General features: G+C 37.0%; 63 protein-coding genes, 1 riboswitch and 2 other annotated features (1 of these 66 running past the window's edge). Of the genes, 52 read left to right on the top strand and 11 right to left on the bottom strand.

The genetic code is table 11. The annotated features are described in order from the left end of the window. Positions 1-337, top strand: the final stretch of a protein-coding gene (locus AC2CGN_RS14215; protein WP_484514527.1) for a DMT family transporter. Its footprint begins 539 nt before the window's first position; only the last 337 of its 876 coding nucleotides appear in the window; the start codon falls outside the window, past its left edge; its stop codon occupies positions 335-337. An 85-nt stretch (positions 338-422) separates the two neighbouring features. Further along, positions 423-782 carry a YybH family protein gene (locus tag AC2CGN_RS14210; protein ID WP_286923432.1) on the top strand — a complete coding sequence of 120 codons (360 nt, stop codon included), beginning with the start codon at positions 423-425 and terminating at the stop codon, positions 780-782. On the opposite strand, the gene AC2CGN_RS14205 is transcribed toward AC2CGN_RS14210, so the two are convergent. After that, positions 771-1,571, bottom strand: a complete 801-nt coding sequence (locus tag AC2CGN_RS14205; RefSeq protein WP_484514525.1) for a sulfite exporter TauE/SafE family protein — start codon at positions 1,569-1,571, stop codon at positions 771-773. The genes AC2CGN_RS14210 and AC2CGN_RS14205 overlap by 12 nt on opposite strands. Before the next feature lie 310 nt (positions 1,572-1,881). Here AC2CGN_RS14205 and AC2CGN_RS14200 point away from each other — a divergent pair, with 310 nt between their 5' ends. The 13 genes from AC2CGN_RS14200 to AC2CGN_RS14140 all read left to right on the top strand — a co-directional run bounded on the left by AC2CGN_RS14200 (position 1,882) and on the right by AC2CGN_RS14140 (position 12,363). Next, positions 1,882-2,451: a nucleotidyltransferase family protein gene (locus tag AC2CGN_RS14200; RefSeq protein WP_429988233.1), complete on the top strand. Its 570-nt coding sequence runs from the start codon at positions 1,882-1,884 to the stop codon at positions 2,449-2,451. Between the two features lie 16 nt (positions 2,452-2,467). Further along, entirely contained in the window at positions 2,468-2,962 is a 495-nt protein-coding gene (locus tag AC2CGN_RS14195; protein ID WP_484514523.1) for a DinB family protein, read from the top strand. After that, positions 2,944-3,774: an AraC family transcriptional regulator gene (locus AC2CGN_RS14190; RefSeq protein ID WP_484514521.1), complete on the top strand. Its 831-nt coding sequence runs from the start codon at positions 2,944-2,946 to the stop codon at positions 3,772-3,774. Before AC2CGN_RS14195 ends, AC2CGN_RS14190 begins: the two co-directional genes overlap by 19 nt. A 215-nt stretch (positions 3,775-3,989) precedes the next feature. Continuing rightward, a complete protein-coding gene (locus tag AC2CGN_RS14185; protein WP_429983319.1) occupies positions 3,990-4,973 on the top strand; it encodes an ABC transporter substrate-binding protein in 984 nt (327 codons plus the stop codon). A 91-nt stretch (positions 4,974-5,064) separates the two neighbouring features. Then, positions 5,065-6,072 carry a FecCD family ABC transporter permease gene (locus AC2CGN_RS14180; protein WP_429983318.1) on the top strand — a complete coding sequence of 336 codons (1,008 nt, stop codon included), beginning with the start codon at positions 5,065-5,067 and terminating at the stop codon, positions 6,070-6,072. Next, positions 6,065-7,096, top strand: a complete 1,032-nt coding sequence (locus AC2CGN_RS14175) for a FecCD family ABC transporter permease (protein WP_484514518.1) — start codon at positions 6,065-6,067, stop codon at positions 7,094-7,096. The genes AC2CGN_RS14180 and AC2CGN_RS14175 overlap by 8 nt, the downstream gene beginning before the upstream one ends. Positions 7,097-7,109: 13 nt before the next feature. Continuing rightward, a complete protein-coding gene (locus AC2CGN_RS14170) occupies positions 7,110-7,910 on the top strand; it encodes an ABC transporter ATP-binding protein (protein WP_286923440.1) in 801 nt (266 codons plus the stop codon). Then, the gene (locus AC2CGN_RS14165) at positions 7,910-8,683 is read left to right on the top strand and encodes an alpha/beta hydrolase (RefSeq protein ID WP_429989016.1); all 774 of its coding nucleotides are present in this window, start codon (positions 7,910-7,912) and stop codon (positions 8,681-8,683) included. Before AC2CGN_RS14170 ends, AC2CGN_RS14165 begins: the two co-directional genes overlap by 1 nt. A gap of 792 nt (positions 8,684-9,475) precedes the next feature. Then, positions 9,476-9,949 (top strand): GNAT family N-acetyltransferase, encoded by a 474-nt coding sequence (locus AC2CGN_RS14160; protein WP_484514516.1) that lies wholly within the window; start codon positions 9,476-9,478, stop codon positions 9,947-9,949. Between the two features lie 11 nt (positions 9,950-9,960). Further along, positions 9,961-10,200 (top strand): hypothetical protein, encoded by a 240-nt coding sequence (locus AC2CGN_RS14155; RefSeq protein WP_484514514.1) that lies wholly within the window; start codon positions 9,961-9,963, stop codon positions 10,198-10,200. Positions 10,201-10,481: 281 nt separating this feature from the next. Beyond that, positions 10,482-10,796: a hypothetical protein gene (locus AC2CGN_RS14150; protein WP_484514512.1), complete on the top strand. Its 315-nt coding sequence runs from the start codon at positions 10,482-10,484 to the stop codon at positions 10,794-10,796. Positions 10,797-10,870: 74 nt separating this feature from the next. Then, complete coding sequence (locus AC2CGN_RS14145; RefSeq protein ID WP_429983314.1) at positions 10,871-11,356, top strand: hypothetical protein; 486 nt, start codon at positions 10,871-10,873, stop codon at positions 11,354-11,356. A 494-nt stretch (positions 11,357-11,850) separates the two neighbouring features. After that, positions 11,851-12,363, top strand: coding sequence for a YfiT family bacillithiol transferase (locus AC2CGN_RS14140; RefSeq protein ID WP_484514510.1), 513 nt, complete (start codon positions 11,851-11,853; stop codon positions 12,361-12,363). 161 nt (positions 12,364-12,524) lie between these two features. On the opposite strand, the gene AC2CGN_RS14135 is transcribed toward AC2CGN_RS14140, so the two are convergent. Then, positions 12,525-13,139, bottom strand: coding sequence for an exosporium glycoprotein BclB-related protein (locus AC2CGN_RS14135; RefSeq protein ID WP_484514508.1), 615 nt, complete (start codon positions 13,137-13,139; stop codon positions 12,525-12,527). A gap of 288 nt (positions 13,140-13,427) precedes the next feature. Next, positions 13,428-14,969, bottom strand: coding sequence for a hypothetical protein (locus AC2CGN_RS14130; RefSeq protein WP_484514506.1), 1,542 nt, complete (start codon positions 14,967-14,969; stop codon positions 13,428-13,430). 243 nt (positions 14,970-15,212) lie between these two features. Here AC2CGN_RS14130 and AC2CGN_RS14125 point away from each other — a divergent pair, with 243 nt between their 5' ends. The 4 genes from AC2CGN_RS14125 to AC2CGN_RS14110 all read left to right on the top strand — a co-directional run bounded on the left by AC2CGN_RS14125 (position 15,213) and on the right by AC2CGN_RS14110 (position 17,681). Beyond that, entirely contained in the window at positions 15,213-15,851 is a 639-nt protein-coding gene (locus tag AC2CGN_RS14125; protein WP_429988224.1) for a BMQ_0737 family morphogenetic spore coat protein, read from the top strand. Positions 15,852-16,025: 174 nt separating this feature from the next. Further along, positions 16,026-16,598, top strand: coding sequence for a hypothetical protein (locus AC2CGN_RS14120; RefSeq protein ID WP_429983309.1), 573 nt, complete (start codon positions 16,026-16,028; stop codon positions 16,596-16,598). After that, positions 16,591-16,875: a hypothetical protein gene (locus tag AC2CGN_RS14115; RefSeq protein WP_429983308.1), complete on the top strand. Its 285-nt coding sequence runs from the start codon at positions 16,591-16,593 to the stop codon at positions 16,873-16,875. Before AC2CGN_RS14120 ends, AC2CGN_RS14115 begins: the two co-directional genes overlap by 8 nt. 14 nt (positions 16,876-16,889) lie before the next feature. Then, positions 16,890-17,681 (top strand): hypothetical protein, encoded by a 792-nt coding sequence (locus AC2CGN_RS14110; RefSeq protein ID WP_484514503.1) that lies wholly within the window; start codon positions 16,890-16,892, stop codon positions 17,679-17,681. 108 nt (positions 17,682-17,789) lie between these two features. Here AC2CGN_RS14110 and rpmG read toward each other — a convergent pair whose 3' ends face one another. Continuing rightward, positions 17,790-17,903, bottom strand: coding sequence for a 50S ribosomal protein L33 (rpmG, locus tag AC2CGN_RS14105; RefSeq protein WP_484514501.1), 114 nt, complete (start codon positions 17,901-17,903; stop codon positions 17,790-17,792). Positions 17,904-18,064: 161 nt separating this feature from the next. Between rpmG and AC2CGN_RS14100 the strand changes: the two genes are divergently transcribed. Then, positions 18,065-19,258 carry a GTP-binding protein gene (locus tag AC2CGN_RS14100; RefSeq protein ID WP_286923452.1) on the top strand — a complete coding sequence of 398 codons (1,194 nt, stop codon included), beginning with the start codon at positions 18,065-18,067 and terminating at the stop codon, positions 19,256-19,258. A gap of 19 nt (positions 19,259-19,277) precedes the next feature. Here the strand turns inward: AC2CGN_RS14100 and AC2CGN_RS14095 are convergent, their stop codons facing one another. Further along, positions 19,278-19,820 carry an isoprenylcysteine carboxyl methyltransferase family protein gene (locus tag AC2CGN_RS14095; RefSeq protein ID WP_286923453.1) on the bottom strand — a complete coding sequence of 181 codons (543 nt, stop codon included), beginning with the start codon at positions 19,818-19,820 and terminating at the stop codon, positions 19,278-19,280. 1 nt (position 19,821) lies between these two features. Then, on the bottom strand, positions 19,822-20,904 hold the full coding sequence (locus AC2CGN_RS14090; RefSeq protein WP_484514498.1) for a type III polyketide synthase: 1,083 nt from the start codon (positions 20,902-20,904) through the stop codon (positions 19,822-19,824). A 385-nt stretch (positions 20,905-21,289) separates the two neighbouring features. On the opposite strand from AC2CGN_RS14090, the gene rsgA reads away from it, so the two are divergent. From rsgA to metG, 4 genes are all read left to right on the top strand, one after another. Then, a complete protein-coding gene (rsgA, locus tag AC2CGN_RS14085) occupies positions 21,290-22,363 on the top strand; it encodes a ribosome small subunit-dependent GTPase A (RefSeq protein WP_484514496.1) in 1,074 nt (357 codons plus the stop codon). A gap of 327 nt (positions 22,364-22,690) precedes the next feature. Then, on the top strand, positions 22,691-23,113 hold the full coding sequence (gene fosM, locus AC2CGN_RS14080; RefSeq protein ID WP_429983303.1) for a FosM family fosfomycin resistance protein: 423 nt from the start codon (positions 22,691-22,693) through the stop codon (positions 23,111-23,113). Between the two features lie 193 nt (positions 23,114-23,306). Next, positions 23,307-23,954, top strand: coding sequence for an NIF family HAD-type phosphatase (locus AC2CGN_RS14075; RefSeq protein ID WP_369593990.1), 648 nt, complete (start codon positions 23,307-23,309; stop codon positions 23,952-23,954). 131 nt (positions 23,955-24,085) lie between these two features. Next, positions 24,086-24,341 (top strand) — a binding site (T-box leader). Between the two features lie 58 nt (positions 24,342-24,399). Further along, positions 24,400-26,037, top strand: coding sequence for a methionine--tRNA ligase (metG, locus tag AC2CGN_RS14070; RefSeq protein ID WP_429983301.1), 1,638 nt, complete (start codon positions 24,400-24,402; stop codon positions 26,035-26,037). Between the two features lie 45 nt (positions 26,038-26,082). On the opposite strand, the gene AC2CGN_RS14065 is transcribed toward metG, so the two are convergent. Next, entirely contained in the window at positions 26,083-27,654 is a 1,572-nt protein-coding gene (locus AC2CGN_RS14065; protein WP_286923459.1) for a 2-isopropylmalate synthase, read from the bottom strand. Positions 27,655-27,747: 93 nt separating this feature from the next. Continuing rightward, positions 27,748-27,984: a binding site (T-box leader), on the bottom strand. 205 nt (positions 27,985-28,189) lie between these two features. Between AC2CGN_RS14065 and AC2CGN_RS14060 the strand changes: the two genes are divergently transcribed. Next, on the top strand, positions 28,190-28,777 hold the full coding sequence (locus tag AC2CGN_RS14060) for an HD domain-containing protein (protein WP_429983300.1): 588 nt from the start codon (positions 28,190-28,192) through the stop codon (positions 28,775-28,777). A gap of 73 nt (positions 28,778-28,850) precedes the next feature. Here the strand turns inward: AC2CGN_RS14060 and AC2CGN_RS14055 are convergent, their stop codons facing one another. After that, positions 28,851-30,545, bottom strand: coding sequence for a methyl-accepting chemotaxis protein (locus AC2CGN_RS14055; RefSeq protein WP_429983299.1), 1,695 nt, complete (start codon positions 30,543-30,545; stop codon positions 28,851-28,853). Positions 30,546-30,858: 313 nt separating this feature from the next. Between AC2CGN_RS14055 and AC2CGN_RS14050 the strand changes: the two genes are divergently transcribed. The 5 genes from AC2CGN_RS14050 (at position 30,859) to AC2CGN_RS14030 (ending at position 34,003) form a co-directional block, all read left to right on the top strand. After that, a complete protein-coding gene (locus AC2CGN_RS14050; RefSeq protein ID WP_484514492.1) occupies positions 30,859-31,353 on the top strand; it encodes a DUF1648 domain-containing protein in 495 nt (164 codons plus the stop codon). Between the two features lie 363 nt (positions 31,354-31,716). After that, entirely contained in the window at positions 31,717-32,154 is a 438-nt protein-coding gene (locus tag AC2CGN_RS14045) for a DUF1801 domain-containing protein (RefSeq protein ID WP_286923463.1), read from the top strand. Beyond that, positions 32,151-32,528, top strand: a complete 378-nt coding sequence (locus AC2CGN_RS14040; RefSeq protein WP_369593984.1) for a VOC family protein — start codon at positions 32,151-32,153, stop codon at positions 32,526-32,528. The genes AC2CGN_RS14045 and AC2CGN_RS14040 overlap by 4 nt, the downstream gene beginning before the upstream one ends. A gap of 17 nt (positions 32,529-32,545) precedes the next feature. After that, on the top strand, positions 32,546-33,004 hold the full coding sequence (locus AC2CGN_RS14035) for a nucleoside deaminase (protein WP_429983296.1): 459 nt from the start codon (positions 32,546-32,548) through the stop codon (positions 33,002-33,004). Positions 33,005-33,022: 18 nt separating this feature from the next. After that, entirely contained in the window at positions 33,023-34,003 is a 981-nt protein-coding gene (locus AC2CGN_RS14030) for a GNAT family N-acetyltransferase (RefSeq protein ID WP_286923466.1), read from the top strand. 41 nt (positions 34,004-34,044) lie between these two features. Here AC2CGN_RS14030 and AC2CGN_RS14025 read toward each other — a convergent pair whose 3' ends face one another. Further along, positions 34,045-34,482, bottom strand: a complete 438-nt coding sequence (locus AC2CGN_RS14025) for an Rrf2 family transcriptional regulator (RefSeq protein WP_054771049.1) — start codon at positions 34,480-34,482, stop codon at positions 34,045-34,047. A 190-nt stretch (positions 34,483-34,672) separates the two neighbouring features. Between AC2CGN_RS14025 and hmpA the strand changes: the two genes are divergently transcribed. The 11 genes from hmpA to AC2CGN_RS13970 all read left to right on the top strand — a co-directional run bounded on the left by hmpA (position 34,673) and on the right by AC2CGN_RS13970 (position 42,651). Beyond that, positions 34,673-35,839, top strand: coding sequence for an NO-inducible flavohemoprotein (gene hmpA / locus AC2CGN_RS14020; RefSeq protein WP_484514488.1), 1,167 nt, complete (start codon positions 34,673-34,675; stop codon positions 35,837-35,839). Positions 35,840-36,079: 240 nt separating this feature from the next. Next, positions 36,080-36,340: a metal-sensitive transcriptional regulator gene (locus AC2CGN_RS14015; protein ID WP_429983294.1), complete on the top strand. Its 261-nt coding sequence runs from the start codon at positions 36,080-36,082 to the stop codon at positions 36,338-36,340. A 114-nt stretch (positions 36,341-36,454) separates the two neighbouring features. Then, positions 36,455-36,742, top strand: coding sequence for a rhodanese-like domain-containing protein (locus AC2CGN_RS14010; RefSeq protein WP_429984030.1), 288 nt, complete (start codon positions 36,455-36,457; stop codon positions 36,740-36,742). A gap of 13 nt (positions 36,743-36,755) precedes the next feature. Then, positions 36,756-37,052 (top strand): rhodanese-like domain-containing protein, encoded by a 297-nt coding sequence (locus AC2CGN_RS14005; RefSeq protein ID WP_429983293.1) that lies wholly within the window; start codon positions 36,756-36,758, stop codon positions 37,050-37,052. A gap of 60 nt (positions 37,053-37,112) precedes the next feature. Beyond that, a complete protein-coding gene (locus AC2CGN_RS14000) occupies positions 37,113-37,667 on the top strand; it encodes a sulfurtransferase TusA family protein (protein WP_484514486.1) in 555 nt (184 codons plus the stop codon). A 12-nt stretch (positions 37,668-37,679) separates the two neighbouring features. Then, positions 37,680-38,075 carry a DsrE/DsrF/DrsH-like family protein gene (locus tag AC2CGN_RS13995; protein WP_484514485.1) on the top strand — a complete coding sequence of 132 codons (396 nt, stop codon included), beginning with the start codon at positions 37,680-37,682 and terminating at the stop codon, positions 38,073-38,075. A gap of 84 nt (positions 38,076-38,159) precedes the next feature. Then, on the top strand, positions 38,160-39,287 hold the full coding sequence (locus tag AC2CGN_RS13990; RefSeq protein ID WP_484514482.1) for an MBL fold metallo-hydrolase: 1,128 nt from the start codon (positions 38,160-38,162) through the stop codon (positions 39,285-39,287). Positions 39,288-39,434: 147 nt separating this feature from the next. Then, positions 39,435-39,662, top strand: a complete 228-nt coding sequence (locus tag AC2CGN_RS13985; RefSeq protein ID WP_484514701.1) for a sulfurtransferase TusA family protein — start codon at positions 39,435-39,437, stop codon at positions 39,660-39,662. Positions 39,663-39,804: 142 nt separating this feature from the next. After that, entirely contained in the window at positions 39,805-40,584 is a 780-nt protein-coding gene (locus AC2CGN_RS13980) for a sulfite exporter TauE/SafE family protein (RefSeq protein WP_286923475.1), read from the top strand. A 177-nt stretch (positions 40,585-40,761) separates the two neighbouring features. Next, positions 40,762-41,466, top strand: a complete 705-nt coding sequence (locus AC2CGN_RS13975; protein WP_484514479.1) for a DsbA family oxidoreductase — start codon at positions 40,762-40,764, stop codon at positions 41,464-41,466. 234 nt (positions 41,467-41,700) lie between these two features. Continuing rightward, positions 41,701-42,651, top strand: coding sequence for a c-type cytochrome (locus tag AC2CGN_RS13970; RefSeq protein ID WP_286923477.1), 951 nt, complete (start codon positions 41,701-41,703; stop codon positions 42,649-42,651). A gap of 40 nt (positions 42,652-42,691) precedes the next feature. On the opposite strand, the gene AC2CGN_RS13965 is transcribed toward AC2CGN_RS13970, so the two are convergent. Next, positions 42,692-44,386 (bottom strand): FAD-dependent oxidoreductase, encoded by a 1,695-nt coding sequence (locus AC2CGN_RS13965; protein WP_484514477.1) that lies wholly within the window; start codon positions 44,384-44,386, stop codon positions 42,692-42,694. Between the two features lie 295 nt (positions 44,387-44,681). Here AC2CGN_RS13965 and AC2CGN_RS13960 point away from each other — a divergent pair, with 295 nt between their 5' ends. Further along, positions 44,682-46,670 (top strand): ABC1 kinase family protein, encoded by a 1,989-nt coding sequence (locus tag AC2CGN_RS13960; RefSeq protein WP_429983287.1) that lies wholly within the window; start codon positions 44,682-44,684, stop codon positions 46,668-46,670. A gap of 337 nt (positions 46,671-47,007) precedes the next feature. After that, positions 47,008-48,126 (top strand): C40 family peptidase, encoded by a 1,119-nt coding sequence (locus AC2CGN_RS13955; protein ID WP_286923480.1) that lies wholly within the window; start codon positions 47,008-47,010, stop codon positions 48,124-48,126. Between the two features lie 89 nt (positions 48,127-48,215). Here the strand turns inward: AC2CGN_RS13955 and ytvI are convergent, their stop codons facing one another. Further along, on the bottom strand, positions 48,216-49,274 hold the full coding sequence (gene ytvI / locus AC2CGN_RS13950; RefSeq protein WP_286923481.1) for a sporulation integral membrane protein YtvI: 1,059 nt from the start codon (positions 49,272-49,274) through the stop codon (positions 48,216-48,218). Positions 49,275-49,355: 81 nt separating this feature from the next. Here ytvI and AC2CGN_RS13945 point away from each other — a divergent pair, with 81 nt between their 5' ends. The 9 genes from AC2CGN_RS13945 (at position 49,356) to AC2CGN_RS13905 (ending at position 57,504) form a co-directional block, all read left to right on the top strand. Continuing rightward, positions 49,356-49,904 (top strand): hypothetical protein, encoded by a 549-nt coding sequence (locus AC2CGN_RS13945; protein ID WP_286923482.1) that lies wholly within the window; start codon positions 49,356-49,358, stop codon positions 49,902-49,904. Positions 49,905-49,994: 90 nt separating this feature from the next. After that, positions 49,995-50,540: a glutathione peroxidase gene (locus AC2CGN_RS13940; RefSeq protein WP_286923483.1), complete on the top strand. Its 546-nt coding sequence runs from the start codon at positions 49,995-49,997 to the stop codon at positions 50,538-50,540. Between the two features lie 76 nt (positions 50,541-50,616). Beyond that, positions 50,617-50,813, top strand: a riboswitch (cobalamin riboswitch). 257 nt (positions 50,814-51,070) lie between these two features. Next, entirely contained in the window at positions 51,071-51,610 is a 540-nt protein-coding gene (locus AC2CGN_RS13935) for a hypothetical protein (RefSeq protein ID WP_484514699.1), read from the top strand. Positions 51,611-51,615: 5 nt separating this feature from the next. Beyond that, positions 51,616-52,578: an ABC transporter substrate-binding protein gene (locus AC2CGN_RS13930; RefSeq protein WP_429986254.1), complete on the top strand. Its 963-nt coding sequence runs from the start codon at positions 51,616-51,618 to the stop codon at positions 52,576-52,578. Positions 52,579-53,061: 483 nt separating this feature from the next. Continuing rightward, the gene (locus AC2CGN_RS13925; RefSeq protein WP_429986253.1) at positions 53,062-54,000 is read left to right on the top strand and encodes an ABC transporter ATP-binding protein; all 939 of its coding nucleotides are present in this window, start codon (positions 53,062-53,064) and stop codon (positions 53,998-54,000) included. A 4-nt stretch (positions 54,001-54,004) separates the two neighbouring features. After that, positions 54,005-54,766, top strand: coding sequence for an ABC transporter permease (locus AC2CGN_RS13920; protein ID WP_429983283.1), 762 nt, complete (start codon positions 54,005-54,007; stop codon positions 54,764-54,766). Between the two features lie 22 nt (positions 54,767-54,788). Continuing rightward, positions 54,789-56,021 (top strand): aminopeptidase, encoded by a 1,233-nt coding sequence (locus AC2CGN_RS13915; RefSeq protein WP_484514472.1) that lies wholly within the window; start codon positions 54,789-54,791, stop codon positions 56,019-56,021. 16 nt (positions 56,022-56,037) lie between these two features. Then, the gene (locus tag AC2CGN_RS13910; RefSeq protein WP_429983281.1) at positions 56,038-56,568 is read left to right on the top strand and encodes a hypothetical protein; all 531 of its coding nucleotides are present in this window, start codon (positions 56,038-56,040) and stop codon (positions 56,566-56,568) included. Positions 56,569-56,736: 168 nt separating this feature from the next. Next, positions 56,737-57,504, top strand: coding sequence for a tyrosine-protein phosphatase (locus tag AC2CGN_RS13905; protein WP_286924426.1), 768 nt, complete (start codon positions 56,737-56,739; stop codon positions 57,502-57,504). Positions 57,505-57,671: the final 167 nt, after the last annotated feature.

The following is a 57,671-nucleotide window of genomic DNA, read 5'->3' as shown; positions in this document are numbered from 1 at the left end:
TACAATGGTAAGCTGCTTTGGAGCAGTGTTGTTTTTTCCTTTTGCTATAGCCGAAAGTCGTTCCTTTGCTTTTAAAGAAGTGACTTTTGCTGAATGGGGGTTAGTAGTCTATTTTGGAATCATTGTAACCGTGCTGGCATTTATTCTTATGCAGCAAGGGCTTGCAAGGATTTCTGCAACATCAGCGGGCATCCTAACAAGCTTTTTACCGATTAGTAGCATCGTGTTATCCTCGTTATTTTTAGGTGAAAATATTTCATTCCTACAATGCGGAGGATTTGTATTTATTTTAGGAGCTCTTTATTTGCTGTCTAAGCCATCAACACAGATTGGATAACCTGAGTTAACCGCTTGTGAAGGTGAATAAAGTATTTCATGGTGACATATTTTCCGTTACTATTGTTAAAAAAGGAGGGATTTTCTTGACGTATCAGCAAGCTTTAGCACAATATATTACAGCTACGAATTCCCATGATTTTAATAATGTAAAGGAAATATTGCATCCACAGGCGGTCTATTGGTTTACCGATAAAACATGCACTACCTTAGAGGATATAGGTAATTACTTTAATCACGCATGGCAGGTAATCGAGCAAGAGATATATTCGGCAACCGATGTACAATGGCTTACGGTGGATGGAAAATCAGCTACCTGTATTTATACATACCATTATGAGGGTTACCATAAGGGGAATTTTATATCAGGTAGCGGAAGGGCTACAAATATATTTATAAAAGAAAATGATAAATGGAAGTTAATTCATGAGCATCTAAGTAGTTAAGATTTTTACTATAACTTGAATAAGCAACAACGAAATGATGAGTGTTAGTAGTATTTTTGCTGCCTTCGTGGGTATTTTTGGTAAAACTAAAAGCCCCAGCTGTGAGCCAATAATAGAGCCTACTGCCATCGCAATCGCATATTTCCATTGTATAAAACCAGATTGATAAAAGACTAAAAATGCCCCTGTACAGCTTCCAAACAGAAGCACGCGCGTAAGCTGTACAGCCTTTATGTAAGAATAGTGCTGGCGTAAATAGTGTATTATGCTGAAGGTGGAAGAGCCAGGACCAAAACCACCATCATATACCGCAATTAAAAATGGCTGCCATAATAGATAGCCTTGTTTTGTCTCATTTTCGTCTGACTGTGCAGCCCATTCTATTCTTTTTAACGTTAGAAACAAAACGAGAATGAGTAGTAGACAAGCTATCATATTCATGATCTGCTCTGACATGGCGATTGTTAGAAGTGCCCCGCAAACACCTCCAGTAAATGCAATAGTGACATATTTCAGAATAGAAGCTAGACGAAGCTCCTGCTGATAAAGAAGGTAGAAGATACTAGATAATGCAGCAATGCCTGTAGAAAATTTATTTGTGGCAATACCGGTATGTATAGGTATACCCACAAGCATCATGGCTGGGATTGTTATAAGCCCGCCACCCCCAGCAAGGGTCCCAATAAAGGCAGCGATCATTCCTATACTAACGAGTGTTAATGAAAGCCTCGTATAAAAAAGTCCAATTACAATGATAAGCGTGACGATTAAAATAAAAGATTTTTTCATATGCATCTCCTTTCGCTTTGCTAGTTAAAGGGTAGATGGAATTGATTGATAAATCTAATATATTATTTTTGGATTTGTATAAATATAATATATAAATTAAATTTTGTAGCTCTATAAGCTGTGAGGAGATCAGCTTTCAATTCCTAGCTGCTTAGAGGCAGAAATGCATGTCCACTTGGATAAAATAAATAATTTCATTACTATAGTAATGAATGGAAGAATATTTTTGAAATAGAGTGTAGAGGAGATTCACTATGCAGCAACATGTCTATCAAAACATCGATCTTGGTTCAGAAAGCGTACTGACACGATGAAGCATTTAAAAACAGAAGTAGAGTTAAAACACTTAATTGCAGCAGATCGTTGGATGATGGAAATCATAGCTACTGTGGAGAGGTTAGAGCTACCAGATTCCTGGATTTGTGCTGGATTTATTCGTTCAAAGGTGTGGGATTATCTTCATCATTATGAAAGTAGAACACCTTTAGGTGATATTGATGTGATATATTTTGATAAAGCGAATCTTTCAGAAAAAGATGAGAAAAAGTATGAACAAAAACTAAGGGAATATTTACAGAATGAGCCGTGGTCTGTGAAAAATCAGGCAAGAATGCATGTAGTGAATAATACTAAACCCTATCAGTCTTCAATAGATGGAGTTGCTCATTTTCCTGAAACGCCAACAGCTATTGGTATAAGGCTTAATAATGGAATTCTTGAAATTGCTGCTCCCTATGGAATTCAGCATTTAATTTCTGGGATTGTCGCTCCTACACCATATTTTCAAAAAGACACGCCAATGCATGAAATTTATAAGCGCAGAATTCAGCAGAAAAATTGGACATCCATTTGGCCAAAGCTGCAGATTGCTTACGATTAGGAAGGGGATATAGTGTTTGTATTACGATAAAAATCAAATACTCATTCATTATGAAAAATCTCTACAATTTGTGGAAGGTTTATTGCATCTGACGGAGGAACAATGGCGTTCACCTATTGAACCTGGAAAATGGACAGTAGCAGAAGTAATTGGACATCTTACTCCATGGGATGAATTCGTGTACCAGCAACGACTACCGTATCTTTTGGCTGATGAAATTCTACCAAAGGGACCAAATGCTGAAGATATAAATACACATGCCGCAAAGGAAAGTCGATTAAAAAGCAAGGAGGAAACAATCGAACAATTTTTACAAAGCAGAAATTTACTAATGGGTGCAATTCAACAAATAGAAGACCAGAAATGGCCGCAATCATTGAAAATAGGTGTTTCTGAATTAACGTTATTAAGTTACTTTACGGGTTTAATAGATCATGATCTTCATCATTTTTCAAAAATCCAAAATGTTTTAAAAAATGTGGGAGCTGAAAAATGGATATCAAGCATTTAATTAACTACTATGCACATGTAAATGTGAAATTTACGGATATCTTTACAAATAAGATGAAGCCTGGTCAAATTGATAGAGGACGAACAACCGCCCCTGGGAAGTGTGGTCTAGTTGTTCCACTTTCAGGAAGGGCAAGCTTTAGTTTTAATGGTGCACCATACACAATGGCGCCAGGTATGGTTATACATGCAGGACCTCAAATGCCGATTGAAATTAAGGTTATTGGTGATCAAATATGGGAATATGCAGTGGTCCATTATTCTATCCCTTTAGAAGAAACAAATAAATATCCTTTAGCGAATCAGCATTTTTTAATCGATACAGGCTATCATACAAAAATTATAGATTATGTCCAACAATTAATAGAGAGTCAATCATTGCCGGGAAATATGGCACTATTGAAGTCTAAAACGTTATTTATGAATTTGCTAGAGACTATTCTTATTTCGGCAAAAGTGAAGATTCTTGATACAGCAAGTGACATTATGGAGCAAGCTATGCAGTATATAAATGAAAACTACGCTAAGCAAATATCAGTTTCAAAGATAGCCGAGGAATTCGGTGTAGAGCGTCGCAGATTTGCTTATTTATTTGAGCAACATACGGGTATGAATCCTAGCACATACTTAACAGAATACCGAATGCGGAGAGCGAAGGATTTATTGGAGTATCACGATACTACGATTGCGGAGATAGCAGAATGTGTAGGCTACTTGGATTGCTTTTATTTTAGCCGAGTTTTCAAAAAATGTACGGGAATGTCCCCGACGGCCTATCGGAAAACAATGATGGAGGAAGCTAAATATGTATAGAAAGCTATTTCTTGAAAAAGAAATAGCTTTTTCTGTGAAATAAAAACGGCAAAAGTCCATGTGATTCATGAAATTATCCATTCACATCTGTTTTTCTCTTTGTTAGGATAATATCCGTAAATGATAATCAGTATCAATTAAATGACTGATTTCTATTGACTTATAGATGAAAACGATTATCATTATCAATAGAGAGTTATAGGGAGAGAATATAAATGAATAAATATTTTAAAATGTGTGCGCCTGCTTTAATAGCTTTATCCTTGGCAGCATGTGGATCAGATAAGGTAGAAGAGTCAAATGCATCTTCAAATAATGCAGCAGAAACAAGCGCGACAGAATCACAAACAAATAAGGCCAAAACTCAGACAATCTCTTATTTAGGAGAAAAATATGAACTTCCTGCTAAAGTGAATAACATTGTAGCAGCAAGCTTAGAGTCCATGGAGGATGCTGCAATGCTTGGTATTAAGCCAGTTGGGGTACTTGAAATTGGTGGCAAAGTTCCTTCATATCTTGCTTCTGAATTTGAGGGTGCTAAGCTTGTGGGGAACAAAATGGAACCGAATGTGGAAGCCATCCTTAATCTTGATCCAGATGTAATTATAGGTACTTCCAAGTTCCCTGAGGAAACTGCTGAAAAGCTTAACAAAATTCAGACGATGATTCCATATTCACATATCTCTACAAACTGGAAGGAAAACTTCACTTTACTTGCACAGCTTACTGGTAAAGAAGGTGATGCAAAAAAAATCATTGCCGATTATGATGCCAAGGTGGCTGATGCACAGGCTAAATCGAAAGAGCAACTTACGGACAAACAAGTATTAGTTATTCGAGTCCGTGGCGGAGTAATGTATATTTATCCAGCAGGCGTTTACTTAAATCCAGTTTTATATGAGGATTTAGGGGCACCAATTCCTGAAATTCTTAAAACAACAAAAGCTCAGGCTGAACTTTCACTTGAAACATTAGCGCAGGTAAATCCAGACGCAATTTTCCTTCAGTTTGAGGAATCAGAAAATGCAGATGCACCAAAAGCATTAGAGGATTTACAAAAGAATCCGATTTTTGAAAGCTTAAAGGCATCACAAAATCATCAAATTTTCGTGAATGCAATTGATCCGTTAGCTCAGGGTGGTACAGCTTGGTCTAAAGTGAAATTCCTGGATATTGCAGTAGAAAAATTACTTAAATAGTTTTAACGAGGCTGGTAATAGATTTGGTGGCATCACCAGGCTATTTCCAGCCTTTTATAAGAGTATAAAAAAATAGAAAAAGGTGTGGAAGTTGAAAAAAACAAACATGATGGCATTTTCAATAGTAGCAGCTTCTCCATTTTTAATTGGGATGATAGCATTAGTCTCCGTTATGTACGGAACAAAGGACATTAGTGCCATCACAATATGGCAGGCGATTTCTGCATTTGATCCCTCGAATGTGGATCATCAAATTGTTAGAACTGGTCGTATTCCTAGGATCGCTGCAGTTTTATTAGTGGGCGCATTTTTAGCAGTAGCTGGCGCCGTTATGCAGGGGATTACACGAAATTATTTAGCATCACCTTCCTTGATGGGTGTAAATGATGGCTCAGCATTTGTAATTACGTTAGCTATTGTATTTTTCCCAGGTCTCCCTAACTACCAAATGATTCTGCTTTCTATGATTGGTTCCGCATTAGGAGCTGGGATAGTTTTTGGATTTGGTTCATTAATTCGTAATGGATTATCCCCTGTACGTCTTGCAATTATTGGTACAGTTATTGGTACATTTTTAAGTAGTATAGCCACCGCCATTGCAATGTATTTCCAAGTATCTCAAACCGTAAGCGTATGGTATAACACGAAGGTACATATGGTGGATATGGATATGCTGCTGCTAGCTATTCCATTTGGTTTAATCGGTTTAGTCCTGGCCTTATTATCAGCGAAGGCTATTACAATCACTTCTTTGGGTGAAGATATTGCCATTGGGCTTGGGCAAAAAACAACAGCGGTGAAAATCATTAGTATGCTAGCTGTCGTATGTTTAACAGGTACGGCAGTTGCACTTGTCGGAAAGATTGCCTTTGTTGGATTAGTTATCCCGCATATTACACGCTTCCTTGTTGGGGTAGATTATCGTTTTATTATTCCTTGTGCGGCGGTAATAGGCTCGTTTTTCCTAGCACTTTGTGATGTGCTAAGTCGTTTTGTCAATTTCCCATTCGAAACGCCAATTGGTGTTTTAACAGCATTAGTTGGGGTTCCATTCTTCTTGTATTTAGTTCGTAAACACGGGGGTGAAAAGCGTGCGTAAAAAAGCCTCAAGTGTATTTGTTATGACCGCTTCAATACTTATTTTATGTATTTTGGGTGCCAGCTATCTTCATATTACAAATGGCGCATTTGATATGTCAGTGATGGATGTCATCAAAACATTACTACGTATTGAGCCTAATCCAAAATTCGATCTTGTTATTTTTGAATTTCGTTTACCGCGTATTGTCATAGCTGCCCTTGTTGGTGTTGGCTTAGGTATGGCAGGGGTTGTTTTACAAGGTATTACACGCAATGGTCTAGCAGATCCTGGCATTTTAGGAATCAATGCTGGAGCTGGAGCAGCTGTTGTTATATTTATGTTTTTCTTTCAATTACGTTTAGTGACTGCAGATATGAGTAGCTGGATATCTATATTAATGATGCCCCTATTTGGATTTGTCGGAGGTGCAATAGCTGCTATTCTAATTTTTTCCTTTGCCCTAAAAAATGGTCATTTAGATATGCAGCGCTTAATTTTAACTGGGATAGCTATTAATAGTGGATTTGGAGCTTTATCGTTATTTTTATCATTAAAAATGAGTGCCCAAGATTATGAATCAGCAGCAGTTTGGATGGCTGGCTCTATCTATAATGCTAACTGGATTTTCGTAGTAACGATGCTGCCATGGCTTATTCTATTAGGTATTTATGTGCATCGTAAATCATATTTACTCGATTATTTTCAGCTGGAAGAGGAAAGTGTTACTAGTCTAGGGATAGCGGTTGAAAAAGAGAAGATGAAACTACTTCTGGCAAGTGTTGGTCTAGTCAGTGCCTGTGTATCGGTGTCAGGTAGTATTGGCTTTATTGGATTGATGGCACCACATATTGCGAAACAGCTTGTTGGCATTCAGCATCGTTATGTTATGCCAGTAAGTGCATTAGTTGGCGCTAGCTTATTAATTTTAGCTGATTTTATTGGAAAAACAGTATTTGCACCGTCTGAGCTGGCCGTTGGTATTGTTGTTTCCATTATAGGAATTCCGTATTTCTTATATTTATTAGTGAAATCAAAGGCATAGGAGGGAAATAGTAATGCAAACTGCATTTAGAATGGAAAATTTATCTTCTGGCTATGAGCAGATTCGGGTATTTGAAGGTCTTAATTTAACAATTGAGGAGGGCAAGGTTACAACCATTATAGGACCAAATGGTTGTGGAAAATCCACACTGTTGAAAACAATCGGTCGAATATTGAAAAAACAACAGGGTACGGTTTATTTGCAGGACCAAAATATGCAAAATCTATCTACAAAAGACATCGCAAAAAAGCTAGCAATCCTTTCACAAACACCTATTGCTCCTGGGCAGCTAAAGGTAGAGGAGCTAATTGCCTACGGTCGCTATCCGCATCGGAATAATGTCAATCGCTTAACAAAAAAGGACGAGGAAATGATTGAGTGGGCCTTAACCGTTACCAATACAATAGAATTTCGCGATCGAGACCTTGCACAGCTTTCAGGAGGTCAGCGTCAGCGTGTATGGCTGGCAATGGCACTTGCACAGGAAACAAATATTTTATTGTTAGATGAGCCAACGACCTATTTGGATATGGCACACCAGTTAGAGGTGCTAGAAATTGTGAAAAGCTTGAATGAAGAGCATCGTTGTACAATTGTGATGGTCTTGCATGACATTAATCATGCAGCACGTTATTCTGACCATTTAATCGCAATGCGTCAGGGTGTTGTGATGAAAACAGGAACACCACAAGAAATATTGTGTGTGGATGTGATGCGTCAGGTATTTAATATTGATGCACGTATTATGGAAGATCCTGTGACAAAAACACCTGTATGCTATGGCTATGATGTGTTGAAGGAGGTTCATCAATGATGATTGAAAGACAATCGTCCGATTATTTAACGGAGCAAATGTCCTCCAAATTTACGAATTATATGTACACAATCAACATCTATGTACCTCAGTGTGAGGCGCCAGAAGGAGGCTTTCCTGTTTTATATGTATTAGATGGGTCGTCCTATTTCCAGCTTGTCAAGGAGGCAGTGCGTCTACAAAGTCGGAATGCTCCTAAGACAGGTATATTACCAGCAATTGTTGTTGGCATTGGTCATGGAGCTGATATGCAGGAACGACGTTTTTATGATTTTACGGGACAAGCCGAAACCTATATTTATCCTGCAAGATTTAAAGGAAAAGGCTATGAAAGGCATGGTGGAGCCGAGAACTTTAGCAGATTTTTAGAAGAAGAATTAAAGCCAGAGATTCTCGCTAACTTCCCTATAAATAAGGAGCAGCAAACACTTTTTGGGCATTCACTGGCAGGCTATTTTGTGCTGTGGCAATTATTCCATCAATCGTCCAGTTATCAACGTTATATTGCTATTAGTCCTTCTATTTGGTGGAATGAGCATGAGCTATTACGTTATGCATCAGCATTTATTATGGATAATCAGGAAATAAAGGCAAAGCTGTTCATCGGAGTAGGTGAGCTTGAAACCTTTATGGTGGATGATGCACAGCGAATTGTTAATAAATTACAGGATGTTGTGGATACCTCCTTTTATGAGGGATTCGAGGAAAATCATGCTTCCATTGTTCCAACTATTATGAGTAGAGCAATACGTTTTGTGAATAAAAATAAATAACCAAACCGCATTATCTTTGATAATGCGGTTTCATAGTTTTTGAAAAACTAAATGGTCAAGGATACTTTTGTGAATATTTAGTCAAAATGGAGGTGATTTCCGTTCCAGGCTACTCGCTTTCCTGTGGGCGAGCGACGAGCCGCTTCCTGCGCTGACGCTCCGTGCAGGGTCTCATCTGTCTCGCTATCCCACGGGAGTCGAGTAGCCTTGCACTCCAATCAGCAATAGTGTAGAACTTTAAATATTTTTTCCCTCAAAAGTAAAATAAAAACATGTTACTCACCGTCATTAAATGGATAGAATAGTGGTACAATTCTATAGCTGTCAACCTACATTCTATGCATAAAACTACTTTTTCACTTTACATAATTCCACTTATTACTGTCGCTCTGCACACATAGAAAAATGTTATCAAAGCTCCATTTTTGCACAATATAGTGATGGCTAAGACTTCAAATTTATCACTATTAATTTGTGTGAAATGCCAGAAGAAAATACTATGAGCAATGGTTGATTGGAGTGTAGACTGAGTGACTCCTTGGGGATTCAGCGTCACAGATGAGACCCTGGAACGCGAGTGAAGCGGCTCATCGGACGCCCCCAGGAAAGCACTCAGTCGGAACGGAGATCAACCCCTCGTTTTGAAAAAGGACTATACTTTTAATTTGTCACCTTGATTTCATTGACATAATTTCAACAACATGAAACCGGATCATCTTTGATAATGTGATTTAAGTTTGTCTAAAAATTCATTAAAATGTATATTAAAACAAAAGAGGAGTGCGGGTAAAAATGGTGATTATGTTAGTACAATTAAAAGATGCACCTATTATTCATGATGTAATGCTACAGGCATTTAAAGAATATGAGCATGCAACACCGCCTTCAAGTGCACTTAATGAAACGGTTGAATCAATTAAAAAGGATATGGAAAGAGGAGAATATTCCTTTATTGCTTATCTCGATGAGCAGCCCGTTGCTATGGTAAGGTTTACATTTAGTGATCACAGTGTTTATTTTTTTAGATTATCTGTCATCCCATCAAAACAAGGAAAAGGCTTGGCAAAAGCATTATTGAAAGAGCTTGAGCACCAAGCACTTGCTAATGGAAAAACGATTAGTAATTGTAAGGTTCGTATGTCTGCCCCTCGAAACATTGAGTTATATCGTTCATTAGGTTATGTTATTACAAAAGAGGAGAAGAGCGAGAATCTAAACGGCTTCTCTCTTTCTATAGTAACAATAGAGAAACAGCTTACTAAGTAGGGGGACTACATTTGCGGAAAAGGCTTGGCTGCTTGCATGCACATTATTCGAACATAGCATATATTGAACAAACATTTTTTAACATTAATCACATAGAGCTTGTACATTTTGTAGATCCAGGTCTTATCCTACAAGCCTCAAATGGAAATAGCGGTTTAGCTTTTAAGGTGAAGGAACAGCTTGAATGGATGGAGAACTGTCAGATAGATACCATTTTAACTTCTTTCAGCAGAAGTCTTCCATCTCTATAGCTGGTGAGATGAATTCGAATTTAAGCTACTTTTCAGAGGATATCCAAATACCCGCTGAAAGAAGTTAAAGCCTCCGGGGGATGTCACGGAATCGAAAAGGAATTCTTTGTGCAAGCACAAAGCCGATTCCGGACGCAATTATGCCGAGGCATAATTGATTAACGTGTACAAATTATATTGCTCTGTTAGAGGAAGCACCCATTAAGCTTTCCATTCCAATTTTGAAAATAGACGAGCCTTTTTTTGAAGCTATTTGTAGGAATGAGCAGCCTCAGACAATCTTGTTTACGAATCCCGGGACTGTAGAGGGGACAATGAGCAGGCTTCAGCAATATGCTATACAACATAACAAAGAAATTGAAGTTGCAGCAAAGGTAATCGACAATACTTTTGAACTGATTATGCAGGGAAAGCAGGAAGCCTATAAGAAAACCATTCTTCAAGCTCTTAATCATTTAAAAGAAGCGCAACGGCAAATTTCTGTGGCACAGCTTTCAATGGTGGAGGCCGCACAGCTTTTCGAAAAAGAGTCAGGGTTAACAATTATTCATCCTCTAAAATCGTTAGCTGAGTTTGTAATGAAATCGATTGAATAATATTCGGAATAATCTGTAACAATGTATGCAAAAAATTCGTTACATAGATAAAGCCATCTTAAAGGAGCGATGTAATGAAGCGATGTATCCTTTTGTTTACAGTATTATTATGTCTAACAGGCTGTGTTATGAACGAAAAAGCAATTGTCCTACCAGATGATTTACCTGATTTTGTACAAGAAAGTGACTTTGCATCAATTAATTGGGACAAACAAGCCGAAGTATTTGGTGATAGAGGTAGTATAGTAGGGAATATCAATAAATCTGGCGTCATTGGTGCTGATGCGCCAAGTCTAAGCACCCAAAAATGGATGTGGCATCTTTGGGGAATAGAGCCTACCCTTGACACAGAGCTGACGATAGTCGGCTATCATAAAGATTCAAAAACAGTTCATCCAATTTTGATCAATGGCTGGTCAACGGGTCTTGGTGGACCTAACAATGGTGCAGATGCCCATACACCTTCAAGTGTAAAGATTCCAGAGCCGGGACTATGGGCAATATTACTTTATATCAACGGTAGTTATTTTGATACGTTAATTTATGATATAACTCAATAGTATTAGGTGTGTTATCATGAAATAATACTTTAAAACCCTTGTTTTGTAAGGTTGGATTCTTACAAAATAAGGGTTTTATTTTTAGGTGAAAGAAATATTTCATTTAAGAGGGATTACTTAGAAATTAGCAGCCAGCTAAGTAAAAATTTGAAGCTATGTATCTTGAAGCAAAGGTGAAAAAATGTACCTTTCATTATTAAGATTATTATAATGGTATTAACTAAGCTTAAATCATTATCAGTCCTTCTATTGATGGCAAAATCTCAATTTATTATGAAAAGATCTATGACAAATTTAAAGAAAATGGCATTGAATTTCTTTTCAATAAAGAATTTCCAAAATTAATTTCTATGATTGAAAGTACAATGAATATATAAGGTTCAAAATTAACTAATGAAAAAGAAACTAATCCTGAAGAAATAATGCAGGTAGCGCGTAAAATATTAAATTGGTAATATGAAAAGTAAGAAAATAGAGAACGGGGGAGAGCCTATATGACCGATTTACGCTATCCAATTGGGCAATTTCAATTTCCAGAAGTAGTGACAATAGAGCAAGTAAAGGACTGGATTGAGGATATTCGTCTGCTACCTAGACAGCTAGCGGAGGAACTTAGTGGAGCAAGTGAGCAAGCATTAGCGAAAACTTATCGAGAAAATGGCTGGACTGTAACACAGCTAATCCATCATATCGCTGATGGTCATATGAATAGCTATATTCGTTTTAAATTAGCACTTACAGAGGATGTACCGACGATTAAGCCGTACAACGAAGCGGAATGGGCTCAACTCCCAGATTCAGAACTTCCAGTAGCGACATCCCATAAACTTATCGAAAGCTTACATGAGCGCTGGGTTTATTTACTGTCCAGTCTAACAGAGGAGCAACTGCAAAGAGCGTTTAACCATCCTGATTCAGGGTTACTGACACTTGAAAAAGCCATAGCTTTATATGCTTGGCATGGAAAGCATCACCTTGCTCATATTCAAAATGCTTTGGCAAAATAATCATTGCAATCTATTTAAATTGAAAAATAGGCGATTTCTCGGTTTTGAAGAAAATCGCCTATTTTTTGCTTGTTTTTTCAATTGTTTTCAAGGTATTATCATATTTTGCATGGCTAATAACACTGTAAGGTAGCTTATATCTGACTTACGAGCATAATTTTTTATACAATATTGATTCCTGCACTTGCGTTACCCGTAACAGTTGCAACAATCCCTGAAGAAGTAATGGAGAACACCATTAATAAACGATCACCAGCAGCTACTGGCACTGGAACAACGTTTGCAGTACCAAATGTAATAGTACCTACTGCTATTGTTGACAGAGCTGGTGCTAAATCAACAAATGCTGTTGTAGGGCTGAAAACATTACTTCCCGCAACCGCGCGGTAAATTTGTGCTCTGACTGTTGCTGTTCCAGTAAGGGTTACAGCAACTGTAGCAGACAATGATGCAGAAATAGATGTAATAGTACCAGCACGTGGAACTGAAAAGGCTTCTGTTCCTGTAGCAGCTGTTAAATCTATATTTGTACCAGTAAGAGTTACCCCTGGAATAGACGTACCGAATCCTACCATACTTACTGTACCGATTGCACCACCTAGAACTGCTGTTAAAATAACAGGAACAGTACCTGATGCGAATGGGATGATAGAGCCTGTTGCTGGTGGAGTAGTAATACATGCAGCTTCTATAGCTTCAAAAGGACCAAGTGCATTACACTGATTATTTTTATTTGCACAGCCGCCGCACGTTGAATTCATACAATTCATACACATTTTTACACCCCCTTTCTTCATTATTCTATTCAGCTATGTTTGTGGGGTCAGGGCAAATATCTAATTTTAAGCCTTTATTGTTTAAACTTTAGGAGAGACTTTGCTCATCTGCATGAATCATCTGATGTGCCTGTTAAACATAAAAAAGTCCAATATGTATTTTCATACTTATTGGACGATTTATCTTCATTCAGCAAATGTTTCTTGTATTGAAAGCAAAGCGGCAGCGGCAGCTACAATTACGCCAAGGCTAAATTGATCTTCAGTTCTACTCTTAAATCATTTAAATTAACTCCATTTTCGGAAGAAATTGAAAAATAATGAGCCCTTTTCTTTTTTATGCTCTTCGTCCATAGTTTTTTCTTCCTGTTCAGGTTGCTTGTTTACCTCTTGGTTATTGCTATAGGTTTCAATTGTTTCTTCTGATGTAGCTTCAGATTCGTCACTTTTTAAAGTAGGTGGCTTTTGCTCATTTAACGCTTCAGAAGTAGTTAGAATGACAGGCTCATTTACAGCATCAGAGGAATCGAAAACAACAGGCTCCTTATTCACAGCTTCAGAGGAATCGAAAACAACAGGCTCCTTATTCATAGCTTCAAAGGAATCGAAAACAACAGGCTCTTTATTCACAGCATCAGAGGAATCGAGAACAACAGGCTCCTTATTCACAGCTTCGGAGGAGTCGAAAGCAACAGGCTCCTTATTCACAGCTTCAAAGGAATCGAGAACGACAGGCTCCTTATTCACAGCATCCGAGGAATCGAGAATAACAGGCTCCTTATTCATAGCTTCAGAAGAATCAAGAACGACAGGTTTCTTATTCACTGTTTCAGAGGAATCAGGAATGGCAGGCTTTTTATTCACAGCTTCAGAGGAATCAAGAACAACAGGCTCTTTATTCTCGGCTTTAGGTAAATCGAGAATAATAGGCTCATTCCCTGTTTGAAGTACATCAAGAATAACAGGTTCCTCAATTATAGCGTTAGGAGTATCAAGAATTTCTTCTTCCGGTTCTTCAAGAACACCAAATTCAGTCGCTAATCCAGGTGTTTTCAAGGCAGTAGAGTCGTTTATTATTTCAGGTTTTGTTTCCCCTATAATAGAAGAATTTATGGTAGTTGGATCATAAATGCTTACCGGAATTTGTTTTGCATCAGCAGCATTTTTAAAATGGAAGGTCGATTCTGTGTTAGTATTCCGATAAAGACCTTGGCTCGGATGCGTGTTTACTGATTGAAAATAGTGTTGATTAAAATGGCGGTCTTCGGGTATACTCTTTTGATGTTTAGTTTCAGAAGATAGGATGTTAGGGTTCAAATCGAATTGCTTATTGGTTGCTTTCCCTGCTAAATTTTGCAATAACCTATAAGAAGGTTGTTGAGAAGGAATTGTCGATTGATCCTGAGCCATTGTCATTCTAGGTTGTCTTTGTGCAGCATTAGCTATCAAAGGAGAGTGGCTTTCACTACTGGGTGTAGTGGTAGGTGCTGGAGCTTTATTAACTTCCATGGTAAGTAGCTTTTTTAAAACGACTAATATTTCTTGATTCATTTCTTCTATTGTTTGATTTAAAAGCTCAATTTGTGTGGAGAGTAGCTTTATTTGCTCCTCATAGCCTTTAGTTTGCGAATTTTTCCTATCATCTAATGTCTCTTTTTGTCCTTCAAAATGTGCAATCTGTGTTTTTAATCCATCAAATTCCTTTTTCATAAAGAGGTAATCCTCTATTGAAGTCCCCATTTTTAATGAAGTTAACGTTTCCCTATAGTTTTCAATCTTTTCCTTCAATTTTTCAATGTCTTGAGTGGCGTACAATTTTGAATCTTCCATGTATTTCACCCCTTTCAGTCCATTAATATTTTATTAAAAATATTTACTTTCTGTTACAAATATACCGGTCCTAAAAAACAAATTAATATCTCCCTGAAGTGTGGGGCATTAAACAAAAAATTTGTATGGATACGCAAGTTTTTGCTAAATATGAGGTCGAACTATTTATTTAGCCCATACACTTATAGCTGAAAAACATATGCTACAAACGAAAGATAAAAATTTTATGGAGGTGTCAAAAGGATGCTAGAGAATATGCCATCCCAGGCGCAGGAACTAATTTGTATAAACGTCGATAAGGTATTTGACTGGATTGTAAAGGAAATGTCATTTGATTTTTCCCCTACTGGACCAATTACTTTTCCAGGAGTAACGCCAACGACTGATTTAACAGGTGCGGTAGTTACATGTAAGGTAGTTCCATCAGCAACTAACCCTATTGTTATTTTGAACCGTGAGAATCGCCAATTCTCCATTGATGGTTCAACAGTATGTCTTCAACATTTAAATATTCAAAAGAATTTTGTTCTTACGTTAGTTGTTTGTTTACCGAACGGCACTATGTTCACAAGCAATAATATTCCACTTTCTCGCTGTGAACAAGTTACATTATGTGCGCCAAAAGGTACAGATGTAGAAATTTTATTTACAGATTTAGATTGTTTCGTGTGTACAACTGGAACATTAACAGCTGGTACAGGTACAATTACGTTTTCTGCATTAACTATTACAGTATCTGTTTGCCAAAGTATTCAATCTACATTCCCAGTTACTGTGGAATTCTTAGCGACTTTCTGCGAGCCAAGAGCAGAATTACCGTTTACATGTCCGGGTGTAGTTCGTCCACAGCAATGCCCTGTTGTTTTCCCAACAGGTGGGTAATAGTACTAATAAAAAAGAAAAACACATATCTTGAAGAGAGGGTAAACCTCTCTTTTTTTATGTTGGTTTGCTATCTGCTAAACCAATATAAAACGCTAGCTCGAAAAAACGGAATATCATTACGCCGAGGTGTAACATTGCTTATTACATATTTAACACAGGAGGATAAAAATTATGACTGGTACCAATCAGGTGGAGGAAAAAATAAATGAGCTCAAAGAACAGACGACTCATTATGTTCATGAAATTAGGAAAATGGTTGAGAAGCTTACAATTATTGAACCTGTCAATGTCATAAGTTATTTTACTTCTTCATTCAATATTTCTTATGATACTGAACAGGAAAGTCTATGTTTGGGCTCCTATCATATTCGTAATATAGGAAATCAGCCTATTACCAATCCTTATTTGTGTATAAAGCTACCTGAAGACTCGCCATTCTCCTTTTCTGGTAGGTATGTTTATGAACATTTTGCTCCCAATTTAAAAGGAAATAGCAGCTGGGAACGAATCAATGATGACGCGAGCAAAGAAGAATTTTGGCTTAGACCTATAGGGAAAACAACATTAGAACCCAATGAAACATTATCTTTTACTAATTTTCAAATTAAATGGTCACATAATTTATCTTATTCAGGAAGTATTATGGGTTTTACCTATTGCGATCAGTTACAAGATGGTGTGGTTGTTTTGAATCCTATTAATCTTAATGGAATAAGCCAAACACAGGAGGAGAATAATGAGTGAATTTGAAAACATAGAGCATATTTCTCAACAATTTATAAAGGAGCAACTTGCAAATCTATCTAACTATAATAGTGACAAAAATAATAGCTTTGCTTTTCTTGAAAAAGGAACGTTAAATCTACTTATTGCCTATTTAATATCTGGAGAAAAACCAAAAAAACAAGAAATTAATAATGATGAATTTGACCAACAATTGGTAAAACGGCTTGATGAGGTTATAGAAGAAAGTAAGAAGCAATTTGAGGAGGTTATGAGTATGCTTGGGAAATTTTCATGAAAGGAGAGCTTACTATGGAAAATGATATTGTGAAAAACAATGATCCCATCCAGCTTCAGCAAATGATTGTTTTTTTAAGGTCTGAATTAGCGAAATATAAAAATGAGGTTAAAAGACTAAGAGATAGTGATTATTATTCATTAGTACTAAGATTTGAACGAGAAAATATCCAATTAACAAATCAAAAAAAGGAGCTTTCGATGGAGCTATTAAAGCTGAAGAGAGACTTTGAAAAAGCAACACAGAATTACTATGATCATGTCCAAACAATAGAAAAGCATAAGAAAAAACAAATATCCTCGATTGAAGCTTTATTAAAGGAAAAAAAGAAGCTACGTGCAGAAAATAAGTTATTAAAGGAAACAGTAAAAGTCACACAAGATGAATTACTGTCAGTTAATTCCGTGAATGGGCTAGAAAGTAAGCTGAGTGATTTTGCAATAGGCATCAGTCTACAAATAGAAAACCTCATGGAAGCAATTGAAAATTCACGTTTAGAGCAAGCTAATGCTGAAAATCTTAACCAGTATTTGATGAAAGAGATAGAGGAAAAATTATCAAAAAAACTAGAGGATATAAATAAACATAATTCGACTACTAATCTGCTAGAGGAAAGAACGAAGGTGAAGAATGATGCTCTTATAAATTTAGATACTCAAGTAAATAAGATATTGGCTCAATCTATTGATTTTGAAGAACAGGTGGAGCATAAATTACGCATTCTTGATGACCTAGAGCAGAAATTGAATGAGCTTGCTACAGAAATAAAAGCAAAAGAAATTACGAGAGGGGATTTAATTCATTAATAGGTGTTTGACTGTTTCAAAAGTAAGGAAATAACAACTTTTGAAACAGTCTTTTATATTTATTAGAGAATATTATTTTGTTTCTCGATGCAATGTCACTCTTTTTAATCAAGGTGAATATTTTCTAAGCTCCAACCTTTCAGGATTATTTCGTTTGTTTTTTGTAGTGATATAGTTTTTATCACCGGTTTCGGTACACGCTAATGTTATTTGTACACGCATAAAATTAACCTCCTTTTTAAATCGTAATAATTACGCTTTATACATTATTATTTTTTAGAAGATATGTCAATAATGAATTTTTTAGCATTGCAATTTTTGTTTTTCTATGGTTTAATTACAAATTGTAAATAGTAATCATTACGATTTAAGGAGTTGTATAAATGACAAAAAAAATCCCTGTCACTGTTTTAAGTGGATATTTAGGTTCTGGAAAGACGACAATGATGAATCATGTATTGCAAAATGAAAAAAATATGCGAGTAGCCGTTATCGTGAATGATATGAGTGAAATCAATATTGATGCAGAATTAATCGCAAAAGGAAGCGGTATTTCACGTACAGAGGAAAAATTTGTAGAGCTATCCAATGGGTGTATATGCTGTACATTGCGTGAAGATTTATTGCAGGAGGTTGAGCGTCTCGCAAAGCTCGGCAATATTGATTATATTTTAATTGAATCTACAGGAATTAGTGAACCAATACCTGTCGCTCAAACTTTCAGCTATTTGGACGAGGAGCTTGGTATTGATTTAACGAAGTTTTGTCAGCTTGACACGATGGTGACTGTTGTGGATGCGAATCGTTTCTGGCATGATTTTCAGTCAGGAGAAAGCCTTTTGGAGCGAAAGGAGGCAGTGGGTGAATTAGATGAACGAGATGTGGCGGATTTGCTCATTGATCAAATTGAGTTTTGTGATGTTCTTATTCTAAATAAATGTGATTTGGTATCAGAGATGGAGCTTGAAAGATTAGAGTGCATTTTACGTGCTTTACAGCCTGAAGCTAAGCTAATTCGGACAGTGAATGGTGTGATAGAGCCAGCAGAAATTCTCAATACAGGACGCTTTGATTTTGAGAGGGTGTCAGCATCTGCTGGGTGGCTTAAGGAATTGGAGCTTGGTCATGAAAATCATACACCCGAGACAGAGGAATACGGCATTTCTTCTTTCACCTATAATCGTAGAAGGCCTTTTCATCCAGTGCGTTTTGTCGAGTGGTGTGATCATATGCCAGAATCGATTGTACGAGCAAAGGGAATTATTTGGAGTGCTAGACATCAGGATGTAGCATTATTACTGTCACAGGCAGGGTCATCAGCAAAGATAGAGCCGGTTTCCTACTGGGTAGCTGCTTTATCAAAGGAGCAGCAACAGGATGTATTCTCTCAAAGTCCTGAGGTTCTGGAGGATTGGGATGGTGAGTTTGGTGATCGTATGACACAGCTTGTGATTATTGGGATCGATTTAGATCAAGAGGGGATTATTGCAGAGTTAGATGCTTGTTTATTAACGGTGGACGAGTATAATAAACCGTGGAAAAATTTACAGGATCCCTTTAATTGGGAATGGCAATAAACAAAAAAGAAGATTTCGGTTAGGGCTCCGAAATCTTCTTATCAAATACGCGATTATAATTTGTTGCATCCCTTAATGCTTTTTCTTCAATGGGAATGCGTACTGATAGCATAGTTACATTTAACAGTGTAAAACAAAATGCTGTAAAATAGGCCTGAAACATAATAGGTAGTAGCAGAATCTCTAAGCAAACGACTGCGTAATTTGGGTGACGCATAAAGGTATAGGGCCCTTTACGTACAACTTGAGCATCAGGGAGAATGAGAATTTTTGTGTTCCAAAAAGTACCTAGTGAACGAATACACCAAATGCGTAATGCCTGCACAGCAATAAATAATAAGAAAAATAATGGGAATAAGGGCGATATATCACTATTATTAGTAACGACTTCTACTATTAAAAATAAGAAAAAACTGATGTGCATTGTAACCATATAGGGATAATGAGATGCACCGACTTCGTATGCACCTTGTGACAGCATCCATTTTTCATTGCGCTTGGCAATAAAAATCTCTGTCAATCTTTGTAGAATCACGATAACCAGTATAATATAGAAGATCATGCTACTCCCTCCATTTAAGTAATACAGCTTCAGCACAGAAGCCAGGGCCGAGAGCGACGAGCAAACCAGTATCCTCCACTTGTCCTTCGTTTAACATAAATTGCTCTAATACATATAGCACCGTAGGAGATGACATATTTCCATGATTTTTTAATATTTCCCGAGAAATGTCGTTTTTTTGGGGTGCTAAATAAAGAGTATCTTCATAAGCCTTTAAAACTTTTTTACCACCAGGATGTGCGATGAAGTGATGAAGCTGTTCACTATAAAGCTCCTGTTCCATTAAAAATTGCTCAATGAATGGACCAAGCCAATTAGTGATAATAGCGGGGATACTTTTTTGAAAAACAACATGTAGGCCATTGTTTTTAATATCCCAGCCCATTACATTCTCTGAATCTGGCATCCATTTGGAGCCGGTTGCTATGATAGCCGGTGTTGGCATTCTTGTCTCAATTTCCGCTTCCTCTCCACTGACAAGGATACAAGCTACACCATCTGCAAAAAGAGAGGCACCGACTAAATTACTTTTTGAAAAGTCATTTGGCTGGAAGGTTAAACTGCAAAGCTCCACACAAACAACAAGAACTTTTGCTTCTGGATGGGCAAGACAAAAATCATAAGCTCTACTAATACCAGCAGCACCACCAGCACAGCCCAGTCCCCAAAGTGGTATACGTTTAACTTTGTCTGAAAACGGAAGTTGATTCATCACTCGTGCATCAATACTTGGTGTTGAAATGCCTGTACTACTTACGAAAATGATGGCATCAATGTCCTTTGGCGAAATGGGCATTTTTAAAAATTTCTCATTTTGTAAGCATGCTTGAATAACAGCCACACTGTATTGTGTTGCTAGCTTAATATATAAATCGTTGCGTTCTTTAAAGGAATGATCGATACGATGCCATTCTGGCGGTATACAAAAATGACGAGTTGCAATACCACCATTCCCAAATACTTTTAAATATCTTTCTAATTTTGGGATTTTTGTGTGAAAAAGTTCCTTCGTTAATTCCTCTGCGTTTGTTTGCTGTAATGTGTACGGTGGTTGGTATGTACTGATAGAAATGATTTTTGGCAATTCAACATCTCCTTTGTTAATAGTGGTTTGTTCATTGTATGCAAGGAGCAAGGGGATACATGCTTATTAGATTGCATTTGACATTTTCGGAAGATTTCGCTATATTAAAAACAAATAATTGGAAGTAGGTGATGTGACATGATGAATAAATCTATTTTTAGCGAACTGCAATTCGGTTTGTTCAATTTCACACGCCTAAAATATACAATTTGACTTAAGTTCAATAGTTCGATTTGTGTATTCTCTTAAACGTGCCTGTGAAACCTTGTAACTGCCGAATTGCGCAGATACAAGGTTTTTTATCTTTATTCGGCGGATGTCATGGATTTTTAAAATCCGGATATGCCAAGGTGAAATTGATATGCACTTTTAGGAGGAAACTAAATTGAATTTAACAGCATTAGGTTTTAACACATATTTTGAAGAGCAAATGATTGAATATAAGAAGCAGACTAAGCTAGTGAATTGTGTACCAGCAAGGGTTACATTAGAGCATAAGCATTCATATCGTGTATTAGCAGAAGAAGGTGAGTGGCTAGCAACAGTTGCAGGGCATTTTGCTTATACCTCATTAGCACGCGAGGATTTTCCAGCAGTGGGCGACTGGGTACTAGTAGAAAAAATGCCTGGTGAAGAAAAGGCTATTATTCATCAACTATTTAAACGAAAATCAGTTTTTTCACGTAAGGTGGCTGGGCAGGAAATACAGGAACAGATTGTAGCATCCAATGTAGATATTGTACTGCTTGTTATGAGCTTAAATGCAGATTTTAATATTCGACGTTTAGAGCGCTATTTAATAGCAGCTTGGGATTCAGGGGCAAAACCGATTATAGTACTAACAAAGGCTGATTTATGTGCTGATGTTTCAGATAAGGTAAGAGATGTTGAATCTGTAGCGTTTGGTGTAGATATTTTTGTAACAAGTGCCTATTCAGGTGTAGGGTTAATGGATATTCGTGCATTATTTACAGATGGTGTGACAGCAGCATTGCTTGGTTCTTCAGGTGCAGGAAAATCTACACTGACAAATATGCTGAGTGGCGAAGAGCTTATGAAAGTATCTGACATTCGTGAGGATGATGCTAAAGGGCGCCACACGACAACACATCGTGAGTTAGTGGTACTACCTGGAGGTGGGTGTTTAATTGATACACCAGGAATGCGTGAACTACAATTATGGGATCAAGGAGATAGTCTTGCTTCTAGTTTTAAGGATATAGAACAGCTTTCAGGGGTTTGTCATTATCGAGATTGTACACATCAAAAGGAACCACATTGTGCTGTACAGCAAGCAATAGCAGATGGGGAGCTTGAGGAATCTCGACTTCAAAGCTACTTTAAATTGCAAAAGGAGCTGGCCTTTATAGAGCGCAAGACAAATACACAGGCAAGGCTTAATGAGCAACGAAAATGGAAGCAAATTGCGAAGGGATTAAAAAAGGGAAAAAAGAAATGAGTTTTAAGGAACACAGATAGTTTTTGATGTATCTGTGTTCTGCTTTTTAGGAGGAAAAAGGTTGGGTAAGAAGAAATGGATTCGAGGGACAGTCATCATTACTATTATTGGTACAGTATTATTTGGATGTGCAAAAAAAGTCACTGCTGGTAAAACGCTTTTTGATTAAAGAGCGCAAAGTATGCTTTACCGGTTATAGATGCTGAAGTATGTAAGGTGATAGGCACTGTACACGCAAAGGAAACTGCATACAACTGATGAGGAGAGAATCGTACATATTTGCTATTGTGCAAAACTTTTTTATCAACCATGGAGGGAGGTTTAGATATGACGATACAGGGTATTAATCACTTATTATTTTCTGTGTCGAATTTAGAACAATCAATCGCGTTCTATGAAACTATTTTCGATGCTAAGTTATTAGTTAAAGGAAAAAGCACTGCTTATTTTGATTTAAATGGGCTATGGCTTGCTCTGAATGTAGAAAAAGATATACCACGTCGGGAAATACATCAATCCTATACGCATTTGGCCTTCACTATTGATGAGGCTGATTTTGAAAAAATGTATGAAAAGCTTGTCAGCAATCAGGTGAATATTTTACAGGGAAGAGAACGAGATATCAGAGACAAAAAGTCGATTTATTTCACAGATCCAGACGGTCATAAATTTGAATTTCATACAGGAACATTACAGGATCGATTGAACTACTATAAGATGGAAAAGCTGCATATGGAATTTTTTGATTAAATGGGTGGCCCTCTGGAGAAGAGGGCATCTATTTTTTTGCAATGTTTTCCTCAAACGACTTTAAAGTATAGCCAGAAGGAGGAATGATGAAGCATTTGAGCAGTTGCTTGCTTTCATGCGTGAAAATGATCCTCGCTATAAGCGAAACAATATAAGAGGAGAAAACGTTCATAATAGAATAGGGGGTGGCTTGATGACAAAAGCTATTATTTTTGATATGGACGGAACCTTGTTTCAAACCAATCTAATTTTAGAGCCTGCACTTGCTGCGACGTTTGATGTGCTACGAGATAAGGGACTTTGGCAGGAGGATACACCAATCGAAAAATATCGAGAAATTATGGGAGTGCCACTACCTGTTGTTTGGGAAACACTATGTCCAATGCACTCTTTAGCAATACGTGAAGAGAGCAATTCATTATTCCATGTCAAGTTGATTGAGCAAATAAGGAATGGTAAGGGTGCACTTTATCCAAATGCAGAGCAAACACTTGCTGCTTTGGCAGAGCACTATAAGCTATACATTGCCAGCAATGGACAGAAGGAATACTTACAAGCAATAGTGGATACCTATCAATTGGAGCGTTTTATCAAAGGTACATACAGCATTCAGTCTATTGCAAGTGGTCATAAATCAGATTTAGTAAGAAAAGTGATTGTAGAAAATGGCATTCAGCAAGGAGCCGTTATCGGTGATCGTTCTTCTGATATTCAGGCTGCCCATGATAATCAGCTTCTCTCAATTGGGGTACGTTTTGATTTCGCACAGGAAACAGAGCTACAAAGGGCGGATATTGTCATTGATGATCTAAAAGATTTATTACAAGTTCAATTGGCTTAAGCATTCATTTTTTATCGCCCAATATTTTCATTTTATCGAGAAAAATATACGATTTACCGAAAGCTTTTAATCATTTATCGACAAAGATTGCATTTCAGGCGAAGAAAGCGTAAAATGGTGCCAACCTAATAGAAAAAGCGTTGAGAAGGAAAAGTAAATAGGATCAACATTTTATAGAGAGCCTCTGTTGGTGGAAATGAGGTAAATGAACCCTTTTGAAAATGACCTTTGAGCCTCGTACCGAAAGCATTAAGCAAGTAGATTACGACGAGATAGGCACTCGTTACAACAGCAACAGTATCTCTCATAGATAGACGTACTGATAGAGGCAAATAGTGTGAGCTATTTGTAAATATAGGTGGTAACACGGGTATACTCGTCCTAATCAGTTTTGATTAGGGCGATTTTTTTATCCATTTTTATTGATGCGAGGGGAGCAATTAGAATGACAATTGTTATTGGAGGCGCTTGGCCATATGCAAATGGTTCTTTGCATTTAGGGCATGTTGCTGCATTATTACCGGGTGATATTTTGGCTAGATATTACCGACAAAAGGGTGCAAGGGTTTTATATGTGTCAGGGAGTGATTGTAATGGTACACCAATCTCTATACGCGCCGCACAAGAGAACACAACTACTGAGGCTATCGCTAATCATTATCATGAGGAGTTTACTCGATGCTTTAATGATTTAGGATTTACCTATGATTTATATACCCGTACAGATGCAATGCATCATCATGACTCTGTACAGGCTATTTTTTTACAACTACTTGCGAATAATTTTTTATATAAAAAGAAAATTGAGCAAGCTTATTGTGAAACAGATCAACAGTTTTTGCCGGACCGGTTTGTAGAGGGAGTTTGTCCAAACTGTGGTGCAAAGGCACGTGGCGATCAGTGCGATAATTGTTCCACAATTTTAGATCCACTCGATTTAATCGATAAACGCTGTAAAATTTGCGGCAATGAGCCAATTATTAGAGAAACGGAGCATTTTTATTTTGCCTTTAGTCAATTTCAGGGAAGATTGGACACATATCTAGCACAGGCAAAGGTCGAAAAACGCTGGCGTGATAATGCACTGGGATTAACAGAGCGCTACTTGGCAGAAGGAGTACCAGACCGTGCAGTAACGAGAGATTTACCAAATGGTATTGATGTTCCAGTTCCAGGCTTTGAAGGTAAAAAAATATATGTATGGATTGAAGCGGTTGCAGGTTATTTAACTGCAAGCATCGAATGGGCAAGGCAGCATCAAATAGCTATTGAGGATTTATGGAATGAAGAGACAGTTTCGTATTATGTACATGGTAAGGATAATATCCCATTCCATACCGTTATATGGCCAGCCATTTTAATGGGGATAGGGGCAAAGGCATTACCAACACATATTGTATCGAACGAATATTTGACACTAGAAAAGCGAAAATTATCAACCAGTCAAAATTGGGCCGTATGGGTGCCATATATCTTAAGTCGATATGATGCGGATTCGATTCGATATTTTTTAACAATGAATGCGCCAGAAAATCGTGATACAGATTTCTCCTGGCGAGAATTTATTTATAGCCATAATGGGGAGTTACTTGGTGCATATGGTAATTTTGTTAATCGTACATTGAAGTTTATTGAAAAATCCTTTGAAGGACAGGTACCACAAGCTGAGGTAGATGGCAACATTCGTAAGCACACGATTCAATTGTTTAATGTAGTGGGAAATCTTATTGAGGCAGGGCATTTCAAACAAGCATTAGAGGCTATTTTCGAATATATTCGTGCAGCCAATCGCTATTTTGATGAGCAACAGCCATGGCTACAGGTGAAAGAGAATGTAGAAGCAGGAAATCAAACAATGGCAACATGTGTCTATATGATTGCGAATCTTGGACAGCTACTACATCCATTTTTACCATTTTCGGCTGAAAAGGTAAGAAAAATGGTAGGCAAACATGAGCTAATGTGGCATGAGCAGGTAGAGCTTCCAGCATCCATTAGCGAAGTGGCACCATTGTTTGAACGTCTTGATGTTGAGCTGATAGAAGAAGAATTTCAAAAGCTAGTGAAGGATAGCAATAAATAATACAAAAGCAGTATGACAGAAATTTTGTCATACTGCTTTTAGCCATTAGTTCATCACTGGCGTTAATTTAGCTACAACAACACTGTTAATAGCATTAATGTATGCCAGAGCACTTGCTTTTAATATATCTGTATCTGCGGCTTTGGCAATATATTTCTCACCCTCGTGTTCGATTGTGATTTTTACTTTTCCAAGTGCCTCTTTCCCGCGAGATACACTGTTGATATTATATTCTACAAGCTTTACATCGATATTTGTAATTTCTGCAATAGCTGAATACAGGGCATCAATTGGACCTGAGCCTACTGCGCTCGCTTTAAATACTTCGCCACCTTTACGAATCTTCACACTTGCAGAAGGGAAATTGGCATTGCTGACGACTTGTAAATCGTCAAAATCAAAGAATTGCTCGCTATAATGAGTGGCATTCGCATTGTTTGCATCATGTTTTTCATAGTAGCTCTCTACAATTACATATAAATCGTGATCATAGACTTCTTTCTTCGCATCCGCAAGCTTTAAAAAGCCTTCGAAGATTCCTTCAAATTCATCCGTGGAAAGATTTGAGAAACCAAGCTTCTCAAGGGCATTTTTCACCGCATGACGCCCAGAACGAGCTGTAAGGACTAATTCCATATCATCAAGACCCACATCTTCTGGATGGACAATTTCGTAAGCATCTCGAGATTTTAACAAGCCGTCTTGGTGAATACCAGATGAATGAGCAAAGGCATTGTCCCCAGTAATCGCTTTGTTCACTTGTACGTCTAAGCCCATAAAGCTGGAAACAAGGCGAGATGTATTCATAATTTCTTTCGTGTTAATACGCGTTTCAGCATTGTAAACAGCGCCGCGTGTTTTTAGTGCCATAACAACTTCTTCTAATGCAGCATTACCAGCACGTTCACCAATACCATTAATTGTACATTCTACTTTATCTGCACCATTTTTAATGGCTGCAAGTGTATTAGCCGTTGCCATCCCAAGATCATTATGACAATGTACGCTTAGTAACACGCTGTCGTCTACGTTTTTCATACGTTCATTTAATTTATAAATCATTGCACCAAATTCTTCGGGCTCTGCAAAGCCAACTGTGTCTGGTACATTAATCATTGTTGCACCAGCCTTCATGACAGCTTCAATTGTTTTCCAAAGATACTCGAAATCTGAGCGAGAAGCGTCTTCTGTTGAATATTGAACTTGTGGTAGTAGGGTTTTTGCATATTTGACAGCATCTACACCAATTTGTAGGATTTGATCCTTAGATTTGCTGAATTTTTTCTCAACATGAATATCTGAAGTTCCAAGCACCATATGAATCATTGGGTTTTCAGCATATTTGACAGCATTATAAACAGCATCAATATCTGCCTGTACAGCACGAGCTAAAGCAGTGATCATTATGTCATTTGTATTTCCTACTTTTTGTGCAACAGCTTTTACTGCATCAAAATCCCCCTGTGATGAAGCAGGGAACCCAGCTTCGATAATATCAACGCCTAATTTTTTGAGCTGCTGTGCAATTTCTACTTTCTCATATAAATTCAATTTTGCTCCTGGCACTTGCTCGCCATCACGTAAAGTCGTATCAAACACCCAAATTTTTCTTCCCATTTTTAAACACTCCTTTTGTTATTGTCTTTTTTATAAAGCTACACTTAGGCCAAAATCGTTAAAACAAAATAAAAAAACCCGTCTCTATTTAAAAATAGAGACGAGTTTATGCTCGCGGTACCACTCTAATTGACCTTTTCTTTACAGAAAAAGTCCTCTTATCGACAGCAATCACTGTCTATCCCAATAACGGAGGAAACCGACATCCCTTACTTAAGTTCAGGGAGTAGCTCATGGACGAGTTCAAAATGTGTGTCTACCGATTTTCACCAACCATCGGCTCTCTACAAGTACACAGGCACTTCTACTATTTCCAATCTTGGCCTACAATGTGTTGTTGAAAGCAATCATACTCGGATATTGTGAATCTGTCAATAATATTCTAAAAATTATTTTTTTTCTGTCTAAATCAATGTAGGATAATCCCTATAAATGGTTTATTTTCATTATGAACATCCATTTACGTGTGTGAATAAACATTCTAATATATGCTATAGAAATATAAGGATAAAGCTCAAATAGGGGGAGACATTAATTGGATTTACAGAACACGTTAAAATTTTTGCATGTAGCAGAGGGATTGAAGCGAGAGCTACGACATAGCTGGCTTTCAGATGGGAGGCAGGAAAGTGTAGCTGAGCATACATGGCGAGTAGCATTAATGGCAATGGCTATTGAGGAATACTTACCGCAAAAAGTTAACAGTGAGCGTTTATTAAAAATGATTATTATTCATGATTTAGTGGAGGTGTATGCAACAGATATTCCAGCCTTTGATACGATGAATAATAAAAAGGTAAAAGAGCAAAAGAGACAAAATGAAATGAAGGCAATTGAAAAAATTAGAAATTTACTAGGAAATGAAACGGGGCAGCAATTTTATGATTTATGGTTCGAATTTGAGCATAGGAAAACGTATGAAGCAAAAGTAGCAAATGCTTTAGATAAACTTGAAGCGCAAATTCAGCACAATGAGGCTGCTATTGAAACGTGGTTACCGATTGAACATGAAATGGTATTTTTGCTAGGTAAACATACGGATTTTGATAATGTGCTAGACGAGTTAAAAGGTATCATTGAAGCAGAAGGGGTAGAAAAAATTCAGACGGATAATAAATTATAGAATCTGCTCGTTTTCTTTGGGAAGTAGATATTACACCTTACCAATGTAGAAAACGAGCAGATTCTTTTGGATTTTATTCTATTTTAAAGCGTGACACTTGAGTTTGTAATTCCTCAGCCATATTTGAAAGTGTAGCGGCAGAAGCAGCTACCTCTTCGATTGTGGCTAGCTGTTCTTCAGATGCAGAGGCTACACTTTGTAAGTTAGCAGAAGACATTTGTGCTATTGTTGCTATTTCATCGAAGGATGCATAAATTTGCTCAGCACTTGAAGACATTTCTTCTGAAACGGTCGTTGCTTCTTGAATTTGCTTGGAAACTTGTTCAATCAATTCAACAATTTTTGAAAAGCCTTCTTCAGCGACCTTTACAACTTGCATGCCAACTTGAACCTCTTGTGTACCAGTAGCCATAACAGAGACCGCACGATTTGTATCATGCTGAATTTCGGAAATAAGGCTAGCAATTTGTTCAGCGGATTGCTTAGATTGCTCCGCAAGTTTTTTTACTTCATCCGCAACAACAGCAAAGCCACGACCATTATCTCCTGCACGAGCCGCCTCAATTGCAGCATTTAATGCTAGTAAATTTGTTTGCTCTGCAATATCTGTAATAAGACCGATAATATTACCTATTTCTACTGAGTGGTCCCCTAAATTTTTGACAACGCTTGCAGACTCTAAAACGGCTGTATGAATTGTATCCATTTGTGTAATGACACGGAGTAATGAATCGTTTCCTTTGTTAGCCTCAGTATTCGTTTCCATGGCAAGTTCAGATACAGCAGCTGTAGTCGTTGCCAATTGCTGAATGCCTCTTGTCATATTTTTCATAGCTTCAGAGCTTTCTGTAGCATTTTTACCTTGCGCCTCAGAGCCACTTGCAACCTCCTGTATAGAGGATGTAATCTGCTCTGTTGCTTGGATTGTTTGCTCAGCGCTTGCTGTTAATTCGGCTGCTGAGCCACTTACCTGTACAGTATTATGTCGAACATTAGTAATAAGGTCCTTTAAATTAAGAGCCATCTGATTGAAGGCAAGCGCTAAATCACCAACTTCATCACGATTCTTTATACGTATTTGCTCTGCTGTTAAATCACCCTCGGCAATTTTTTTAGCTGCTTTTGCCATTCCTTTAATAGGTCGAGAAATGAGACTACCCATGATAATGGCAATTATCAGACTAATGACAACAGCAAATACCCCAAGTATAATCATTTGAAATTTTATCGATTGAATTTCTTTAGTTGTCGCAGCAATTTTTTTATCTATATACTCTTTTTGATAATTAGCAAGGTTTTCTACGCGTTCATCGAATTTTTTAATAATTAGTCGTCCCTGTGTACTATCAAGCTTTTCGTACTGTTCGATTTCTCCAGCAGCCTTTAAGGAAAACATGCGATCAGAGAATTGTTGGACATCTTGCTCACTTTTATTGATTGCCTCTAATAATTCAATAGATTTTTTAGTATGGAAGGAAGCCATTAATTCATCTGATTTTTTTTTGAATTCTTCCCGTGATTCTTCGTTACTTTTAAGATTTTTTTTATCTCCAAGTAATAAATATCCTCTTTGGCTTACAATTTCTTGCTTCGCAATCGCTCGAAGCTCCTGAATACTGATAGATCTAGTAGTTTGTTCTTCAAGTAACACACGATATGTTTGATTAACGGAATTAAGCTGTTTAATGTTTAACCCGATTGTGCCAACTAAAACTAAAATAACAATAAAAAAACCGAGTATTAATTTCTTGTAGATAGTAAATCGCATAGTTGAAGTTTCCTTTCTCAGTAATTTAGTATAAATGTTACAAAAAAATGAAATATGTATATATACCATTTATATCAGATTATATGAATTTTACAAAGTATTAAGAGTATTATCATGTTAATTAATAAATATAATAAGAAGGTAAATTGCAGAGAAAATAATAAAAAATGTAGAAATAATACGTAACTTCCTTGGAGCACAAGCGGATAGTTAGTGATAGAGCATAAACAAATACGACAATTCTCATAAATTTGAAACAAAATGAGCTGTAGTAACGTAGAATTAATAAAGAAATGACTAGGGATGTGAGAAGGTGTATAGACCAATTTTGAAATTACCAAAAACAAAGTTTGAAAAGCTATGGGACTATATTGGCTGTGGAATATTTATGCTATCCATCCTTTATATTTTTATCATGTGGGGCGAAATACCTGAAGAGGTTCCGGGACATTTTAACGGTGCAGGAGAGGTGGATCGTTGGGGTACAAAAATAGAACTATTCATTCTTCCATTTATCGGAGTGTTTCTGTGGATATTATTAAGCCTACTTGAAAAGGCACCACATATGCATAATTACCCAGCACGTTTAAACGAAAATAATGTTAAGGTATTTTATTTAAATAGCCGTAAGACTTTAAATGAAATTAAAAATCTTTGTTTAATTATCTTTGCCGTTATATCATTTCAAATGGTTCGAATTGCTATAGGGGAGATAGAAACTATTGGCTGGTGGCTCCTTCCGATTGTGCTAATAGGAACAGCCATACCAATAATTAAGGGCATAGTTGCAACTTTTAAAATAAAATAGTAAAAAATCTTATAGACTCAAACGCTCGTGGAATTATCAGAGCGTTTTTTTGTACGCAAATTTTATAAAATCATTTATACTATCAAAACCAATAAAAATTGTAAGAGAACTGGTGAACTTTTTAAATCATAAGTTGGTCTTTTAATTTTGTGGATCCACCATATAATTTGTACTATTTCTTTTGTCATTTCTAGTAATAAAATGGTATCGTATTTACAAAATATATTTCACTTATTTTTAAATTATCCAAAAAGGGTAATAAAGAAGTGTGATTCTAAAGGATATCTTTATGAGATTTCTTAAATTAGCATTGGTTGAGCGGAACGGTCGTGTACAAAATAATTATTGGAAAGAAGGCTGAGAATGACGCACACTTATATTGAGCAAGTCGATGAAAAATGGCGTGAAAGCTTTGCAAGGCTAGTAGATGTAGTGGAAATAAATTTGCCTGAAGGCTTTGAACGTAATATGAATTATGACATGATTAGTTATGTTGTCCCATTATCAACGTATCCTAAGGGTTATCATGTTACACCGAATACACCACTTCCTTTCATTAGCCTTGCCGCACAAAAACGACATTTAGCTGTCTATCATATGGGCCTTTATACAGATAAGGTGTTATTGTCTTGGTTTCAGGAGGAGTATGCAAGGCGTGTGCCAACAAAGCTCAATATGGGGAAGAGCTGTATTCGTTTTACAAATACAAAAAATATTCCGTATGATTTAATTGGAGAACTTGTATCAAACATGACACCGATGCAATGGATAACTAAATATGAGGGAGAGTTAGCGAAATGAAAAGTGCCACTACCTTTTTAATGTTTCAAGGACAGGCGAATGAAGCTATTCATCAATATCAACAATGGTTTCCTGATTTAGAAATAAAGAGCTTATCATATATGGAAAACTCGCAGCAGGTAGCGATGGCTATACTCGATTTAAAAAATCTGAAAATTATGGTCAACGATAGTGTTATACAGCATAATTTTACTTTTACACCATCCATCTCAATCTTTCTGGAGTGTGAGTCTGTGGAAGAAATTAACCATCTCGTGGCTCAAATGCTAGAGGACGGAAAGGCGTTAATGCCTCTTGATAACTATGGCTTTTCTAAGCAATTTGCATGGATTGAGGACCGTTTCGGAGTATCTTGGCAGCTTACTTATAATTAATGTAAAGGAGAGTATAAATGAATAAGTGGATGCAACGAGCTATAGAACTCGCTCTAAAGAATATTGAACAAGGTGGACAACCGTTTGGAGCAGTATTAGTAAAGAATGAAGAAATAATAGGGGAAGGTGTCAATGAGTTACATCTTCGCCCAGATAGTACTGGCCATGCAGAGCTATTAGCTGTTCGACGTGCACAGGAAAAGCTACAATCTATTGATCTAACAGGGACCGTTATGTATGCTAGTGGGGCACCTTGCCCAATGTGTTTTGGTGCAATGGCAATGGCGGGAGTAGATAAGGCATATTTTGCGAATTCTTTAGAAGAGGCTATTTCGGTTGGTTTAAGTCGATCTAGCGAGGTATATGCAGATTTATTAAAATTAGAAAATGAACGTTCGTTTAGAATGATTCATATGCCAGTAACGGATAATGAAAAAAATCCGATGCAAGTCTGGTATAAATGTAAAGATAAATGAACTAAAAGGAGAAAGAGAATGGCAGTAACTTTAGTGAAACATGATATTAAATATGCTGAAGCAATGCATGCATTGTCTTCGATGCCACAGGTGCGAGATGCACTAGGGTTACCTGCTGGTAAAGTAGAGGACACAATAAATTTTATTAAACGGGAATGTGTGGATGAAGAGGCTGGAAAGACTGTTCCTCGAGTTGTCCTAAATGAAGAAGGTCAGTTCATTGGTGTGACAGCATTAATGTTTATCGACCACACGAAAAAAAGCTGTCACATTGGTTCGTGGCTTGGCTATGAGTTTTGGGGAAAGGGCTATAATATAGAAGCGAAAATAGCGATTTTAGATATTGCATTTTTTGAATTAGGACTTGAACGGGTTTTCGCAGGTGCGAGACAGGTCAATATTCGCTCTCAAAAAGCACAGGAGAAATTGCCATTTATTCGAATAGGCGTTGAAAAGGATTTTCCAGAGGAGCACAAATGGTTAGAGGTAAAGGAAAAGCAACCATGTGTTTTAAATGTTTTTGAGCGTACAGATTTTGTCCGTTATCGAACAGCTTTAGTAAAAGTGGAAGGCTCACGTGAGAGCTATTTACCGCAATTATTATTAGCAGATGAAAGCGAAGAGGCTGTAAGGAAATACTTAAATGACGGCGACTTATATGAAATTAAATGTGGTGAACAATTAGCTGGCGTAGCATTACTTCTTGCGCAACCTGATAAGGCAGTGGAGTTGAAAAATATTGCGATTGTACCAAATTATCAGGGAAAGGGTCTTGGCAAGGAGGCATTACGACAAATAACAAGCATTTGTCACTCTCAAGGATATCAAACAATTTTAGTGGGTACTGCCAATTCTAGTATTGATAATATTGCTTTTTATCAGAAGGCAGGCTTTCGTATGGAAGCAATTGAAAAGGATTTTTTTAGTTCTTATCCAGAGCCTATCTATGAAAATGGCATACGTGCACTAGATATGATTTTCTTTTCCAAAAAATTATAGATATAAAGAAATACCCGTCCAACTTATGTTGAGCGGGTATTTTATTTACCAAGCAACAGTGCCATCAACTTTTCCTTCGAATGTAAAAAATCATCAAGAGTATAGCGATCTAAAACGGCTAAATAGGCTTGTAATGCTTCATTTAAGACACCTTTTAGCTGACATTCTGGTGCAATTTTACATAGATTATTTTCCTTATCAAAGCATTCCACTAGATGAAAATCCTCTTCTGTTTGTCGCACTATTGCACCAATTGTGATGGTTTTAGGATCAATTGCTAGCCGTATACCTCCACCTCGTCCACGAATAGTTTCAATGTAGCCAAGTAATCCGAGTTGATGGGTAACTTTCATTAAATGGTTTTTTGATATATTATAAGCATCCGAAATTTCCTGAATGGTTGATAATTCACCGTCTTCCTTCGCACCCAGGTAAATAAGTGTTCGAAGAGAGTAATCTGTATATAAAGTTAGACGCATAAGAACACCCTACTTTCTATAATTCACAATAATTATAGCATTTTTACTTTGAAGTATATTAAATTCAATACTTTTTTAAAGATGTATTTAAAATACATTAATTATGTCTATTTTGTTAAAGATGTATTTTAAATATTGCTTTTAGAAAATGAAAGCGTTATATTGTAATCACGAAAGGATGGTATGCGATATGTTAAAACAAGAAACAGTTCAAATTATTAAAGCAACGGTTCCTGTATTAGAAGTTCATGGTGTTGAGATCACAAAGACGTTTTACAAAAATATGTTTCAAGCTCATCCGGAATTATTAAATATTTTTAATCACACAAACCAAGAAAAAGGTCGTCAGCAAACAGCTTTAGCAAACACAGTCTATGCTGCTGCTGTTCATATTGAAAATTTAGGGGCAATTTTGCCAGCAGTGATGTTAATTGCACATAAGCATCGTAGTTTAGGTATCTTACCTGAGCATTATCCAATTGTTGGAGAAAATTTATTAAAGGCTATTAAAGAAGTACTTGGTGATGCAGCAACAGATGATATTATTAATGCATGGGCTGAGGCTTATGGTGTAATCGCAGATGTGTTCATTCAAGTAGAAGAAGAGTTATACCAAAAGGCTGAAAATAATGGTGGCTGGCGTTTATTTAAACCATTGAAAGTAGCGAAAAAAGTAGTAGAAAGTGATCTTGTTACTTCTATTTACTTTGAAAATGAAGATGGTTCACCACTACCTGCATATGAGCCAGGTCAATACATTAGCATTCGTGTGAAAGTACCAGGTGAAGAGTATTTAATGAATCGTCAATACACGCTCTCACAGGCGAGTGCTGAGGATGGCTATCGCATTTCAGTGAAACGTGAAAGTGACCAAACGCCAAATGGTAAAGTTTCGAACTTTATTCACGATAACTTACAAGTTGGAGATTTAGTGGATGTAAGTGCTCCAGCTGGGTTATTTGTTTTAGAAGAAACTACTACCCCAATTACATTTGTTAGCGGTGGTATTGGTGTAACGCCATTAAACAGTATGCTGCAATCACTGAAAAATGATGCTGCAAATGAAATAAACTTTATCCAATGTGCACGTAATGAAAAAGTTGTGGCATTTAGCGATGACATTCAAGGGAAAGTGAATGCACTTCCTAATGCGTCCTATACAGCATTATACTCAGATGAAAATAAGCAGATTACAAAAGAAATATTAGCAAAAAAAGTAACGGATAACACAGATGTGTATGTATGTGGACCTGTTGGCTTTATGGAAGCTGTTATTAAACATTTACATGAAATTGGCGTGAAAGATGAAAAGATTCACTATGAATTCTTTGGTCCAGCCATGCAATTAGCAAAATAAAATTTTTGGAAATCCCTGTTATGAGTAACGGCTCATAGCAGGGATTTTTTATGGAATTGATGGATAGGAACCAATAAGTGACTGATAGAATTCTAAAACGGATGGATTGAAATCCTGAAGTGACGGAAAGATCCTTGAGGAAGTATCGTAAAACTTTTGTGTTGACAATATACCTTGTGGGGTATATTATGAATCTCGTAAGCAGGTTCCATCAATCAAATAAAAGGGGGTATGAACGGAGTGGCTTATGGTCCAAAAACAGCAAATCGGGTGAAACGAATAGAGGGTCAATTGCGCGGGATATTACGCATGATGGAGGAAGAGCAGCACTGTAAAGATGTGATTACACAGCTAACTGCCGTACGCTCTGCGGTTGATCGAACAATTGGTGTAATCGTAAGTGAAAATTTATTAGACTGTGTAACGACTGCTGAAGGAGATGCTGAAAAGTTGGATATGGCTATCCAAGAGGCAATGGATTTAGTGGTGAAAAGTAGGTAAGTTTTTTACGCTGGGGCGTAATTGATATACCCTTTATAGTATAAAAGGAGGCAGTTAGATTTGGAGACGTGGCTAATCGTTGCAATTGTTGTTGCGTTTTTAGTATGGAGAATGATGCCTGCAAAAGGAGTGCAATCAATCTCAGCGGCGCAACTGAAAAATATTTTACATGATAAAGACAAAGTTTTTATCGATGTACGAACACCGGCTGAATATAAGGGACGAAATATTCCCCAGTTTAAAAATATTCCGCTAGGTTCTAATTTTAATCATTTGCCAAAGGATAAAGAAATAGTTGTAATTTGTCAGAGTGGCATGCGCAGTAGTCAGGCATGTAAACAATTAAAAAAACAAGGGTTTGAACGTGTTACCAATGTCCGTGGTGGCATGAGTGCATATTAGGAGGAGACAAAGTATGAAGGAGATTCTAGCAAAAGAAGTACAACAGGCATTAGAGCAAGGTCAGCCAATCCATTTAATTGATGTACGTGAAGTAGATGAGGTAGAGGCTGGGCATATTCCAGGTATTATTCATATTCCACTTGGTTTACTTGAATTTCGAATGCATGAGCTAAATAAAAATGAATCGTATGTTGTTATTTGCCGTTCAGGTGGTCGCAGTGGGCAAGCTGCTTTATTTTTAGAAAGTCATGGCTTTAATGTTATGAATATGGTTGGTGGTATGCTTGCTTGGCATGGTGAAGTGGAATAATTAAAAGTATTATATTTTTTTGAATAAAATAATACCCTTGTAGGTATAAGGAGGAGAATTATGAGTATTAAGGTGGATTTTCAGCTAGATGCTAAAGGACTTTCTTGTCCCATGCCAATTGTAAGGGCAAAAAAAGCAATAGCTGATCTCGTAGAAGGACAAATTCTAGAAATATCAGCAACGGATAAGGGGTCAAAGGCGGATATTGGGGCTTGGGCTGAAGCTGTCGGGCACCAATATATTGGGACTTTGGAAGAAGATGATGTGCTTAAGCATTATATTCGGAAATGCTCAAATGAAATTATGGAGGAAAAAACGTTTCCGCAGACAATTGATTTAGAACAGATTACAGGTAGAGAGGGTTTAATTCTTGATGTACGTGAAGAAGCAGAATTTGCTTTTGGACATATTGAAGGAGCTAAATCTATACCAATGGGTGAGCTAGAGTCACGTCTATCAGAGCTTGATAAAGAACAGGAGATTTATGTTATTTGCCGCACAGGGAAGCGCAGTGATTTTGCTGCACAAAAACTTTCTGCATATGGGTTTTTAAAGGTATTTAACGTCTTGCCAGGGATGACTTCTTGGAAAGGCGAATTAATAAAAACAATTTAGGAGGAATTTATGATGTCAAACAAAGTAGCAATTATTGCGAGTAATGGTGGGCTTTTCGATGCTTACAAGGTGTTTAATATTGCAACAGCAGCGGCGGCCTCAGAGAAAGAGGTAGCCATCTTCTTCACATTTGAAGGGTTAAATTTTATTCATAAGCAAGGTATGCATGCATTACCAATGCCTGCTGGAGCAGAGCATTTTGCACAGGGCTTTGCAAAAGCTAATGTGCCAGCCATTCCTCAATTAGTGGAAATGGCAAAGGAGCTAGGTGTGAAATTTATTGCATGTCAAATGACAATGGATGTAATGGGTTTAACAACAGATGATTTTATTGATGGCATAGAGGTTGGTGGAGCTGTAACATTCTTAGAGTTTGCAAAGGATGCAGCACCGTCATTGTCATTCTAATTGTTTAAAAACAAAGAAAAAGCGGAGAGGGACATCCTTTCCGCTAAAAAATTCAACAAAATAATACCTTAGGGGGTAAAAAGGATGTCAGTTCTAAAATGGAACGCAGCACAAGTGGCTAAAAAAGTAATTGATAATGAAGAATTATTTATTTTAGATGTTCGTAATGTAGATGCATTTGAAGATTGGAAAATTGATGGACATAGATTTGAGTATCTGAATATCCCTTATTTTGAACTGTTAGATGGTGTGGAGGATATTCTACCAAAAATCCCGACTGATAAGGATGTTTTAGTCGTTTGTGCCAAAGAGGGGTCATCAGTGATGGTCGCTGAAATGCTATCAGAAGCAGGACGTGATGTTGCTTATTTAGATGGGGGCATGAAAACGTGGAGCGAATATTTGGAGCCCGTTAAAGTAGGAGATTTAACAGGTGGAGGAGAGCTTTATCAATTTGTACGTTTAGGGAAGGGCTGTCTTTCTTATATGGTAATCTCTGAGGGAGAGGCTGCTATTATAGATGCTGTTCGCTTTACAGATGTATTTATAAACTTTGCGGAAGAGAAAAACGTGAAAATCAAATATGTTCTAGATACACATTTACATGCTGACCATATTTCAGGAGGGCGACATATCGCGGCAGCAACAGGTGCTTTGTACTATTTGCCACCAAAAGATGCAGAGGAGGTTGTCTTTGACTATACACCTTTAGTCGAGGGCACGACCGTTCAAATTGGTGCGTCTAATATAGAAGTAGGAGCCATTTATTCGCCAGGACATACAATTGGCTCAACATCTTTTGTAATTGACAGCAAGTATTTATTAACAGGTGATATTTTATTTATCGATTCAATTGGTCGTCCCGATTTAGCTGGGCTTGCTGCTGATTGGGTAGGAGATTTGCGCAACACACTTTACAAGCGCTTTCGTGAGCTTTCTGATGATCTTCTAGTCCTGCCAGCGCATTTTATGATCATTGATGAGTTAAATGAAGATGGGACAGTTGCTAAGCGTTTAGGGCAGTTATTCGCTGAAAACCATGGATTAAATATTGAGGATGAAGCAGAGTTCCGAAGCATAGTTACAGAGCAATTGCCGCCGCAGCCTAATGCCTATCAAGAAATCCGTCAGGTAAACATGGGGAAAATCACGCCGGAGCTAGACGAGCAAACTGAGATGGAGATAGGGCCTAATCGCTGTGCGGTTCGATAAACCATGGTGAAATGCAATGAATATGCATGTATGTTTGTGGCATGTAAATATCGTAAAGCGAAGGCGCTCATCCTTCGTACAGTCATGAAAAAACAAGGACAATCGGTAAAATCGCTTACAACCTTTGCTGATTTGGAGGAGAAAAATATGAAATCAAATTTACAACTAGATGCAAAGGGCTTATCCTGCCCTATGCCAATCGTGAAGACAAAAAGGGCTATGGATACTTTAGCTTCAGGTGAAGTTTTAGAGGTTCAAGTTTCAGATAAAGGAGCTCTTGCTGATATCCCTGCTTGGGCTAAAGCTGGTGGTCATACGATACTAGATCAATCTGAAGAAGCTGGTATCATCACATTTCTAATTCAGAAAATTTAAGGTTTGTGAGGGCTGTCTATCTAGAAGAGTAGAGCAGCCCTTCTGTTATCAGATGGCATGTACATTCTGTATGGAAGTGGAAAACTCACAGTTGAAAGCTAGACTTTATCTTCTGTGGATTTAACAGAAAGAAGGAAACTAAATGGATATTGCATGGATCATAACAATATTTTTGATTGGCTTTATCGGTTCATATATATCAGGGATGTTAGGTATTGGCGGTTCAATTATTAAATATCCAATGTTACTATATATTCCGCCTTTATTTGGATTCGCAGCATTTTCAGCACATGAGGTTTCGGGAATAAGTGCGGTGCAAGTGTTTTTCGCCTCTATAGCCGGGGTATGGGCTTATCGTAAGGGTGGTTTTTTAAATAAATCACTGATTATTTATATGGGTGGTGCTATATTAGTTGGTAGTTTCGTTGGCAGCTTTGGCTCCAAGTTTTTATCAGAGGCAGGTGTTAACATTGTTTATGGCATTTTGGCATTGATTGCTGCAGTGATGATGTTTATTCCGAAGAAGCAGATTGATGACAAGCCAATGCATGAGGTGACATTTAATAAACTGGTAGCTGCCATATTAGCATTTATTGTTGGTATTGGCTCAGGGATTGTTGGAGCAGCTGGTGGCTTTTTATTAGTTCCAATTATGTTAGTGATACTAGGAATACCAACTCGTATGACGATTGCCTCTAGCCTTGCCATTACCTTTATATCCTCAATCGGTGGAACTATTGGAAAGCTGATGACGGGACAGGTTAATTATTATCCTGCAATCATTATGATTGTGGCAAGTCTTATAGCAGCTCCTCTCGGTGCACGAGCAGGGAAAAAATTAAATACGAAAGTATTACAAGCAATTTTAGCAGTGCTAATCTTAGCAACTGCTATTAAAATTTGGATAGATATTTTATCTTGATTCAACAAATGGTTTTGTACCGAAAGCGAAGCGTCAGGTATAGGATATTCCCACCTCTATAGGTGGCGAGATGAATGCGATTGGATGTCAAGGATTTTGAAGAGGAGCTTTTCGAACTCATAAAAAAATCCGGACGCAATTACGCTGGGGCTTAATTGATAGGGAGGGTTGTAGAAAATGAAAATTGAAATTTTCTCAGATTTTACTTGTCCATTCTGTTATATTGGCAAACGTGAATTGGAACGTGCCATCGATTTAGCTGGATACACTGGGCAAGTGGAGATTGAGTATAAAGCATTTCAAATAGCGCCCGATACACTTCAGAAGAATGCTCCGTTGTTATATGAGGGAATGATGGGGAAATTTGACTCAACGCTAGAAGAAGTAAAGGAAATGACGAGGAACATTGCCGAGCGCGCGGTAGAGGTGGGGCTTCATTACAATTTTGAAGAAATGAAAACAGCACATACTGAAAAAGCACATCGATTAGCAAAGTGGGTAAGGCAATTCGATAAAGAATCAGTCTATACGGAAGCGCTAATGAGTGGATACTTTTTAGAGGGTGAAGATGTAAATGATTCTAAATATTTATTAACAGTCATTGAATCCTTAGACTTAGATGTCAACCTCGCTAATGAAATTATCGCATCCACTGCCTTTAGTGAAGATTTAGATAAAGATCGCTATGATGCACAGCAACTTGGTGTACAAAGTGTACCCTTCTTTGTTTTTGAAAATCGCTACGGTATTAAAGGAGCAGAGCCGAACGAGGTTTTCGTTCGAACGTTGCATCAAGCGGCGGAGATAGCAGGTATTCAACCTGATTTAAAGATGGCAGGTGACGGAGTAGCTTCTTGTTCTACTGGTGAATGTAAAATATAAAAAAGTATAAGGTGTCGGGTACAATTAGTACTCGGCATTTTTATTTCAGAAAAATCTATATACTACAAGAGGTATTAAGTCGTGTTTATTGTGTTATAGAACAATATTTATTTCATAATTTATCCATTTTTATCATCTGAATGGTTCTATTTTGATTAGGTGTGAGAAAAATCACATCTATAAATACATTATTTTGCTAAAATATAGGTGATTATACAAAGGGGGGTATTATAGATGAAACCTATCGTAGCAGGAGTAGCGGGAACAGTGCTGTTAGCAGGCACACTCTTTATAGGAGCTGTCATAAGTGACAAAATTTTAGGTGATGCTAATGGAGAAACTGAAGAAGCAGCAACACAATCAAAAATACCAACATCAGCAGCTGCGCAGTCAGTTGTCTATGCACCACCAAGTATCGAGGAAGTACCAGAGGGACCTATGAAGGAAGCCATCTTGTACGGCTATGAGCTTGTTAATAATACACATGTTGCTGCGGAAGAATATGTTGGGAACCAATTGTCTTGTACAAGCTGCCATGCAGGAGCAGGGTATGATGAGCAAGCATCGTCATTAGTTGGCGTTATGGCAAACTATCCACAATATATTGCGCGGTCTGGTGATATTGTGACAATAGAAGAGCGTATTAATGGTTGTATGGTTCGTAGTATGAATGGTAAAAAGTTTGACATGAATAGCAAGGAATTAGAGGCAATGGTATCTTATTTCGCCTATATTTCAGAAGGGGTTCCAATTGGAGCTGAACGTGAATGGGCAGGCACAAGTAATATGAAAGATGTTCCTATACCAGATGTTACAAATGGTGAAGCATTATATGGAAAATCTTGTATCGCCTGTCACGCAGCAGATGGTGCCGGTACCGGAGCTAATACAGGACCTGCATTATGGGGTGAAAATTCATTTAATGATGGTGCTGGCATTGCACGTATGTCAAAAATGGCGGGCTACATAAAAAACAATATGCCAGTTGGTGCAGTTGGAACACTTAATGATCAAGATGCTGCTGATTTAGCTGCCTTCATTTTATCGCAGGACCGACCTGAATGGGCAAATCATGATAAAGACTGGCCTAAGGGTGGACGTCCAAATGATATCATGGATAAAGAAAAACGTGATCAAGTAAAAAATGGCACAATCAATTGGGAGCAAGTGCTTTCCACTAATTAAAAAAAGGGGGATGCTGCAATTTTGCGGCATCCCTTTAAGCTTAATTAAAGTTATAGGCTGTGACAATCTTTTTTCTGTTTGTACTGATATCTGTAAAGTATTCATATAGGCAAATCCCTAAGAAGGAGCCTGCTACATTAAAAACATTCGTGAATCCGTTATTCTGTAGGGCCATTACTGCATTGTAGCTTCGTTGTCCAGAACGACAATGAACGTAAACAGGAATATCTTGTGGAATCTCATTCATCCTGTTACGTAGCTCGCTTAATGGAATATTATGTGCATGGTGGAGATGACCAGCCTCATATTCATTTTTTTCACGCACATCTAAAAAATAGGCGTTATTTTCGACAAGATCTCTAACCTTATCAACTTTTATCTGCTTGTAGGTGCTGTATAATTGATTTTGAGCGACGAGCGCTGCTAAATTGACAATATCCCGTGCAGTGCTAAACATTGGAGAATAAGTAAGTTCTAGCTCCTTTAAGTCCTCTACAGTGCCACCCATTGTAATCATAGTTGCTATAATATCAATACGTTTATCTGCACTACCTTTTCCAATCGCTTGTGCCCCAAGAATTCTTCCAGTAGGTTGTTCAAAAACAAGCTTGAAATGAAGTGGATGACTAGTCGGCATTAAACCAACTTTGTCTGGTGCAATTAAATATACACTCTTAGCTTGAAAGCCGTGTGCTAGTGCAGTTTTTTCATTTAAGCCAGTAGAAGCGCATGCAAGATCAAAAATCTGCACACTTGAAGAACCAATAACACCTTTATTTTGCTGAGGCATATTGAACATATGATTTGCTGCTGCCCGTGCCTGTCTAAGTGCAGGACCAGCTAGTGCCAGACGTGTTTGTTTACGAGTTAATTGGTGAAATACTTCTATGGCATCACCGACAGCATAAATAGAGGGGTCAGATGTGACATAATTAGCATCTACCTTAATACCACCAAGTTCACCTATTGCCAGTCCAGCCTCTTTCGCTAAAGAGATTTCAGGTCGGACACCAATTGCTAAAACGACAGCTTGTGCCTTTACTTGTTTGCCGGAATTTAGTTCTACATACTCATCTGCAACCTTAGCTAAGCCATCATTGACAATGACATTAACTCCTCTATCCATCATTTCTTTTTGTAAAATTTGAGCCATATCATAATCAAATGGCATCATAATTTGCTGACTAAATTCTACGAGTGAGACATTAAAGCCAGCAAGTTGCAAATTTTCTGCAACCTCTACGCCGATAAATCCACCACCAATGACAGCAATATCTTGTATATCATCGCTCTGTATATAACGATTTAAACGATCTATATCCGAGACATTACGAACAGTAAAAACGTGAGAAGAATGAATGCCATCCAAATTAGGAACGATTGGACTGGCTCCAGGGGATAACACTAACGTATCGTAGCTTTCCTCATATTCATTACCTGTGTGTAAATCCTTTACAGTAATCATTTTTTTCTCTCGAGAAATACGTGTCACTTCATGATGAACACGTGCTTCAATATTGTATTTTGCTTGAAAGGCTTGCGGTGACATTAAAATCAATTTGTCACTTTTATCAACAATACCACTTAAGTGAAAGGGTAAAGAGCAGTTGGAAAATGAAACGTTTGGTCCTTTTTCAAACATAATAATTTCAGCGTGCTCATCAAGTCGGCGAATTCGTGCTGCCGCAGAGGCTCCTCCTGCTACACCACCGACTACTAAAAATTTTTTACGCATTTACAGTCACATCCTTTTCTTTTTATACATATAAGGGTATTTAGGTCTGAAAATAAGGATTTATAACAAAGAATTAGTATTAAAACTTTAAAAAACATTGATATAAATACATAATATACCCTAATAGGTATTTTATCAACGGTAATAATAAAATAAAATCCTTGAAATAGGGTAATAAAGAGAAAAGGGAAGCACTTCGATTTTTCCCTACTTTGAGGTAAACCTAGTAAAAGAAAATAAGTGGCTATATTTGTTATACTAGCAGTATTAGGAAGTAGCATCGGGGGTGGCATTATTGATTTTTTTAAAGTTATTAATCCAAATTATTGTTGTATCTGGGCTTATTTATTTTGTTAGCGGGCGCTTAATTGGTTCAAATATTAACTTTGTGCGTAGGTTTCTTTCAGTACTCATTAGTGTAACGCTAACATCCTTTGTTTACTGGTATTCTTATTTGCGCCATACGGATTTTTTATCCGAGACGATGATGCAAACAGTAACGGAGGTTAGTACACTTATTTGGATTGGAAGCATGCTGCTCATTTCTATGCTGTTATATCTTGTCTTTGAGCTTTTTGATTCAAGTGGTATTACAGCTGGAGATCGGCGCAATGGTCAAAAAACCTTAGTGTTACGTCTTCGAAGTTATTGGCGACAGCAAAAACGTTTACGACAGGTGTTAAAAATTGCTGTCACAAATGGTGTTGTCCAAACCATCAAATACGCACGACAACGGGAAAATGAAAAGGAACTTGCTATTGCTTTAAGGGCTACATTGGAGCAATGTGGTGGGATTTTCATTAAATTTGGTCAGGTCCTTTCTACACGTAAGGAATTGTTCTCTCCAATTTTTATTGATGAGCTGGAAAGGCTACAGCATAATGTAAAACCTTTACCACCAGAGCAGGTGACTCAAATTTTAGAAAGTTCTCTTCCAAGGCCCGTGAATGAGGTATTTGCGAGCTTTCAAATGGAACCAATCGCAGCAGCATCTATTGGACAGGTACATAAAGCACGATTAAAGAATTATGATGAAGTCGTGGTAAAGTTACTGCGTCCAGAAGTGAAGGGGATTATGCGTGATGACCTTGATATTCTAGAGGAATTTGCAAATTGGCTGACAAATAAGTCTACATGGGCTGAATCTCTAGGTTTTCGAGAATTAGCTGGTGGTTTTGCAGATGGATTGCGTGAGGAAATTCATTTAGATATTGAGGTGCGAAATACATTACAGGTGACAAATGCTCTTTCTAAAAGTGATTACAAGGTACGGATTCCTAAAATCTATATAGATTATTGTACTGAAAATATCATTGTTATGGAGTTTGTACGGGGAAAAAGTGTTGCGAGTGGAGCATCTGAGTTTAAACGCTTAAAAATTGATCGTAGACAGTTTGCGCGTACAGTTTTATATTCCTTCTTTGAGCAGATGCTTTTTTCGGGTATCTTCCATGCAGATCCACATCCAGGGAATATTCATATCGATGAGACAGATGGTTTACCAATCCTGCTAGATTTCGGAGCAGTTGGTCGCCTGGGAGCAACTCAGCAAGAGGGCTTGAAGCTATTTTTAATGGGCATACAGTTAAATGATTCGAGTATTTTATATGACGGCTTAACATTATTGGTTGAACATGCAGATCATGCTGAGCGTGCAAGAATGGAGCAGGCAATTGACCAAATTTTGTTGAAAATTTCTTATGTAGATAAAATACCGACTGAAGAATTGATACATGCATTATTTACGGTTGTCCGTGATTTTGGACTTGCCTTTTATCCTGCAGTTGGCTTAGCGCTCCGTTCACTAGTAACATTAGATGGAACATTAAGAGTCATCGATCCGAGCTTTGATATTTTTACCGAGTCCAAAGATTTTTCCGCTTCTTATATGCGGTCATCATTCCTCAAACCATTCAAAGAACCGATGGCCACAAAGGAGCGCCTACAAGAAGAATTATCAATGCTTATTCCGACATTGCGCAAAATGCCAAGGCGGGTTGATCAGCTAATTCAACGAGTAGAGAGCGGGAAAATTATTTTACATCATGATATTTTTTCGGATGAACATAATGCTCGCTTTATTACCAATTTGTTTTCACGTTTTGTCTTACTTCTCGTCGGTATCACCTTTGGGATTATTTCAGTAGCGCTATTAGCGATCTCGCAATTTATTCATGATTCGTATGCTGTTTATCTGAATACCGCAGCATATTTAGGTTTATTTCTATGTGCAATTTTATTAGTACGGCTTTCCATTCAAGCATTACGATCGATGAAGCAATAGGTAAGGGAAAAACCCTTACCCTTTTTTGTGCAAAAAATATTACAGAAACATTACAAATTTCGAAATAGGTCAAATAGTGTAGAATGGAAAAGTAGTGTTTTTGTAGAAAAAAATCGATTAAAATAGAATTTATAAGCATTTTATTGAATGTTACAGAAATATTTCGAGTTTTACTAAAGTATTAAATAGGCGGGAAATAGTATAAAAGTTATGCTATTAATGCTAAACTTTAAAAGGCTAATGAAAATATAAAAATAAATTTACAAATATACATCGTTCAAGTGATTACATAAAACACAGGAAACGAAATTGACGAGATGAAGGGAAAGAAGTTAACGTGGGTAAGCGCAATAAATGGCGTAAGTCGATGGTACTAGCACTGGCACTAGCTGGCGGCTTATTATTTAATACAGTACAACCAACAGAAGTGCATGCGGAAGAAACTTCTCAACAAATGATCGAGAAAAAAGCTAAAATAGATGCAGAAGTTAAAAAGCTTCAAGAAGAATTAACAAAACTACAACAAGAGATCGATGAAAAAGTAAAAGTATTTAATCAAGTACAGGCAGACATTAAAGAAGTCGATGCAAGTATTGCTGAAACTGAAAAACGTATTGAGCAGCGTTCAGCCATTTTAAGCGAGCGTATGGCTGCATACCAAGCGCAGGATAACACAGTGGGTGTTTATTTAAGCGTTGTCCTTGAGGCAAAAAGCTTTGCAGATTTAATGGACCGTGTCGTAGCGGTTAAAACATTAATGGATGCTGACCAAGAACTAGTTAATCAACAGGAAGCGGACAAGGCTAGCTTAGAGCAACAAAAGGCAACATTAGATGAAAAACAAAAAGAGCTTCAAAAACAATTCCAAGAGCTTCAACAAAAGGAAAGTGAAATGGAAGTGAAAAAGGCTGAAAATGAAGCTAAATCACTTGCATTAAAAGCACAAATTGCAACGAAGCAAGAGGAAGAACGTTTAGAAGCGGAACGTAAAGCGGCAGAGGAAGAAGCAGCTCGTTTACGTGCACTTCAAGCAGCAACTCCGGCTGTACATGCTTCAAATAATGGGGGTAAAATTGTTTTCGGTTCAGGTGCAGGCACTGCATCTTCAGGTGATGCTATCTCAACGGCAAAGCAATTCTTAGGCCGTAGCTATGTTTGGGGTGGAAGTAACCCATCGACAGGATTTGACTGTTCAGGTCTTGTACAATGGTCTTACAAACAAGCAGGTGTATCTTTACCACGTACAGCATCACAACAATATTTAGCAACTCAACGTATTTCAGCAAATGAAGCACGTGTTGGTGACCTAGTATTCTTCAGCTATGGCTCTGGTGTAGCGCATGTAGGTATCTATTTAGGAAACAACACAATGATCGATGCTCAAAATAAGGGTGTTGTTGTTGAATCACTTGATTGGTGGAATCAGTATTTAGTTGGCTTCGGTCGAATTCAATAAGCTCAACTAATATATAGACGATTGAATGAACAAAAAGGTCATCTTTTATACAAAGATGGCCTTTTTTTTGATACATTATTTCCTCTCGATTAAATTTTAAAATTCAATTTGATAATACCAGTTTCTTTTAAAGCAACGAAGAAGATAATAACAAAGGGTCCTGCAAGTAAGCCTATTACACCAAATAATTGTAGACCAATAAACATAGCTATTAATGTTGGTAAAGTGGATAACCCAATATGGTCACCCATTAATTTAGGCTCGACTACTCGACGAATAATGAGTAAAATAGCTGCTAAGATGAATAATTTTACAGCGATAGATATATTTCCTATCAGCAGATGATACAGTGCCCATGGTGCCAAGATAATAATGGAGCCAAGGAAAGGTATAATGTCAATGACCCATATGATGATGGTCATTGTCACTGCGTATTTAGGCTGTATTAATAAAAGACCAATTAGTGTAACACCACCAATGATAAAACTAACAAATAAATGTGCCTTCATGTATCCAAAAATAGCATCCTTTAAGCGATTTAAAATAATCTTTAATTTGTTTGCAGTGCTAGGCTTCAAATATTTATAAGTGATCTGTTTTAATTTTGGCAAATCTAGCATAAATAGAAAGAGAGCGATCATGTATACGAGAAGACTAATGAATAGACTTGGAATTTCTGAAAAGAAGGCTGTAACTTTGGTATAATTAAAGAAATTCAAAAAAGATTCTTCAATTTTCTTAATGAAATCCATCGTTGTATTTTGAAGCGAGGCACTTACTTCAGGTGGAAAGTCTTCAGTGTATTTAGAAATGTTTTCTTGCATAGTAAGCCACATTTCTGATAGCTTTGAAATATAGTAGGGAGCTTGCTTTGAAACTAATATTATTTGAGACATAAGTTGTGTAATCGTAAAGTAACAAATAATAGAAATTAGAATAACACTCACTATGTAAATAAAAGCAACTGCAATCTTCCGTGACATTTTCCATTGCCGTTTAAAGAACATAACAATTGGCTCTAAAAAAAATGCGGTGGCTCCAGCTAAGATGATTGGTACGGAAACAGGAATAATAAAATATGCAGCTACGATTATAGAAATAATCATTATTAATCTAAATATCAGTTTCCTAGTATTTAATTTATTCATATATTCACCTTCTTTACGCAAATTAAGATAAGTGTACCATAAAAATTTTACGTTCTGACACAATAAAGGTAGGGATGAATGATGGAAAAAGAAATTTTGCAGCTTTTTAGTAATTTAACAGAGCGTGACCGTGAAATTCAATACGATTCTTACGAAGAATTGATGAAAATTATGCAAGAACCAGTTGATTGGACATATGCAGTTTGGGAACAACTTGTCCAAGCTCTTACATATAAAGATGGTCATATGCGCGCACTTGCAGCACAATTTTTATGCGCATTAGCAGCTAAAAGTGATCCAGAAGAAAGAGTATTGGAGGACTTTTTAAAGATTTGGGCTGTGACATATGATGAAAATACTGCAACGGCAAGAAATACTCTACAGGCCATCTGGAAAATAGGTTTAGCAGGGCAGGTACAACGGGATTTAGTTATTTCTTATTTGGCTAAAAGATTTCAGACATGTCTAGATGAAAAACATCCAACATTAATACGTTATGATATTGTAGTATCTTTTAAGAAATTATATGATGCTACGAATAATTCAAAGGTGCTAGACATTGTGAAACGTTTAATTGAGGAAGAGCAAGATATGAAATACAAAAAGAAATATAGGGCAGCCATTCGTTAAAAATAATGGAATGGCTTTTTTTAATGCAAATCCTTTTATGAATAGAAAAAAGTTTACTATAATATAGGAAAAAAGTAAGGGGATTCATACATGAGTATTTATAATTATTTAGTAAAGAAGCCGAACGGTGAGATTTTATCAATGGAGACCTATCGAGGAAAGACGCTGTTAATTGTCAACACAGCTAATCAATGTCGTTTTACATATCAGTTCGAAGACTTGCAAAAAATGTACGATAAATATGGCAAGGAAAACTTTGTTGTGTTAGGCTTTCCTTGCGATCAATTTGGAAATCAAAACCCTGAAGATGGTGAGCAAACTACACAACTTTGTCAGGTTAACTATGGTGTAACATTCCCGATTTTTGAGGTAGTGCAGGTCAATGGTGATGCAACACATCCACTGTTTAATTATTTAAAGCATGAGGTCGATTACCGCGCATTTGGAAAAGCAAGCATGCAGGAAAAAATGCTAGCAGAATCAATAGTTCAAATAGCACCTCGTTTTTTAGAAGGACGTAATATCCGCTGGAATTTTACAAAATTCTTAATCGATGCAAATGGTAAAACAGTAGAACGCTTTGAGCCTACTGATTCTCAGCTTGATATCGAGCAGGCTATTGAAAAAATACTATAAATTTCTAGTACAACTATAAAACTTTTATCTTTATAGTTTTTCATAATAATATGTGATAAACTGCTTTATAAGTGAATAGCTCTTGCAGGATAAGGGTACTAAGATAGTATAATCGGGAATTCGGTGAAAATCCGAAGCTGTTTCCGCAACTGTAAGTACAGGAATCATAATCGGAGACCACTGTCAATTTGATGGGAAGGTTTTATGACATACATTACATTAAGTGATGTACACTGTACAAGCCAGGAGACCGACCTTTATTTGAACGTATAAATACTCTTCGGAAGCTAGGAGGATATATGGCAAATACGTAGTCTCTTTCGTATCTATATACGATTCTAATTATGTTATTTTCGTCGTTCCTTACGAGTAGGAACGGCGTTTTTTATTTTAATTCAGCCCCTTATATGGGTAGGATAGAGGTTTTTTTTCCTATCAGTGGGCGTTTTATATGCCTTTGAATCAAGAAAAATCCAGACGCAATTACGTTGGGGCAAAATTGATTGTGTAAAGAAAGTGAGGATTTAGAGTTGAAAAAAGATGCGCGTTATTCTTGTTATCCATTTATGCGTGAAAAAGCATATACAGTGGATTTTGAAATACGAACAGATAGCCTTACTACACATATAGGTATGGCTTTGACAGCAGTAAAAAAAGAGGCAGTTGAGGTTGTTGCACAAGATCTCTATACAATCCTACCAATGGCCTACCATGTTAATGGCTCGGTTCGAGGTAAATTAGCGGTCAGTGAAGAGGATTTAGCATGGATAAGTGCTCGCTATGATTTTTATGTTAGTTATGTGAAAGAGGAGATTCAGAGCTTTGTATTACCTCAAGGAACAGAGGCTGCTACTGCATTACATGTATGTCGTAGTGAGGCAAAAAAATCTTATCGTATTTTGCATAAGGTATCTGACGAAAAGGAAGTACCGACAATTCTTTTTGATTATTTAGGACTACTAGCCAATGTATTTTTTGTGATGGCTGTTTATATGAATAAGCAAGCAGGGATTGCTGAAATTCCGTTTGTAAGCAAGTCATACCCTATGAAAAAGAAAAAAGGAGAATAAATAAAATGAAGAAAATGTTGAAGCTTCAATGGCTTTCAGTAATGATGCTGTCGCTCATATTAGTAGGTTGTGGTGCGAAGGATGAAGCAACTACTAAAGAAGATATTACTAAGGAAGATCAAATCGAAAAAGCAAGCTATAAAGTGAAGGATGACCGTGGTATAGAGGTTGAGTTTGATGAAGTACCTAAAACAATTATTTCATTACAACCAAGCAATACAGAAATTTTATTTGCTTTAGGTGTTGGCAATCAAATTGTTGGGGCAACTGACTATGATACGTATCCGGAAGAGGCACAAAAAATTGAACGTGTTTCTAATTCTGTTACGTTTAATAGTGAGCGTATTTTAGCTTTGAAGCCAGATGTGGTCATTGCTTATACAACAGGAAAAGATGAAGATAACTTAAATGCTCTAAAAAGTCTTGAAGATGCAGGTGTAAAAGTATTTGCCATTCAATCTGCAGCTTCATTTGATGATGTATATGAAGATATTGAACAGATAGCAACGGTTATGGGAATTGAAGATAAAGGTGCAAAATTAAACGAGGATATAAAATCAAAAATTGCTGAGGTACAAGCAAAAGTTAAAGATGTAAAAGCACCAAAAAATATCTACTTAGAAATTAGCCCAAAACCAGACATCTATACAGCGGGCTCTGGTACATTCCAACAAGAAATTCTAAATATTGCCAATGTAAGCAATGTATTTGCTGAACTCCAAGGCTGGAAAAAAGTAACCGAAGAAGATGTTATTGCGAAAAATCCAGAAGTTATTTTAACTACGGTAGGCTATACAAAAGACCCAGAAGCAGAAATTCTTACGCGTGATGGGTGGAATTCTATCACAGCTATTCAAAACAAAGCAGTTTATTATATAGATAATGATATTACAAACCGCCCTGGCCCTCGTATTGGTGAAGCTGTTGAGCTAGTAGCAAAGGCTGTTTATCCTGAATTATTTAAATAAAACACAAAACCTGCAAGCTGTCCAAAATAAGGGCAGCTTTTTTGTATTTTTTAACCTAATTTTAACCTTCAGATTGTATTTTGAAGGAGAGGGTTTTTTAACTTCTTTCAGCAGAAGTCTCCCACCTCTATAGGTGGTGAGATGAATGCGAATTTAAGCTACTTTTCAGAGGGTGTCCAAACACCTGCTGAAAGAAGTTAAAGCCTCCGGCGGATGTCACGGAATCGAAAAGGAGTTCTTTGTGTAAACACAATGCCGATTCCAGACACAATTATACCGAGGCATAATTGATCACGAAAATCTGTGATTGACCTTCTTATTTCTTCAATAGAATGTGAGGTGAATAGTAATGATGTTTCCACCACCATCATTTCCCACTCGTACGGGCGATAAATTACCTACAGGTAGATAATTTGTTTAAAGGTCTGGCTTATAAAGCCAGGCCTCAATCTTTTAAAATTTTAACAGGGAAGGCTGTTTAATATGCTTGAACCAGTGTATGAGTTAGAAGATGTAACTTTCTACTACAAAAAAGGAAGGTACAAAGCTAATGATGGCATTTCACTGACCATATATAAAGGAGAAATCATTGGAATTCTAGGACCAAATGGTGCAGGAAAAACAACATTGATAAAGCAGATGATTGGTCACTTAGCACCTACAGTAGGATCAGTGAAATTTCAGCGACAGGAAGTGTCTAGAAATACAAAGGATGTCGTTAAGCAAATCGCTTATTATTCACAAGAGACTTTTGCTTTATCATTTTTAAAAACATGGGAAGCCATTTATTTTACGGGAAGGTTAAAGGGGTTATCTAAAAAAGAAGCAAAGCAGCAGACGGATAACATCCTGCTACGTTTAGGAATGGAGGCATATCGAAATAAATTGGTATCTAAACTTTCTGGAGGGCAAAGAAGACTTATTAGCCTAGGAACGACTTTGATTGGGCAGGCATCAGTCATAATTCTAGATGAACCTACAAATGAGCTAGATCCATTAAAGCGGAAATTAGTATGGGAAATTATCCGTGAGCTTAATTACAAGGGTACAACGATTATTTTAGTGACTCACAATATTTTAGAAGCAGAAAAAGTTGTACATCGTGTAGCTGTTATAGATAACGGAAAGCTTTTAGCAATTGACCATGTAGAAAAACTGAAGAGAAGGGTGGATCAAAGAATGCGTTTAGAAATTTATGCGCATGAAGCTTCTTTTCAAAAGATCCAAGATCGCCTTGAGGGTTTTGGAAAAGTTGAATTAGTGGAGGATGCTAAGCTCACAATGCTTATAGAAAAACATTCTATTCGTCCTGTTATTGATTTGATACAAGACGAGGCATTGAACATTAGCCAATATTCACTGCTACCGCCAAGCTTAGAGGATGTCTATTCTATGCTTCAAGAGCAACAGAGGAGTGAATAGCAAAATGAGAATAATACATCCCTTCACTCAAATTTTTATTGAATTGTTTATCCTCTTTCGAATCCAAATCGCTATTGTACGACATCAATTATGGTGGATTATCGCTATGTCTGCAATATTTCCTGTGGTTACCTTGATTTTCTTAAATTTTCTATTAGGGGATTCAAGTCAAGACCAGTTGGCACGATTAATTATCGGAAATATGGTTTTTAGTATTCTGCTGATGGGGATGAATATTTTAGGACAAGATATTTCCTATCAAAAATTTGGAGGCTATTTTACATATTACGCATCACTTCCCATCCGTAAAGTTAATTTCATACTATCCTTATTATTTTATGGCATTTTAACCTCTCTACCATCCTTTATTATCGTATTTATTTTAGGTCAGCGTCTATATGAGGTGAGTCTTCATTTTGAGTGGATTCTGCTACCAGTAGCACTATTGGCAATCTTTAGTGTAGTAGGTATAGGCGTTTTAATGGGTTTTTTATCGCCAAATCCGCAATTCACAAATATTGTCGCTCAATTTTTACTGATGTTTGTTACTTTTTTAACACCAGTTATGATAAAAATAACTGACCTTCCAATTATTCTCCAATGGATTTCCTATGTGCTACCAACAACATATGTAGCAAATATCCTCCATGAAATGCTTACTGTAGGGTGGACAGCATCTTTATTTAAAGAAGTGTTTATTTTAATTATTTTTTCATGCATTTCCTATCTATTGATAAGTAAAAAGATACATTGGCGTGTTCAATAAATAAGAGGGAGTGAAACAAAAAATGAAAACTTTTGAAAATAAAGTAGAAGAGTATGCGAAGTTAGTCATAAAAGTGGGAATAAATATTCAACAAGGGCAGACATTAGTAATATCTGCATCTATTGCTGCTGCTGATTTTGTAAGAAGAATTTGTCGATATGCTTATCTCAATGGGGCACATTTTGTATATATTAAATGGATAGATGAAGAGCTCGCTCGCATTGAATATGAATTAATGTCAGAGCAGGGGTTGGAGTATACACCAGATTGGCTTGTGAAAGGATATGAAGAGATGGCTAGTGATGGTGCTGCCTTTCTTTATATTATTTCCCCCCATCTACAAAACATGGAGGGAATTGATCCAATTAAGACCGAAAAAGCTGAATATGCTTCTGCCATTGCTTTCCGTTCCTTTACCAAAAAATTGACTAGCATGCAAGTTAGCTGGACTGTTATTGCTTATCCAACGGAGAAATGGGCAGAGTCTATCTTTCCATATATGGTGCCAAAGGAAGGACTAAAGCAGCTATGGGAGGAATTTTTTAAGATAATGAAATTGGATGCTGAAAATCCAATAGCAGCATGGGAGCAACATATAGAAGGATTAAATAAAAGGGCAGCACTATTAAACGATGAGCGCTTTCGCTATTTACATTTTATCAGTGAAGGCACAGACTTAAAAATCGAATTACCAAACAATCATCATTGGCTGAATGGCTTAGAAACAAATGACAATGGAACCCCATTTATTTGCAATATGCCAACAGAAGAGATTTATACAACACCACTTAAAACGGGCGTTAATGGAATAGTTAAAAATACAAAGCCATTAGTTTATGAGGGGCATGTAATTGATGATTTTACCCTTACTTTTAAATACGGGAAGATAGTTGATTGCAGTGCTAAAAAAGGTCTGAATGCGTTAAAAGGTATTTTGAGCATGGATGAGGGCGCAAAATATATTGGTGAGGTTGCATTAGTACCTCATGACTCTGTTATTTCAGCAAGTAATCTACTATTTTACCATACTTTATTTGATGAAAATGCGTCCTGTCATTTAGCGATTGGGCATGGATATATTTCAGGCTTAAAGGAGGGAAATAGAGTAGATCGTGAAAACAGTATTAATTCTAGTATAATCCATGTAGATTTTATGATTGGCTCCGAATACCTACAAGTGAATGGTGTGCGTGAGGACGGCACTGTGGAACCAATTTTAATAGATGGAAAATGGGCAGCTAAGTTTCTCAATTAGAAGGAGGGTGAGATGAATGCATATAATGAAATGTAGAACAGAAGAGGATTTTGAAAAGTTTGCGATTTTCTTTTTACAAAATAGAAATATGTTTGATGATATGTATCCCATTTTGGAGACTTTGGGAAGTTTATCTATCATGATAGAAGAGACAAATCTACTGCTCTTTTATAATACCCAACAGGAAGTAATCGCGGCAGCTAGTTATACGTTGGGATTACGGGAGGATCATTTTAAAAATAAAGAAATTGTCTTTATCGATTGTGCCCTATTAAAGAAAGAATATCAAAACAGTCGTTCCTTTGTTAATGGCTTTTTACAAATGCTAAGGCATATTTTAGAAGAACATAAGGATGTAAAGGAAGTTCAATTTTATGCCTATCGTCATCATGAATACATCCATCGACTCTATAAAAAGTTCGCTAATATTATAGGGGACAGTGAGGGATATTTCGGTATTCAGGATATTTTTTCAGTGGAGTTTGATAAATTAATACAATTTATAGAAGGTTTTTATAAAAAAGGTGAAAATCAGAAGAACTTATGATTCGGGCGTAATGTGTGAATTGAAACTCCAACATCATTTTAAGGAATGATTGTTGGAGTTTTATTTTTATATAGTGGATAAATCAATTCATAGTGTGAAAATTGGTATTCTTTCGATTCGTTCTATAAAATAAAGATAATAATGCATGAATTATGGGAGGGGTAATGAATGAAACAGTTTGATGTGAAGGTTATTCCATTTGAAGCAGTCTATAATTTTCGTGATATGGGTGGGTATAAAGCGAGAGATGGTCGTGTCGTAAAGAGTCGCATGTTTTTTCGCTCCGCAGCTCTTGGAAAGATGACGGCAGCAGATAAGCAGCTTTTTGAAACATTAGGTGTGAAAACGATATTTGACTATCGCGATAATCATGAAGCCCAAAATAATCCTAATCCCATTTTTCCGCATGCTCACTATATTCAAATCCCAGCAAAGGGCAATCATGCTTTTGAGATGCCAACGAACACTGGTGGAAAAGACTTTTATAAGGTTGTTAGTCCAGAAATGTTCCAAGAATTTTATGCACAAATGCCCTTTAATAATGCTTCCTTTAAAGAGCTAATGACGATTATCCAAAACCCTAATAATCTTGGGCTAGTTCATCATTGTGCAGTAGGGAAGGATCGAACAGGCATCGGTGGTGCACTTATTTTACTGGCATTAGATGTACCAGAGGAAACAATTATGGAAGACTATTTAGATACAAATGTACATTTACGTCCAATGGTTGAAAGAATGGCTCAGGGCATTCAACAACATTATAATGAACGAGAATTACAGCAATTTTATGCATTGATGTCAGCTCGTGAGGATTATTTACAGGCAGCATTTGATGCAATGGATAGACGGTATGGTTCAAAGGCTGCCTTTTTAGAGCAGGAATTCGGATTAACAGTAGATAAACGTAGGCAATTACAGGCTAATTGTTTAACATGATAGGAACCCCTTTCACATGATTTGGTGAAAGGGGTTCATAGTGTTGAAAAACTAAATGGTCAAGGGACTCTTTGCGAAGACTACTAAGTCAAATGAAGGTGATTTCCGTTCCAGGCTACTCGCTTTCCAGTGGGCGAGCGACGAGCCGCTTCCTGCGCTGACGCTCC

The organism is Lysinibacillus sp. DFXJR4 (genome assembly GCF_057196045.1).
The sequence above is the reverse complement of the archived record's forward strand: the minus strand, read 5'-3'. Positions and strand labels throughout refer to the sequence as shown.

Bases quoted from the DNA above. Each gene is read 5' to 3' on its own strand.
- AC2CGN_RS14030 (WP_286923466.1), top strand. From the start codon at position 33,023: ATGGCAGTAACTTTAGTGAAACATGATATTAAATATGCTGAAGCAATG.
- AC2CGN_RS14045 (WP_286923463.1), top strand. From the start codon at position 31,717: ATGACGCACACTTATATTGAGCAAGTCGATGAAAAATGGCGTGAAAGC.
- AC2CGN_RS14140 (WP_484514510.1), top strand. From the start codon at position 11,851: ATGACCGATTTACGCTATCCAATTGGGCAATTTCAATTTCCAGAAGTA.
- AC2CGN_RS13995 (WP_484514485.1), top strand. From the start codon at position 37,680: ATGTCAAACAAAGTAGCAATTATTGCGAGTAATGGTGGGCTTTTCGAT.
- fosM (WP_429983303.1), top strand. From the start codon at position 22,691: ATGACGATACAGGGTATTAATCACTTATTATTTTCTGTGTCGAATTTA.
- ytvI (WP_286923481.1), bottom strand. From the start codon at position 49,274: ATGAATAAATTAAATACTAGGAAACTGATATTTAGATTAATAATGATT.
- AC2CGN_RS14160 (WP_484514516.1), top strand. From the start codon at position 9,476: ATGGTGATTATGTTAGTACAATTAAAAGATGCACCTATTATTCATGAT.
- AC2CGN_RS14110 (WP_484514503.1), top strand. From the start codon at position 16,890: ATGGAAAATGATATTGTGAAAAACAATGATCCCATCCAGCTTCAGCAA.
- AC2CGN_RS13945 (WP_286923482.1), top strand. From the start codon at position 49,356: ATGGAAAAAGAAATTTTGCAGCTTTTTAGTAATTTAACAGAGCGTGAC.
- AC2CGN_RS13940 (WP_286923483.1), top strand. From the start codon at position 49,995: ATGAGTATTTATAATTATTTAGTAAAGAAGCCGAACGGTGAGATTTTA.
- AC2CGN_RS14095 (WP_286923453.1), bottom strand. From the start codon at position 19,820: ATGATCTTCTATATTATACTGGTTATCGTGATTCTACAAAGATTGACA.
- AC2CGN_RS13910 (WP_429983281.1), top strand. From the start codon at position 56,038: ATGCATATAATGAAATGTAGAACAGAAGAGGATTTTGAAAAGTTTGCG.
- AC2CGN_RS13920 (WP_429983283.1), top strand. From the start codon at position 54,005: ATGAGAATAATACATCCCTTCACTCAAATTTTTATTGAATTGTTTATC.
- AC2CGN_RS14190 (WP_484514521.1), top strand. From the start codon at position 2,944: ATGGATATCAAGCATTTAATTAACTACTATGCACATGTAAATGTGAAA.
- AC2CGN_RS13905 (WP_286924426.1), top strand. From the start codon at position 56,737: ATGAAACAGTTTGATGTGAAGGTTATTCCATTTGAAGCAGTCTATAAT.
- AC2CGN_RS13970 (WP_286923477.1), top strand. From the start codon at position 41,701: ATGAAACCTATCGTAGCAGGAGTAGCGGGAACAGTGCTGTTAGCAGGC.
- AC2CGN_RS14075 (WP_369593990.1), top strand. From the start codon at position 23,307: ATGACAAAAGCTATTATTTTTGATATGGACGGAACCTTGTTTCAAACC.
- AC2CGN_RS14055 (WP_429983299.1), bottom strand. From the start codon at position 30,545: ATGCGATTTACTATCTACAAGAAATTAATACTCGGTTTTTTTATTGTT.
- AC2CGN_RS13925 (WP_429986253.1), top strand. From the start codon at position 53,062: ATGCTTGAACCAGTGTATGAGTTAGAAGATGTAACTTTCTACTACAAA.
- AC2CGN_RS13965 (WP_484514477.1), bottom strand. From the start codon at position 44,386: ATGCGTAAAAAATTTTTAGTAGTCGGTGGTGTAGCAGGAGGAGCCTCT.
- AC2CGN_RS14165 (WP_429989016.1), top strand. From the start codon at position 7,910: ATGATTGAAAGACAATCGTCCGATTATTTAACGGAGCAAATGTCCTCC.
- AC2CGN_RS14170 (WP_286923440.1), top strand. From the start codon at position 7,110: ATGCAAACTGCATTTAGAATGGAAAATTTATCTTCTGGCTATGAGCAG.
- AC2CGN_RS13975 (WP_484514479.1), top strand. From the start codon at position 40,762: ATGAAAATTGAAATTTTCTCAGATTTTACTTGTCCATTCTGTTATATT.
- metG (WP_429983301.1), top strand. From the start codon at position 24,400: ATGACAATTGTTATTGGAGGCGCTTGGCCATATGCAAATGGTTCTTTG.
- AC2CGN_RS14000 (WP_484514486.1), top strand. From the start codon at position 37,113: ATGAGTATTAAGGTGGATTTTCAGCTAGATGCTAAAGGACTTTCTTGT.
- AC2CGN_RS13915 (WP_484514472.1), top strand. From the start codon at position 54,789: ATGAAAACTTTTGAAAATAAAGTAGAAGAGTATGCGAAGTTAGTCATA.
- AC2CGN_RS14010 (WP_429984030.1), top strand. From the start codon at position 36,455: ATGCCTGCAAAAGGAGTGCAATCAATCTCAGCGGCGCAACTGAAAAAT.
- AC2CGN_RS14065 (WP_286923459.1), bottom strand. From the start codon at position 27,654: ATGGGAAGAAAAATTTGGGTGTTTGATACGACTTTACGTGATGGCGAG.
- AC2CGN_RS14040 (WP_369593984.1), top strand. From the start codon at position 32,151: ATGAAAAGTGCCACTACCTTTTTAATGTTTCAAGGACAGGCGAATGAA.
- AC2CGN_RS14145 (WP_429983314.1), top strand. From the start codon at position 10,871: ATGAAGCGATGTATCCTTTTGTTTACAGTATTATTATGTCTAACAGGC.
- AC2CGN_RS14185 (WP_429983319.1), top strand. From the start codon at position 3,990: ATGAATAAATATTTTAAAATGTGTGCGCCTGCTTTAATAGCTTTATCC.
- AC2CGN_RS13980 (WP_286923475.1), top strand. From the start codon at position 39,805: ATGGATATTGCATGGATCATAACAATATTTTTGATTGGCTTTATCGGT.
- AC2CGN_RS14200 (WP_429988233.1), top strand. From the start codon at position 1,882: ATGAAGCATTTAAAAACAGAAGTAGAGTTAAAACACTTAATTGCAGCA.
- rpmG (WP_484514501.1), bottom strand. From the start codon at position 17,903: ATGCGTGTACAAATAACATTAGCGTGTACCGAAACCGGTGATAAAAAC.
- AC2CGN_RS14005 (WP_429983293.1), top strand. From the start codon at position 36,756: ATGAAGGAGATTCTAGCAAAAGAAGTACAACAGGCATTAGAGCAAGGT.
- AC2CGN_RS13985 (WP_484514701.1), top strand. From the start codon at position 39,435: ATGAAATCAAATTTACAACTAGATGCAAAGGGCTTATCCTGCCCTATG.
- AC2CGN_RS14100 (WP_286923452.1), top strand. From the start codon at position 18,065: ATGACAAAAAAAATCCCTGTCACTGTTTTAAGTGGATATTTAGGTTCT.
- AC2CGN_RS13930 (WP_429986254.1), top strand. From the start codon at position 51,616: ATGAAGAAAATGTTGAAGCTTCAATGGCTTTCAGTAATGATGCTGTCG.
- AC2CGN_RS14025 (WP_054771049.1), bottom strand. From the start codon at position 34,482: ATGCGTCTAACTTTATATACAGATTACTCTCTTCGAACACTTATTTAC.
- AC2CGN_RS14205 (WP_484514525.1), bottom strand. From the start codon at position 1,571: ATGAAAAAATCTTTTATTTTAATCGTCACGCTTATCATTGTAATTGGA.
- AC2CGN_RS14125 (WP_429988224.1), top strand. From the start codon at position 15,213: ATGCTAGAGAATATGCCATCCCAGGCGCAGGAACTAATTTGTATAAAC.
- AC2CGN_RS13990 (WP_484514482.1), top strand. From the start codon at position 38,160: ATGTCAGTTCTAAAATGGAACGCAGCACAAGTGGCTAAAAAAGTAATT.
- AC2CGN_RS14135 (WP_484514508.1), bottom strand. From the start codon at position 13,139: ATGTGTATGAATTGTATGAATTCAACGTGCGGCGGCTGTGCAAATAAA.
- AC2CGN_RS14115 (WP_429983308.1), top strand. From the start codon at position 16,591: ATGAGTGAATTTGAAAACATAGAGCATATTTCTCAACAATTTATAAAG.
- hmpA (WP_484514488.1), top strand. From the start codon at position 34,673: ATGTTAAAACAAGAAACAGTTCAAATTATTAAAGCAACGGTTCCTGTA.
- AC2CGN_RS14120 (WP_429983309.1), top strand. From the start codon at position 16,026: ATGACTGGTACCAATCAGGTGGAGGAAAAAATAAATGAGCTCAAAGAA.
- AC2CGN_RS14130 (WP_484514506.1), bottom strand. From the start codon at position 14,969: ATGGAAGATTCAAAATTGTACGCCACTCAAGACATTGAAAAATTGAAG.
- AC2CGN_RS14035 (WP_429983296.1), top strand. From the start codon at position 32,546: ATGAATAAGTGGATGCAACGAGCTATAGAACTCGCTCTAAAGAATATT.